General features: G+C 46.7%; 39 protein-coding genes and 2 tRNA genes (1 of these 41 running past the window's edge). 22 read left to right on the forward strand and 19 right to left on the reverse strand.

Features of this window, described 5'->3' with window-relative positions:
• Positions 1-108 (forward strand): transposase (locus ABDW33_RS13455; RefSeq protein ID WP_343690719.1); only part of this gene is annotated, 108 nt, incomplete at its 5' end.
• A 172-nt stretch (positions 109-280) separates the two neighbouring features.
• Here the strand turns inward: ABDW33_RS13455 and ABDW33_RS13460 are convergent.
• Genes ABDW33_RS13460 through ABDW33_RS13475 form a run of 4 tightly spaced genes read right to left on the reverse strand, consistent with a single transcriptional unit; the run spans position 281 to position 7173 of the window.
• On the reverse strand, positions 281-1576 hold the full coding sequence (locus tag ABDW33_RS13460; RefSeq protein WP_343690584.1) for a DUF4302 domain-containing protein: 1296 nt from the start codon (positions 1574-1576) through the stop codon (positions 281-283).
• Positions 1577-1588: 12 nt separating this feature from the next.
• Positions 1589-2416 (reverse strand): putative zinc-binding metallopeptidase, encoded by an 828-nt coding sequence (locus ABDW33_RS13465; protein WP_343690585.1) that lies wholly within the window; start codon positions 2414-2416, stop codon positions 1589-1591.
• Between the two features lie 20 nt (positions 2417-2436).
• Positions 2437-3873: a RagB/SusD family nutrient uptake outer membrane protein gene (locus tag ABDW33_RS13470; RefSeq protein WP_343690586.1), complete on the reverse strand. Its 1437-nt coding sequence runs from the start codon at positions 3871-3873 to the stop codon at positions 2437-2439.
• An 18-nt stretch (positions 3874-3891) separates the two neighbouring features.
• Entirely contained in the window at positions 3892-7173 is a 3282-nt protein-coding gene (locus tag ABDW33_RS13475; RefSeq protein ID WP_343690587.1) for a SusC/RagA family TonB-linked outer membrane protein, read from the reverse strand.
• Positions 7174-7660: 487 nt separating this feature from the next.
• On the opposite strand from ABDW33_RS13475, the gene ABDW33_RS13480 reads away from it, so the two are divergent.
• Positions 7661-8644, forward strand: a complete 984-nt coding sequence (locus ABDW33_RS13480) for a cation diffusion facilitator family transporter (RefSeq protein ID WP_343690588.1) — start codon at positions 7661-7663, stop codon at positions 8642-8644.
• 200 nt (positions 8645-8844) lie between these two features.
• On the opposite strand, the gene ABDW33_RS13485 is transcribed toward ABDW33_RS13480, so the two are convergent.
• On the reverse strand, positions 8845-10044 hold the full coding sequence (locus tag ABDW33_RS13485; RefSeq protein WP_343690589.1) for a serine hydrolase domain-containing protein: 1200 nt from the start codon (positions 10042-10044) through the stop codon (positions 8845-8847).
• A gap of 296 nt (positions 10045-10340) precedes the next feature.
• On the opposite strand from ABDW33_RS13485, the gene serA reads away from it, so the two are divergent.
• Entirely contained in the window at positions 10341-11579 is a 1239-nt protein-coding gene (serA, locus tag ABDW33_RS13490; protein WP_343690590.1) for a phosphoglycerate dehydrogenase, read from the forward strand.
• A gap of 152 nt (positions 11580-11731) precedes the next feature.
• Here serA and ABDW33_RS13495 read toward each other — a convergent pair whose 3' ends face one another.
• A complete protein-coding gene (locus ABDW33_RS13495) occupies positions 11732-22078 on the reverse strand; it encodes a T9SS type B sorting domain-containing protein (RefSeq protein ID WP_343690591.1) in 10347 nt (3448 codons plus the stop codon).
• A gap of 435 nt (positions 22079-22513) precedes the next feature.
• Here ABDW33_RS13495 and rpmI point away from each other — a divergent pair, with 435 nt between their 5' ends.
• The gene (gene rpmI, locus ABDW33_RS13500) at positions 22514-22711 is read left to right on the forward strand and encodes a 50S ribosomal protein L35 (RefSeq protein WP_072357585.1); all 198 of its coding nucleotides are present in this window, start codon (positions 22514-22516) and stop codon (positions 22709-22711) included.
• 50 nt (positions 22712-22761) lie between these two features.
• Positions 22762-23106: a 50S ribosomal protein L20 gene (rplT, locus tag ABDW33_RS13505; protein WP_072357586.1), complete on the forward strand. Its 345-nt coding sequence runs from the start codon at positions 22762-22764 to the stop codon at positions 23104-23106.
• 126 nt (positions 23107-23232) lie between these two features.
• Here the strand turns inward: rplT and ispE are convergent, their stop codons facing one another.
• From ispE to ABDW33_RS13525, 4 genes are all read right to left on the reverse strand, one after another.
• Entirely contained in the window at positions 23233-24027 is a 795-nt protein-coding gene (gene ispE, locus ABDW33_RS13510; RefSeq protein WP_343690592.1) for a 4-(cytidine 5'-diphospho)-2-C-methyl-D-erythritol kinase, read from the reverse strand.
• An 18-nt stretch (positions 24028-24045) separates the two neighbouring features.
• Complete coding sequence (locus tag ABDW33_RS13515; RefSeq protein WP_343690593.1) at positions 24046-24645, reverse strand: bifunctional nuclease domain-containing protein; 600 nt, start codon at positions 24643-24645, stop codon at positions 24046-24048.
• Positions 24646-24784: 139 nt separating this feature from the next.
• A complete protein-coding gene (locus ABDW33_RS13520) occupies positions 24785-25753 on the reverse strand; it encodes an electron transfer flavoprotein subunit alpha/FixB family protein (RefSeq protein WP_343690594.1) in 969 nt (322 codons plus the stop codon).
• A gap of 98 nt (positions 25754-25851) precedes the next feature.
• Positions 25852-26592 carry an electron transfer flavoprotein subunit beta/FixA family protein gene (locus ABDW33_RS13525; protein ID WP_343690595.1) on the reverse strand — a complete coding sequence of 247 codons (741 nt, stop codon included), beginning with the start codon at positions 26590-26592 and terminating at the stop codon, positions 25852-25854.
• 51 nt (positions 26593-26643) lie between these two features.
• Between ABDW33_RS13525 and ABDW33_RS13530 the strand changes: the two genes are divergently transcribed.
• Both ABDW33_RS13530 and tilS read left to right on the forward strand, forming a co-directional pair.
• Positions 26644-26952 (forward strand): tetratricopeptide repeat protein, encoded by a 309-nt coding sequence (locus ABDW33_RS13530; RefSeq protein WP_343690596.1) that lies wholly within the window; start codon positions 26644-26646, stop codon positions 26950-26952.
• A gap of 189 nt (positions 26953-27141) precedes the next feature.
• Entirely contained in the window at positions 27142-28476 is a 1335-nt protein-coding gene (gene tilS / locus ABDW33_RS13535; RefSeq protein ID WP_343690597.1) for a tRNA lysidine(34) synthetase TilS, read from the forward strand.
• Here tilS and ABDW33_RS13540 read toward each other — a convergent pair.
• The 7 genes from ABDW33_RS13540 to ABDW33_RS13570 all read right to left on the reverse strand — a co-directional run bounded on the left by ABDW33_RS13540 (position 28469) and on the right by ABDW33_RS13570 (position 35211).
• On the reverse strand, positions 28469-28924 hold the full coding sequence (locus ABDW33_RS13540) for a response regulator (RefSeq protein WP_343690598.1): 456 nt from the start codon (positions 28922-28924) through the stop codon (positions 28469-28471). The genes tilS and ABDW33_RS13540 overlap by 8 nt on opposite strands.
• 264 nt (positions 28925-29188) lie before the next feature.
• Complete coding sequence (locus ABDW33_RS13545; RefSeq protein WP_343690599.1) at positions 29189-29809, reverse strand: rhomboid family intramembrane serine protease; 621 nt, start codon at positions 29807-29809, stop codon at positions 29189-29191.
• 89 nt (positions 29810-29898) lie between these two features.
• Complete coding sequence (locus ABDW33_RS13550; protein ID WP_343690600.1) at positions 29899-30372, reverse strand: 23S rRNA (pseudouridine(1915)-N(3))-methyltransferase RlmH; 474 nt, start codon at positions 30370-30372, stop codon at positions 29899-29901.
• A gap of 68 nt (positions 30373-30440) precedes the next feature.
• Positions 30441-30514: transfer RNA gene (locus tag ABDW33_RS13555), tRNA-Arg, on the reverse strand.
• 127 nt (positions 30515-30641) lie between these two features.
• A tRNA-Arg gene (locus ABDW33_RS13560) sits at positions 30642-30715 on the reverse strand.
• A 102-nt stretch (positions 30716-30817) separates the two neighbouring features.
• Entirely contained in the window at positions 30818-33082 is a 2265-nt protein-coding gene (locus tag ABDW33_RS13565) for an ATP-binding protein (RefSeq protein ID WP_343690601.1), read from the reverse strand.
• Between the two features lie 197 nt (positions 33083-33279).
• Positions 33280-35211 (reverse strand): glycoside hydrolase family 18 protein, encoded by a 1932-nt coding sequence (locus ABDW33_RS13570; protein ID WP_343690602.1) that lies wholly within the window; start codon positions 35209-35211, stop codon positions 33280-33282.
• A 411-nt stretch (positions 35212-35622) separates the two neighbouring features.
• Here ABDW33_RS13570 and ABDW33_RS13575 point away from each other — a divergent pair, with 411 nt between their 5' ends.
• From ABDW33_RS13575 to ABDW33_RS13645, 15 genes are all read left to right on the forward strand, one after another.
• The gene (locus ABDW33_RS13575) at positions 35623-36195 is read left to right on the forward strand and encodes a DUF4255 domain-containing protein (protein WP_343690603.1); all 573 of its coding nucleotides are present in this window, start codon (positions 35623-35625) and stop codon (positions 36193-36195) included.
• Positions 36196-36216: 21 nt separating this feature from the next.
• On the forward strand, positions 36217-36999 hold the full coding sequence (locus ABDW33_RS13580; RefSeq protein WP_343690604.1) for a hypothetical protein: 783 nt from the start codon (positions 36217-36219) through the stop codon (positions 36997-36999).
• Positions 37000-37018: 19 nt separating this feature from the next.
• Positions 37019-38524: a phage tail sheath C-terminal domain-containing protein gene (locus tag ABDW33_RS13585; protein ID WP_343690605.1), complete on the forward strand. Its 1506-nt coding sequence runs from the start codon at positions 37019-37021 to the stop codon at positions 38522-38524.
• A 31-nt stretch (positions 38525-38555) separates the two neighbouring features.
• Entirely contained in the window at positions 38556-39008 is a 453-nt protein-coding gene (locus tag ABDW33_RS13590) for a phage tail protein (RefSeq protein ID WP_343690606.1), read from the forward strand.
• A 6-nt stretch (positions 39009-39014) separates the two neighbouring features.
• Positions 39015-39467, forward strand: a complete 453-nt coding sequence (locus tag ABDW33_RS13595) for a phage tail protein (RefSeq protein WP_343690607.1) — start codon at positions 39015-39017, stop codon at positions 39465-39467.
• Between the two features lie 3 nt (positions 39468-39470).
• Positions 39471-39641, forward strand: coding sequence for a DUF5908 family protein (locus ABDW33_RS13600; RefSeq protein ID WP_343690608.1), 171 nt, complete (start codon positions 39471-39473; stop codon positions 39639-39641).
• An 11-nt stretch (positions 39642-39652) separates the two neighbouring features.
• Complete coding sequence (locus ABDW33_RS13605; protein WP_343690609.1) at positions 39653-40321, forward strand: hypothetical protein; 669 nt, start codon at positions 39653-39655, stop codon at positions 40319-40321.
• A complete protein-coding gene (vgrG, locus tag ABDW33_RS13610; protein ID WP_343690610.1) occupies positions 40322-42133 on the forward strand; it encodes a type VI secretion system tip protein VgrG in 1812 nt (603 codons plus the stop codon).
• A 251-nt stretch (positions 42134-42384) separates the two neighbouring features.
• The gene (locus tag ABDW33_RS13615) at positions 42385-42687 is read left to right on the forward strand and encodes a PAAR domain-containing protein (protein WP_343690611.1); all 303 of its coding nucleotides are present in this window, start codon (positions 42385-42387) and stop codon (positions 42685-42687) included.
• Between the two features lie 6 nt (positions 42688-42693).
• Positions 42694-43104, forward strand: coding sequence for a GPW/gp25 family protein (locus ABDW33_RS13620; protein ID WP_343690612.1), 411 nt, complete (start codon positions 42694-42696; stop codon positions 43102-43104).
• Positions 43101-46781: a hypothetical protein gene (locus ABDW33_RS13625; RefSeq protein WP_343690613.1), complete on the forward strand. Its 3681-nt coding sequence runs from the start codon at positions 43101-43103 to the stop codon at positions 46779-46781. Before ABDW33_RS13620 ends, ABDW33_RS13625 begins: the two co-directional genes overlap by 4 nt.
• Before the next feature lie 4 nt (positions 46782-46785).
• Positions 46786-47565: a hypothetical protein gene (locus ABDW33_RS13630; RefSeq protein WP_343690614.1), complete on the forward strand. Its 780-nt coding sequence runs from the start codon at positions 46786-46788 to the stop codon at positions 47563-47565.
• On the forward strand, positions 47562-49925 hold the full coding sequence (locus ABDW33_RS13635; protein WP_343690615.1) for a hypothetical protein: 2364 nt from the start codon (positions 47562-47564) through the stop codon (positions 49923-49925). The genes ABDW33_RS13630 and ABDW33_RS13635 overlap by 4 nt, the downstream gene beginning before the upstream one ends.
• Entirely contained in the window at positions 49909-52194 is a 2286-nt protein-coding gene (locus tag ABDW33_RS13640; protein ID WP_343690616.1) for a contractile injection system tape measure protein, read from the forward strand. The genes ABDW33_RS13635 and ABDW33_RS13640 overlap by 17 nt, the downstream gene beginning before the upstream one ends.
• Positions 52179-53519, forward strand: a complete 1341-nt coding sequence (locus tag ABDW33_RS13645) for an ATP-binding protein (RefSeq protein ID WP_343690617.1) — start codon at positions 52179-52181, stop codon at positions 53517-53519. Before ABDW33_RS13640 ends, ABDW33_RS13645 begins: the two co-directional genes overlap by 16 nt.
• Before the next feature lie 32 nt (positions 53520-53551).
• Here the strand turns inward: ABDW33_RS13645 and ABDW33_RS13650 are convergent, their stop codons facing one another.
• Both ABDW33_RS13650 and ABDW33_RS13655 read right to left on the reverse strand, forming a co-directional pair.
• Positions 53552-54688, reverse strand: coding sequence for an efflux RND transporter periplasmic adaptor subunit (locus ABDW33_RS13650; protein WP_343690618.1), 1137 nt, complete (start codon positions 54686-54688; stop codon positions 53552-53554).
• Positions 54689-54706: 18 nt separating this feature from the next.
• Positions 54707-57671, reverse strand: the 3' portion of a protein-coding gene (locus tag ABDW33_RS13655; protein WP_343690619.1) for a CusA/CzcA family heavy metal efflux RND transporter. 1385 nt of this gene lie beyond the right edge of the window; only the last 2965 of its 4350 coding nucleotides appear in the window; its start codon lies off the right edge, out of view — the gene reads right to left on this strand; it ends in the stop codon at positions 54707-54709.

The raw sequence follows: 57671 nt of genomic DNA on the forward strand, positions 1-57671 counted from the left end.
AAGAGCAACCACAATTTTAAACGATTTATGCTCAGGGGCATAGAAAAAGTAGGTATTGAAACCGGATTATTGGCATTAGCGCACAACTTAAGAAAGAAAACGGCCTAAAAACCAATAGAAAATCGGGGTCTATTTGAAAAACTTTCCTTCTCAAAACGATTACCCAAAAATCAATATAGGGCGACCCTTAAAATGCTATATAACTCAAAAAATTGAGAGGGTGCCTCATTTATTTATGAGACACCCTCTTCTTTAATATATACTTGTTACCTTATACAGTTTATTCCAGGTATCCTGTAAAATAAAATCCTGTATTCTCAACACTTTTCAATTGCCCCAGTGTGCCTGCATAGAAGTCCATCGTAAAATGATCATTCCTCAGGCGATTCCTTAACGGTGCCATATCTGTTGCGATCAATCCTGCATTTCCCTGGTAGGCCTGTTCTGTAAAATCAAATACCCCGTCAGTTGTCTTTGTATATGTGTATGGGTATTCTGCCAGGTACAGCCGGTTATTCTGAATGATATATACATCCAGTTTCATGACCTGCTGGGATACATCGAATGTGAAGTAGGTATAATACAACGTGAGACCGTAATTCCCACTTTTCAGTGATGCCGCAATAGACTTCCACATAGTTGTGAAATCGGCAGACCATCCGGGGATAGACTGTGGTGGTACCACGATAGAGGTGAAGCTTACACCCAGCAACTGATGCATTGGAATGATTGAATTATCCGCCACCTGCACGTCTATCCGGGCTCCATTTATTTTTATATAAAAGACCTGGTTATCAGCATCCCAGAACACCTCATTAAAGGTGTAGCTACCATATGTAATGGGTGTTTGCAAATACAGGCCGTCTGTAGAAAAGTAAAATGCCGTAGAGAGTAATTGTACTTTTCCGTCAGCATCCAGGTAGATCAATGTAAAGTTTTTGGTAGCGGTATTGATACTTACCTGCAATTTCTTTCCATCAGCAAATTGCAGGTATTGCCATGGAAAATCTGCTATGAAGTTTTGAATGTTGGTCAACTGGTCGCTAAACTGACCAGAGGTATATGCATCATGTTCTGCCTTTGTGGCCTTTACAAAAATCATTTTGGTACCGTATGTAATACCGGTCAGTTTGATTGAATCGGTAGCAACGCTGTCTATTGCATATTCAAAGTCTACATAATATCCCTGCCCGGTCACACCTCCATATACGTTTGGATCGGGATCTGCCAGCAGGTGCAGATAGGTGTAAGTATCAAATAGCAATGAAGGACGCTGCACGGCCTTAAGGCGATAGGTACTATTCTCCGGCGTAGTCGCTGCATCCGCTGTCACATCGCCGTACATCGTCACTCTGCCAGCGGTATCGAACGTCATGAAAAAACTGTATCCGCCGCCGGCTGGAGGGAATACCGCGGTTTTCCAACCGTATGCAGCACCTGTGAGCCGGGATTTATAATCTGCCAGTGCTTTCTCCAGTCGCTGATCGGGTGTCTCTCCGAAAATTGAGGTGGTTTTATCTTTCCGGCAGCTCAGCAGGCATGCCAAAACCAGTATATATAATATATGTGTGCGCATGTTTGAGCCGTTTTAAAGATTATTGATAGCAGTTTGTGTTGTTGTCTGTAAAGTGTAGAAGTCGATATTCCAGCTTTCCTTGAAGTATCTTACTACGACCTCTTCTTTCTGTCGCAGCTTGGCGGCGCCATCACTCGGTGCACTGGCTACGATCGCATCAAACCCGCTTTTGCCTTCTACCAGCATCGTCGACACCATTTCCACGAAGTCTTCGTCCGGGGCGCTGCGGGCATATTGTGTAACGAACCCTCTTGCCAGTGCTTCGGCCAGCGAGTAATCATTCCAGCTACCGGTATAACCGGTAGAAATGGTTTTGAATTCGACCGGGTACATGATAGTCTGGTGGAGGATATGTGCAAATTCGTGGTGGATAGTATGCAGCATTTGCCTCACACCGGGTTTGTTATTGAGACTAAAGTTATTCAGGTCAAAGAGCACCACTTTGCGGCCACCTTCGGCTGTACCCAGGGTGACAGTATTGTTGGTGTTGTACTGAGGGCTACCTACCAGCACAAACTGCTTCTGGCAATACTTCTTAAAGAAGATGTCTCCAGCGACATCCGTGTACGGTTTGATCCATGTTTTAGAGATGGTGGACATGACGGGTGCTACCTGCGATTCGGTGATGGGCACCAGGTCTTTGTTCAGCGATAATTCATACCGGTCGAACCGGTATTTTACCTCTATATTATATGGATAGACAAAGTTTGTGTCCAGCCAGAAATCCAGTGGTCCTTTCACCCAGGTTTCGCCGCCCAGTCCGGGCAGGTCTGTATCCAGGTGATCCTTTTTGGAACAAGCCACTATCAACATGATCAGGAATATAGGCAAGTATTTCATTTTCAAATTTTTTAAAGTGGTTAACGGGGATTTTGTTCAAGACCGGAGAGCTTCACTTCCTGTGGTAACTGGAAAAGCCTGCGCGGGTCGTTGCCTGTCAATGTCTCACCACTATGGGTTACCGGAATGTGGTAGCGTAGTATATCGAACCAGCGCATACCTTCCTGCATGAACTCTGCCTGTTTAAAATCAAGCAAAGTATAGATCAGTCCTGTTTTCACGTCTGTAGTGCCGTAATAGTTGGCCAGCTTTGTATCAGTGATCCGGTTGTTGGTGGTATACCCATCTATGCGCATGCTGGCGTAATCATTCAGGTCCTGCTTTGCAGCGTCGTAATTGCCCAGGTAGATATTGGCTTCTGCTCTGTTGAACAAGACCTCTTCTGCTGTAAAGAGCGGGAAGATGGTGTAGGGCACCCCGATATCAGCATTGGCGCTGGAGCGTACAAAGTGTTCCCGGAATTTCAGGATCTCCCAGTTGTCGGTATTGTCACCAATGTAATAAAGCGGTTGTACCCAGGTAGCACCTGTGACATTGTTAGAACGGTAGATGCTGTAGACGATCTCTGTTTGCAGTCCGTACCTGTATTGTGCAAGATTGCGTGCCCAGATGGAAGGCGCTTCTACCAGCAACAGGTTAGCCGGTTCTGTTGCATTCGTATACAATGCGAGTGCCTGTGCGGCGGTAAGATTCTGGTACACCGTCACCCACTGCCGCAGGTTGGATTTCACATTACCTCCCGGAAATACATTCGCTGCATATGTAAGCACTTTCTGGTAATCCTTTTTGAAAAGATAGAAGCGGGTCGCAAATGCGTTGGCTGCCGCTGTGGTAAAGTGGTACTTGGGTACTTTGTAAGTGGTATTTTTTATTAAAGGTAACCCGGTAGTGAGGTCTTTTTCAATCTGTTCGTATACATAAGCTACCGTTTTCCGTTCGTATTGTTTGATCACTACATTTTCCGGGGTGGTCACGTAAGGGATACCCGGGTCCTGCGAAGCGGTAGTGGAATCATATACTTTGGAAAAGAGGGTGACGAGCATGAAATGCGCATAGGCCCTGGCTACGAGTGCTTCTCCTTTTTGTGCACTGTAATCGGCAGGGTTGTCTGCTTTTTCGATGGCCTGTAATGCCTGGTTACAGGCAGCGATGGCCTTGTAGCAATTGTTCCAGTAATAGTTTGGAGAGCCTTCGGTTTTGTCAATGACGTCTTTGAAATAGTAAGGGTTGGCATTGATCTCAAGCGAAATGGTTCCACCGGTACCTTTATCAGCAGCGTTGTCTGATGCTGCTTCCGTAAAGGTGGCGTAGTCAGCCTGCGGATATGCGGTACCCAGCAGCTCTGCTACTTTTTCAACACTGTTCAACTGGGTACGCTGATCGGGTGCCTGCTCCAGGTATTTCTTACACCCGCTGCCTGCCAGTAATATGAGTAAAAATATATAATGCTTTTTCATGAATGCGTGTTTTAGAGTTTACAGACTGGCCTTAACTGAAAGGGTGAACTGACGGGGGATAGGTAATGCGACACCGCCTGCGTTGAAGAATTCAGGATCCTGTCCGTTCAGTCGTTTGTCCGAGTAGATCAGCCAGAGGTTGTTGGCGACCAGGCTCACAGAAAGGTTATTGAAACCTTTTGGTTTGAAACCGTATGAAAGTGATACCTGTTTGAGGCGGACAAAACTGCCGTCTGCTACACGTACAGTCGAGTAGTTATAATTATTATAAGGGTACACACCATCCAGCAGTGATACACCATATTTATCCAGGATGCTGGGCACATTTGTTCGTGCTTCGTCACCGGGCAGGGTCCACCTGTTGATGACGTCATTAGAGCTGGCATCGAGATCGGTGTATTGTTGTTTGAAGCCGGGATTCAGGCGGATCTTATTGCCTGTGCTGTAGGTAACCAGGGCTGAGAGCGAGAAGGCTTTGTAGCGCAGGGTATTGTACCAGCCGCCTGTCAACGTGGGATCTACAGGTCCGTCGTAATGCAGGTGCTGCACCTTGTCGCTTTGCAGGTAAACGTTGTTGCTGGTATTCCCGTCTTCATTAATAAACAATGGGGTACCGTCTTTAGGATTCAGTCCTGCAAACGGGATGGAGTACAACCCTCTTACAGGGTGGCCCTGTGTAGCGCCGCCTTCGGCTACGACAAGATCCCATATGATCGGATTGTTTTCCAGCCGGGTGATCTTGCCTTTGTTATAACCAAGGGTTAATTGGGTGCGCAATCCCCAGTCACGATCGTTTACGATCTTGTAGGCGGCGGTAGCTTCCACGCCTTTGGAGTGCATGTCGCCATAGTTTGCAATTTTGATCTCTTCACCACCGATGCCGGAGGTGCGGATGGGGCCGATCAGGTCAAAGCCCTGGCGATTATATACATCGAGTGTGAGCGTGAGCCTGTCCTGGAACATGCCGAGATCTACACCCACGTTTGTTTCATATTGCTTCTCCCAGGTAAGTTGTGAATTCTCTAAACTCTGAATGTAAATCACTGATTCTACTTCAGATAGATAAGGTCTGTTGGTACTTCTGTTTTGCAATACCACACTGGAATTCCGGGCATTTCCCATGCTACCTGTCAGACCATAGGTAGCCCTGAGTGTGAGTCGGTTAATATTGGTTTGCGACTGCATGAAATCTTCCGTGTCGAGATTCCAGGAGCCGCTCACGTTCCAGGTAGGCAGCCAGCGGGCAGTTCTGGATTCACCCAGGAGGTTAGAGCCATCGTAGCGCAGGCTGGCATTGAAGTTATATTTTCCCTTGTAGGAATAAGCAGCGTTGGCAAGGTAGGCCAGGTAGCGATCGTAGTTCATCGTCATGCTGTAGTAGTTGAAATTGTTCTCTACATTCTGCTTGATGATGTTGGGATCGATGTAGGGCACACCTCCTTTGTCAAACTGGTAACCATAGCCATCGAACTGTTTGTTCTGCCGGTTTGCATACCGGAGTTCCTGTGAGCCCAGGAGGTTAAGGGTATGGGTATTGTTCCAGGTTTTATTCCATTCTAGTGTATTCCTGTAGTAGTAGCTTACGAGGTAGTCATCGTCAGTAGAATAGATACCGCCATAGGGGAGTACCACAATGGCTTCCGCATCGGGATTGTCGGGGTCTTTGTATAAGAAGCGGTTCCTGTCCCTGATGGTGGCATCACCTGCGGCTCTGTATGCCATGGGCATATTGGAATTTTCCTTCACTTTATGTTCCTGGCTGCTTTTCACATAGCGGATGTTACCGAGGAAAGTGTATTTCAGGTTGGGCAGGATCTTATAGGAGAACTCGCCCTGCAGTTTCAGATCCAGCTGGCTGACGTCGATGTAGTTGTTCGACATTTCATTGAGGATATTGAAAGGTGCAAAATTGCGGGTAAAGTATTCCAGTTTACCTTGTTGGTCGTAGGCCGTAAGCGTGCGACTTGTATTCAGGGCGTAGCTGTAAGGATTGATATCAAAGTCCCGGTCGAACTGTCCGCTTACGGGGTTGCTGTTCCTGTTCAGGCTACCGGGTACACGTTGGTCGCGGATTACGCCCTGAGTGATAAAACCAAAGGAAACTTTGTCGTTGAAGTTATAGTTGGCCCGGACGTTGCCGGTGAAGCGCTTCAGTTTATCAGCAGGTGTCCAGCCACCGTCCTGCAGGAAACTGGTGGAGACGTATAGCTGGGACTTGTCGGTACCTGATGAGATGCTGACAGAGTGCTCCTGCATGAACGAGTTTTTAAAGAGGGTATTGAACCAGTCTGTGTTGGCACCGGCATACCGCTGAAGAAATGCTTTGCGGGCTTCGGGAGTATTGGGGAGGCCAAATTGTCCCTTGGTTTCGTCGTAGGTATCGATCAGGTTGTACATTTTGGTGTAGACACCGCCATTTTCTGCGCGGGTGGCATCGGAGTGATTGAGCCAGCCTTTGCGTTCGAGTTCTGTGTAGACAGACATCTGGTCGGCAGAGTTCATAATATCAAACTGATTGTAGGTCGGTTTGAGATAAGTAGAGAAATTGCCGGTATAGGATACAACCGGTTTGCCTACACGTCCTTTTTTGGTGGTGATCACGACAACGCCGTTCATGGCGCGGGCACCATACAGGGCGGTAGCGGCGGCATCTTTCAGGATCTGGAAGCTTTCGATATCGTCGGAGTTCAGACCGGCCACAGAGGAGCCCAGCAGGGTAGAGGGGTTTCCGGTGGAAAGTTGTTCATTGCTGACGTTGATGACATCTTCGAGTACGACACCGTCTACAACCCAGAGGGGTTTGTTGTCTCCCGTGATACTGGTAGCGCCACGGATACGGATCTTAGGGGCGGCGCCGAATGTACCGGAAACGTTCTGAACGCTTACACCGGCTACCTGGCCTTCAAGCATGCGGCTTACGTCTGCAATACCGTCCCGTTTGATATCGGACGCTTTGACGGAGGTAGCGGCACCTGTAAAGAGTTTGCGGTCGATAGTCTGGTAACCTGTGACCACCACTTCGTTGAGTTTGCTCACATCTTCCTGTAGGGTCACGTTGACCACGGGCTGAGCCGGGCGTGTGGCGGACTTGTAACCAACCATGGAGAAGATGAGGATGGCACCGGGTTTTACGCTTAGTTTGTAAGTGCCTTCCTGATTAGTCATGGTACCGTTTTTGGTGCCTTGTTCCATTACACTGACCCCGGGAGCTGTGGTGGTAACGCCATTTTTGTCGGCTAACCTGACCATCCCGGTAATGACAATGTCAGCGGGTTGTTGGAAAGCTTGCACAGGGGACATGTAAATGCTGCATAAAAGCAGGCATAGCCATGCGAATTTTGGGTTGAAATTCATCATTATTACGATTTTGGTTGGGGGATATTGCTACAGATTATTACGATTTTACTTTGGTTGTTGTTTAATTGGTATGGACAAATTGTGCTTAGCGAACTGGCTTCAAATAAGGTTGCAAAGACATATCGAAGCTGTCCGCAGGATGCTATAGTCGTTTTTTAGGTCCCCGATTCCTGTTTCATACGGGTTAGGTATGAAGGTGTGAAATCAGATTTGCGTTCTTTGGTTCCGATTGCATGTTAGTGTCAGGTTTAACTATTGAAATCACATTGCGTTGTTTGATTTTGGTCAATGCTGGTTACTTTCCAGCTATTTTTACGCTCTTTTGCTCCGTTTGGTTAGCTACAGGTTCCTATTGTTGTTTTTTAGCTAACATTCTCTTCCACTAAACTTACGTAAAATTTCCGTTCTTTGTGGATCAATTAATTGTGTTTTGCAGAGAAAAGAATTACGTGTCATACTGATCTCACTGATAGTGAGCTTCCTACTTACAGGAACTAAGTTCCTGGCCTGGTTCATGACGCACTCGGTGGCGATATTGTCCGACGCACTCGAATCCATTATCAACGTTGTTGCCGGCGCCTTTGCCTGCTATAGTATTTACCTGGCCGGTAAGCCTAAAGATGAAAATCACCCTTACGGGCATGGGAAAGTAGAATTTTTTTCCATTGGTTTTGAAGGGGCAATGATTTTTATTGCCGGTTGCCTGATCCTTTTTAAGGCGGTGCAGTTTTTCTTTGTACCCACTCCGCTGGAAAGCATAGATAAAGGTCTCTGGATCATTGGTGGCACGGCAGCCGGCAATCTGCTCCTGGGTGCTTATCTTTTAAATGAAGGGAAAAAATTATCTTCTCTCACCATCACGGGGAATGGTTCTCATATCATGACAGATGTATATAGCAGTGGCGGACTGATCGTGGCGTTGCTGCTCATACATTTTACCGGGTGGGCGTGGCTGGATTCGCTGGCTTCCGCACTATTGGGTGGGCTTATCCTGAGACAGGGTTACCGGTTACTGCGACAGTCCATTTCCGGGTTGATGGACGAAACGGATATGCAGGTAGTAGATAAGGTGATTGCCGTTTTACAGGAACATCGCCGGGAGAAATGGATTGATGTACATAATATGCGGGTACAGCAGTATGGTAATAATTATCATATTGATTGTCATGTGACACTGCCTTATTATTTATTATTAAACGATGCGCATGAGGAACTAAAAGCGATAGAGCGGCTGGTGAATGAGGCAATTACATCCGGTGAAGTAGAATTTTTCATACATGCGGATCCATGTATAGGTTCCTGCTGTCATTATTGCCAGATGCCGGCATGTGCTGTCCGGCAGCATGACTTTACGGGAACGATCTTATGGACGCGGGAGAATGTGTTGCCGAATAGAAAACATGGAGAGGATTGAGGATAAAATTGAACACACGGGAAGGGAGGACGTTTACAAATAAAAACAACGTTCCGTTTTATCTTATAAATGGTACCTGTTTTCACCAGGTGTCCCAATAAAAAGCCCCTGTATCATATGAGATACAGGGGCTTTTTATCTTGCGGGCCTTGCCGCAGCTGCTGGCGAATGCCGGGACTACGACAGGTGCTGGCTATATCTTATTCTTCTCCCTCAGTCTCACCATCACCGGCGCCTAAAATCGCCGCTACAGGTTTGACTGCATGGTAGATATTCCGATTGTATTTATTCCCCAGGATGATGATGGTAGAAGTATCTTTTACAATTCGATAGAAAACGGTGTTGTTTCCGTGCCACCAGCCGTTGTGATAAACGATCTCGGTGCTATCCGGATACACCATCAATCTCCATCCCAGTCCATAATTCCTGATACCGGGTTTCTCGTGGCTATAAGGTGTATATGCCTGTTTCAGCCACTCAGGGGAAAAGAGTTTACCACTATACAAACCCTGATCCCACTTCAACATATCCTGCGCGGTGCTATAAATTCCTTTATCACCTACCACGCCATCGAAGTTCGTATCGGGTTCCGCCTGTCCATTGTATTTATGGCTGACGGTCTGATGTGCGCGTGGTGGTGTAGCCGGATCATACACAAACGTATTGTTCATACCCAGTGGGGTGAAGAACGTATTTTGTAAGAAATCCGCATATTTCTGTCCTGACACCTTTTCGATGATGGAGGCCAGCAGCATGAAGTTCGTATTACAGTACTGGAAGTGAGTACCCGGTGTATGCTGGATCTTCGGTTTATGCTGCTCCATGAGGCGGATCACATCGTCATTGGTCATATACTTTTGCCGGTCCGGCCAGATGCTGTCGCAGAAATAAAGATAATTTGGAAGGCCGCTTCTGTGGGAGAGCAGCATCCGGACGGTAATTCCCTTATATGGAAAAGTCGGGAAAAATTTCTGGAGGGTATCTTCCAGGCTGAGTTTGTTCTGTTCAGCCAGGTAGAGGGTGGCCATCCCTGTAAATGTTTTGGACACAGAAGCCAGCTGGAACGAAGAACTGTCACCGATGAGGGAGTTTTTCGCCCTGAAGTTCTCCAGGCCATGGTATTTTTCGAAGATGATGACCCCTTTTTTAGCGACGATCATGGATCCGTTGAAACCAGCACGTAGTAAACCGGTGTTGTAAAAAGCTTCCAATTCCGCTTGCTGCGCTTTGGTGCGGGGGGAATTGAGTACAGCAGCCTTCGCCTCGTCGGTTATCTCAATCTGCGTAGTATCCTTTGTTCTCGATTTTCTATCCTTATTATACGCCGCATTGCTTTGACAAGCGGTAACAGCGTATAAAGTAAACCCGGAGATAGTTAGTGCAATAAAAGCTGCTTTCATTCTGCTGTTAAGAGTCGGTCTGTGACAAAAATTTTCGTAAAAGCGTTAAAATTAGGACCTTAAGCTAAGTTGGGCAAAAATTTCAATCCCAAATTGGTCATTTTAAAGGTATTTTAAGATTTATACCCCTAAAATGGCAAAATAAAGCCCAAAAACCGGCGTAATTTTGACGAATTCAAATTTGAAGGGACTGCTATTTGATTTTTGCGCAACATCTTTTAGGTTTGTGCTTTGTTTGCGGTAATATCAAACATTAAGCCAATTGTTTTGCAATTGGTAACATATAAAATAGAATCATGGATCAGCAAAAGTTGACTAGTTATCCGAAGGAGAAGATCAATATTTTATTGTTGGAAAACATCAGCGATGCCGCCGCGGCACAGTTTACATCCGCTGGTTATGCCAATGTAAAAAGGTTGTCGGGGGCGCTGAGCGAAGAGGATCTGATTCGTGAGGTAAAAGACGTGCATCTGCTGGGCATTCGCTCTAAGACGCAGGTAACACGCAAGGTATTGGAGGCAGCTCATAAACTGCAGGCCATCGGCTGTTTTTGTATCGGTACTAACCAGGTTGACCTGAAGAGTGCCCGTGAGTACGGGGTAGCTGTGTTTAATGCGCCTTATTCCAATACCCGTTCCGTGGCTGAGCTTGTAATTGGTTTGTCCATCATGCTCATCCGCCGTATTCCGGACAAAAATGCGGCTGCGCATGAAGGTACCTGGATGAAAGAGGCGAAAGGTAGCTTTGAACTGAGAGGTAAAAGCCTTGGGATAGTAGGTTATGGTAATATCGGTAGCCAGGTGAGCGTACTTGCTGAGGCAATGGGTATGAACGTACTTTACTATGATGTGGAAACTAAACTGCCGCTGGGCAATGCGGTACAGATCCGTTCGCTGGATGAATTGTTTGCACAGTCAGATATTATCTCCCTGCACGTACCGTCTACCAAGACGACCAATAATATGATCACTGCCGAAGTGCTCCGTCATGCAAAACCCGGCGCCATCTTCATCAACTATGCACGTGGTGAGGTTGTAGACCTGGAGGCACTGCGTGATGCCCTGGTGGAAAAACGCCTGAGTGGTGCAGCCATCGACGTATTCCCGGTAGAGCCGGAGAAAAACGGTGCAGCGTTCTCTACACCATTACAGAAGTTAAGCAATGTGATCCTCACTCCGCACATCGGTGGCAGCACGGAAGAAGCGCAGCATAACATTGGTCTGGATGTAAGCAGCAAGATGTTGAACTACCTGGAGAAGGGTGCAAGCTTTGGCTCTCATACAATCCCGGCCATGAGTGTACCGGAAGTAGATCATACGCATCGTATCCTGCATATTCATCAGAACGTGCCGGGTGTGTTGTCTGAGATCAATACGGTGCTTTCTCAGAATAAGATCAACATCCTGGGGCAGTATCTGAAAACGAATGATTCAGTGGGTTATGTGGTGCTGGACGTGGATAGTGAATTATCGAAGGAAGCATTTTTATTGCTGCGTGATGTGAAGAATACCATTAAGGCAAGGTTGCTTTATTAATGAACTGAAAAGTATACAATTTTTGAAAGCCCCCACAGATACACTGTGGGGGCTTTTTTTGTGGAGTTAATGCAGGTGTATAAAAAGGAAGGCGCCCCGGTGGGTATCCCGGGACGCCTTTAAGCCTATTTTATTTCTACTTTACACTTCTCTTATCTGATTACGGTCACTTCACCTTTCACCACATTTACTGGTCCACCCAGTATTTTCTTATAGCTCAACATCCACACGTAAGTTCCCACATCTACCAGTGTTCCCTTGTATCGTCCATCCCATCCGGTCTTGGATTCTTTACTCAGGAAGATCAGTTCACCCCAACGGTTGTAGATACGCAGATCGTAATCATACATCGTTCCGGTTACAACTGGTTTGAAGGTATCATTGTGTCCGTCGCCGTTCGGTGTGAAAGCGTTCGGGAATTGAGGTTTGCCTTCACAAGCTTTATAAGTTACAGTGATATCATCGGTTACGGTACCGCAGTTATTGTAAACAGTAACAGTGTAGTACCCGGTCGCTGTCACCACATACGTTGGAGTGGTAGCGCCATCCTGCCACCTGATGCTGTTGCCGCTGCCGGCATCTACTTTCAGGGTCAGGGTCTGACCGATACAGATGGTGGTATCATTACCCAGAGAGATATCTCCGATACCAGCCACAGTTACTTTCACACTATCTGTTGTAGTCAGGTTACAGAACCTGTCAAGAACGGTCACAGTGTAAGTACCTGGTGTGCTTACTTCCTTGATCGGATCGGTCGTACCATCATTCCAGAGGTAGGAGATCACATCAGGATTGGTTGCATTCAGTACTACCAGGCCGCCTGCGCAGATGTCCTTGTTCGGACCCAGGTCGAAGTTGATGTTCGCCTTGTTGGTCACGCTTACGGTATCAGCTACAACGCAGCCACCCTTGGTAACGGTTACCCAGTAATTACCTGGTTTAGCGACAACGATGGAGTTTGTCAATGAACCGTCTAACCATTTCACGGTACCACCGTCTGGCTCTACCTGCAGCATCACTGATTCGTTCGGACAGATTTCAGTATCCGGCGTCAGGGTAATGTTTGGCGGAGTAGAGACTGTTACGGTAGCATCGTCGGTTACGGTACAGCCCTTCAGTGTTACATCTACGGTATAGGTACCTGCGGTACTTACAGTGATAGACGGGCCGGTGTCACCGGTGCTCCAGGTGTAAGTAGCACCCTGTACATAAGCATTTAGTTTTACGGTCATGCCATCACAGATGGTGGTATCAGGGATGTTTACAGTTGGCGGTGTATTCACCGTTACCCTGATGCTGTCGGTTGCAGAACAGCCGTTGTTGGTCACAGTTGCATAGTAAGTACCGGCAGCAGATACAGTGATCTGTTGGGTAGTCGCGCCTGTATTCCATCTGATTGTATAACCGGCAGTTGCATTGGCAGCACCTGCATCCAGCGTTACTGAATTACCCTGGCAGATAGCGGTATCATTACCCAGGTTGACAGTTGGCTTGGTTACGTATCGCAGGTTGTAAGTGACCGGATCAGATACGCAACCGGTTACGCCATCAGTTACGATGAAGGTAGCCTGTGTTGCACCATTCAGGTCGAACACATTGCTGGTCTGCGTTTTAGGCGTGGTGACTATACCTGCAGGATATACGCTCTGTAATGTAAATGTTGGTTTGCTGACTTTCGTTTTCAGCTGCAGTGCAAACTTCGTATTGTCAGAGCAGTTCATAGGCAGTGCTGTATCCAGTTGTGGTTTAGGACAAGCGACTACTGTGATGACCTGTACTCTTTCGATGGCAGCATTACCACATGCGTCGGTTACGTTCCATCTTCTGGTGATGGTATAACCATTACAAGCGTCCACTGTAAATGGATCTGTGGTCATGGTCGCTTTCTTAGGGAAGTTCACGTCGCAGTTATCTGTTGCATACAGGGTAGCAGCAGCAGGGATAGTACCACCACAGGTTACAGTAACAGCAGCCGGAGCCGGGTCGATAACCGGTCTGGTTGTATCTACCACTGTGATGACCTGGCGAACAGTGTTTGTATTACCACATTCATCTTTCGCTGTCCAGACCCTGATCAGCTGATAGTTGCTGGCGCAGGCACCAGTGATGGATTGACGGGTCTGGGTGTAGCTGATCTTCACGTTGCTGGCAGCGCTACAGTTGTCTGTCGCTGACAGGTTGGATGGTGGTGCAGGCACCGCGCTACAACTTACAGTAGTATCAGCCGGAGGTGTGATAGTGAATTTGGGTCTGGTGGTATCCTGTACAGTAATTACCTGCCTCATGGTAGCCACGTTACCACAATCATCGGTTGCGGTCCAGGTACGGGTGAGGCGGTAGTTGTTTGAGCAGGTAGTGCTCAGGAATACCTTGGTTTGTGCTACTGATACTTTCACGCTGGCAGTACAGTTGTCTGTAGCGGTGATCGTTGGGATAGCAGGTACACCGTCGCAGTTTACAGTGGTGTCGGCCACCACGACTGTATTGAATACAGGGCGGGTGGTGTCAACAACGGTAATGACCTGTTTCAGGATGGTGCTGTTACCACAGGCGTCGGTAGCGGTCCATGTACGGGTGAGCTGGTAAGTATTGCTACACTTAGCACCGGATATAGACTGGCGGGTATCAACCGGATTGACGGTGATAGTACCGGCAGTACAGTTATCAGTAGCAGTGAGCGGAGTGGCAGCAGGTACTTTATCACAATCAACAGTGATGTTGGCTGGTGCGGTACCGGTGAACACAGGACCGGTCGTATCTTTTACAGTAACGGTCTGTCTCAGTGTATCGCTCACATTGCCACAATTATCAACGGCCACCCATTTACGGATCAGGTAATAATTGTTTGTACACTGACCAGGGATATCTACGCGGGTTTCGATCGGCGTGATAGTCATTGATCCTGCGCAATCGTCGGTAGCGGTCAGGTTTACAGCAGCAGGTACGTTGTCACAACTTGCGGTCACATTTGCCGGAGCAGCAGTGGTGAACTTAGGTGCAGTGGTATCAACAACGGTGATGGTCTGCTGAGCGGAAGTCGTGAGACCACAACGGTCAACGGCTGTCCAGGTACGCATGATGATGGTGTGGCATGCATCAGGCGTTTGTGTATCATCTCTGTAGGTAACAGTCAGTGCTTCATTGCTGAAAGGCATGTGACTGAATACCGGTGTACCGAAGAGGGTTGTGTAATCTCTGCCTGCCACGCAATTGGTGGTGATGGATGCAGGAACGGATACAACAACGGGATTGGTGGTGATTCTTCTCAGTTTCACGACGTTGCTCACGGCATTCAGGCAGGATCCGGAAGTTACAATTCTTCTGAACCATACCGTATCGGCAGTCAGCGCAGCAGGTGTGTAAGTAGCAGCGGTGCCACCTGTACCTGTGATGACGTTCGCGAATCCGGTGGTAGCACTGGTGGTACTCATCTGCCACTGGTAAGTGAAGGTACCGTTACCACCACCCAGAGTTAAAGTACCCGTGAGAGCTGCCGGAGTTTCAGTTGCACAAAGTGTCTGATCGGCGGAGATGGTGTTACCAATTACCGGCCCCAGGTTAGTCAATGTTACGGTAGCTGGTGTACCGGTACATGTACCATTGGTCAGGGTCCATTGCAGGGTAGCAGAAGTACCTGCGAATACGATCACACTTGCGGTTGGATTATGAAGGTCAGCCGCTGCGATCGTGGCAGTACCGCTGATGACAGTCCAGGAGCCAACAGAAGTCGCGATTGCTCCAGGCGTTGCGGCCATGTGGAAGAGCGAATCATTACAATGCGTCTGATCAGGACCTGCATTAGCAGCTTCAGGCATTTTATTATTAGTCAACAGCACGGTGCTGCTGGTCATACAGGCGTTGTTCGCGATTGTCCAGATGGCAGTAGCAGTATCACCGGCTGATACGAAGATCCTGGCAGCAGGGTTGTGGATATCAGCCGCAGCAATGGTGGCTTTGGTGCCGGTGTAGAAGGACCATGTTCCCACAGCTCCCGTAACAGATGGCGCATTGGCAGCCATGGTAAAGGCGCTGTCGTTACAATGTGTCTGGGCCGGACCAGCATTGGCCGTATTCGGCATTGCATTATCTACCAGTTTCACAGTGCTGCTGGATGTACATACACCATTTGTGATGGTCCATGTAGCTATCACACTGTCACCTACCGGTACAGTGATCACTGCATTTGGTTTGTGAATGTCAGCGGCTGAGATGGTAGCGGTCGAACCGGTTGGCAGGGACCAGGTACCGGTCGCACCTGAAACAGAAGGTGTGTTAGCCGCCATTGTAAATGCCGGGGTAGCGCACTTGTACTGGTCAGGGCCTGCGTTGGCAGCGGTTGGCTGCGCGTAGTTCACCAGTTTGATATTATCAGTAGTAGAACATGCACCGTTGGTGATTGTCCAGGTAGCTATTACACTGTCGCCTACAGGCACTGTGATCACAGCAGCAGGGTTGCTGGTATCAGCAGGCGCCATGGTTGCGCGGGTATTGGAGAGCGTCCATTTGCCGGTCGCACCTGTAACAGTAGGCGTATTAGCCGCCATTGTGAAGGTGGTGGTATTACACTGACGGATGGAGTCCACGCCTGCGTTTGCCTGGTCTGGCATTGCACTGTTGATCAACAATACTTTGTCAGAAGAGAAGCAGACACCATTTGATACAGTCCAGATAGCAGTGGCGGTATCTCCGGCAGGCAGCGCAAATACTGCATTCGGCTTCGTAGAATCAGCAGGGTTGAAGCTGGCTGCACTACCAGGGTACAGTGACCATTTACCTACAGCGGTAGCAGGAGATGCGGCCGTAGCCTGCATGGTAAAGGTAGCAGTGTTACACTGGCGGATTGAATCCGGACCGGCATTAGCAGCTACAGGTTGCTGGTAGTTATATAACCTGATCGTATCTATGCTGAGACACAATCCATTAGTAATCGTCCAGGTCACATAAGCGCTGTCACCGTTAGGCACAGAGAACGTGGTGCTGGTATTGTGTAAATCAGCAGCAGGATAGGTCGCGTTACCTTTTATAACCGCCCATGAGCCAACTGCATTAGGTACATCCGGCGCGTTCGCTGTAACAGGGAACGTAGTGGTCATACACTGTTGCATATCAGCCGGTAAAGCAGCGGCAGTTGGTGCCATATAGTTTACCAGGGTAACTGTATCGGTGGTAGGACATGTACCATTGGTGATGGTCCAGGCAACGCGGATACTGTCGCCGGCATGTACGGTGATGGTAGCTGCTGGGTCGTTTACATTGCTGATAGTAGCTGTAGTGGTACCAACGAAAGACCATGTACCGGTTGCACCGGCTACGTCAGGTGCATTGGCAGCCATCACGAACAGACTATCATTACAATGTCTGGCATCCGGACCTGCATTGGCCGCAGAAGGTGTGAGGAGGTTAGTAAGGGTAACTGCGGCAGAGTCAGCGCATACACCGTTTGTTACTACCCAATGTAATACGGCAGACTGGCCGTTTGGAATAGTAATGTGCGCGTTTGTATTATGCTCTTCGCCAGCAGTGATGGTAGCGTTACCGCTTGCCACACGCCATGTACCGACAGCTCCAGGAATAGTGACAGCAGAAGCGGTCATTACAAATGCAGTACCTGCACACTTGGTCTGGTCCGCACCGGCGCTAACGGCAGTTGGCTGTTCGTAGTTGATCAGCACAATGTTGTCAGAAGTGGTACAACCCAGGTTGGTAATCGTCCATGTCAGCACTACAGTCTGACCGGCAGTTACGTTGAAGGTAGCTGTCGGGTTATTCAGCTGAGCAGCGGAGATGGTATAAGAGGCTGGAGACACCACGCTCCAGTAACCGGTGGCACCAGCTACAGAAGGTGCATTCGCCGTCATGACGAAGGCAGCGGTGTTACATTGTTTCATAGTATCCGGACCTGCATTGGCGGCAGCTGGTGGATTGTTGTTCACGATCCATACCGTGTCTGTGTCAGTACATGTACCGTTTGTGATTGTCCAGAACAGCATGCTGCTATCACCCACAGGGATGGTTACAGCAGTGGTTGGACTATTGATGCTGGTGATAGTTGCGGTAGAACCGGTTGGTTTGGTCCATGTACCGATAGCGCCTGTTACGTTTGGAGCATTGGCAGCCATAGTAAAGTTCGCATCATTACAATGGTGTTGGTCCGGACCGGCGTTTGCATCGGCTGGTTGGCGATAGTTCAGCAGTTTCACGGTGTCAGCTGCAGAACAGGTTCCATTTACAACAGTGAAGATAGCGAGTACGCTGTCGCCGGCTGGTACCCTGATGGTAGCACCGGTGCTACTCTGGCTGATGATGGTAGCCGTTGGTTTTGACACTGTCCAGGTACCGATACCAACTGCCGGAGCGGTGGTGGTAATGATGAAGATAGAGTCGTTACAATGTGCCTGGTCGGCGCCGGCATTAGGTTTAGCAGGTGCCTGGTAATTCTTCAGGAAGATTTTATCAGACGTAGCACATAAACCATTTGTCACGGTCCAGATAGCAGTAGCAGTATCACCGGCAGGCAATGTGATCACCGCATTGATCTTGTGGATATCAGCAGCTGCGATGGATGCAGCGCTGCCTGTGTACAGCGACCAGGTACCGGTAGCCGTAGCAGGAGAAGGTGCGGTCGCTGCCATGGTGAAGGTAGCGTTGTTACACTGAACAATTGAATCCAGGCCTGCGTTGGCAGTCACTGGTTGCAGGTAATTGGTCAGGGTCACTGCACTTGAGTCGGCGCAGACGCCATTTGTAATTACCCAGCGGAATGTGGCTGTCTGACCGGCAGGTACGAAAACGGTGGTGGTGGCACTTGCAGGTGAGGTAATGGTGGCATTACCGCTGCGTAGGTACCAATGGCCGGTAGCACCTGTCATTGGAGCAGAACCAGTCAGCGTAAACAGGCTATCAGAACAGTGTTGCTGATTAGTACCTGCAGAAGTAGCTGTAGGCTGCGTATAGTTGAACAGCTTAATATAATCATGAGAAGAGCAGGTTCCATTAGTCACAGTCCAGATCGCGGTAGCTGTATCACCAATTGGTAGGGTGATCGTTGCTGCAGGATTATGCAGATCAGCAGCGGCGATGGTAGCCTGGGTACCTGTAAAGAATGACCAGGTGCCGGTAGCAGTAGCCGGAGAAGCAGCGGCAGCAGTCATTACAAACGACGTGTTAGCACATTGCTTTAGTGAATCCGGACCAGCGTCGGCCTGAACTGGTTGCTTGTAGTTGATCAGCACAACCTGGTCTGCGGTTGTACATGCACCATTTGTGATCGTCCATGTCAGGGTAGCCGTATCACCTGCCAGTACGAATACAGTGGTGGTAGGGCTTGCAGGTGTAGTAATTGTGCCTTTACCGGTGAGTGTCCATTGTCCTGCGCCCACTGTAGCAGCATTAGCTGTCATTGTGAACAGGGAGTCATTACAATGGGTCTGATCCGGACCTGCATTGGATGTAGCAGGTGCTGTATATACGGTAACAGTACCACTTGCACAGGTCGAATTTGCACACAGGCCGGTACCTTCAGCTCTTACATAGAACGTAGTAGTCGCAGAAACGGTAACGGTGATAGTAGGGCCGGTACCGATGGCAGTGCCGGTACCGCAGCCGCCTGCATACCATACCCATTGAGCAGCGTCGGTGCCATCCGGGTTTTTACCGAGGTCACCGCCAACGACAGTGAGCGTTGTAGAACCGGTGGTACAGATATTTGGTGATCCAACGGTTACACCGGTAGGTGCAGTAGAAGGGGATTCAACATTCACGGAGAATGGAATCGTGTTGGTACAACCACCATAATCATTTCTTACGGTGAGCAGGAAGTTGTAAGTGCCTGCAGCCACGCCAGCTGGAATGGTTACGGCGATTGGCCATGTAGTAATTGGTGTTTCGGCTACCGGGCTGAATCCAGGCATTGCACCGGTGCCAGCGGCAGCGATACTATAATATAAAGGATTGCCTGTAGTAGCGGTGGTATCCAGGGAGAAAGAAGTAGCTGTGTTACAAACGGTCACAGGTTTCAGTGTCACGGTAGGTACGGCATTGTAGTGTAATACAACAGTGTCGTAAGTAGTGGCACAACCAGTGGTGTTTGCGATGCTCCACTGTAATACTACATCCTGAGCAGTACCGATCGGGGTAACTGTAACGGTTGTATTATAAGCATGGATATCATCGATGGTTACGTTTGTAGCATTGCTGGAAATAACGGACCAGGTACCTGTTTCAGCGAAAATGCCGGTATTTTCAGTATTCGGCTCGTTCGCGGTCATGGTGAATACATTAGAAGTACCACACTGGATAGTGTCTGCGCCGGCGTAAGCAGCGGTAGCACCTCCTACCAATGTCAGGGTATCGTATGCATAACCGATACAGGAAGCATTGTTGGTCGCTTTCACAGTATACTGCAGGTATACGGTGGTACCAGCGTGTTGTAAGGTGAAGGTCGCGCCGGGGTTTCTGATATTACCGTTGATGTAGTCAGAGAAGTCTACATTGGCTGGATCAGATACACCGGGGCCTTCCACGCCTATGTAAGACCATGTTCCTGTCGTACCGGCAATCTGGGTACGGCCAGGAGTGAAGGTGTAGCCATCGGTATCCACGCAGTGGATGATATGTTTACCAGCAGGGGGTGCGGGAATGGCAGTGAGATCAACGATGAATGGTTCGGACTGCACAATACACTCGCCGACTTTCACGACGACAGAGAACACGCTATCGGCGATAGTCGCGGTCGTGTAAGTCATCGTGGTCTGGTCTCTGGCGTCAGTTATCTCGACGCCGGTAGAATCAGCACCTTTATACCAATATATATGTCCATGGGTAGAATCGACGTTCAGGGCGTCGTTTATTGTGAAGGTTACTCTTGAGCCAACGCAGATAGCGGTTGGAGAAGCAGCGATTTCCACGATAGGTTTGTCATCTACTTTAATGCTGGCACTATTGGAGTCTACGCAGGTCTTGCCGCCATCGATACCATAATATATATAACCGTATACGGTAATGGTAGTATCGGATTTCAGGGTGATGGTTCTTTTCGGGCCGACGTAACTGGTATCGCTCCATTTAAATTCATCAAAACCACCGGAAGCCTGCAGTTCAACGACGGCGCCCTCACACACCTGGCTCTTTGTCAGATAGAGGGTTGGCATTGGGAGGATAGTGATTTTTACCGCTGAGGAGGGGGAGGCACACGTTTCAGAGGAGCTGCCGCTCTCGTATATCCTTACACGAAAATAATAATCGGCGGCTTCCGTTTTGGTAGCCGTCAGTTCGCCTTCAGCAATGATGAGGGTATCGTTATTGGCGGTACCATAAGGCACGTTGAACCAGGTAACGCCGCCATCATCGGACATTTCCCATTGGTATTCCGGATTGGTAAAGTAGGTGGCGGGTGTGTAGGTAGAAGTGATCACGGTGGGGGCGCCTTCACACAATACTTCTTTCAGGTTATCGGCCTGGCCTTCAATCTGTGCCGTAATGACGGGGCTACAATACTGGAATTCGATATCATCGACAGCGATATCGTTACCACAGCCACCATCAAAGTTATTTTTAATTCTTACAATAACGTCTGTAACACCGGAAGGTACGGTGAAAGAGCCACCATACCTTTGCCATTGTGTTTTCCGGATATTCATGGATACCGCATAGGTTTTAAACTCTGCGAGTATCTGGCTGGTGTTTGCTGCGTTGAGGATCTGGAAGGTGACCCCTGCATATTTATAACCGTTTACACAGTTGTTGTTTAATACAGAGGAAGAGTCGGTGTTGAGCAGCCATGCGCTGAAGTTATAAACTGAACCACGGCAGAGGCCATTTACTTCTTTCTGGAAGAAGATACTAGGCGTATAATCGGAGTTCGCAACCAGCATACCACCGCGTGTAAGACCGCTGTGGTCCATTGCATTTACCCATTCGGGTCTCAGCTGGGTGGTATTGGATATGGCATAATAGTTATCATTCAGGTCACCGGTGCCCTGATAGATATATGTAATAGCGGACGCGGGAGAGTATGCTTTCCTGGTTGCATTGGCTGGCAGGGTACCGAAGTTCTCCGAGAAACCGGGCATTTCAGCATTACCGCCACTACAGGTCTGGATGGTACAGTTGACAGCCACGATTGTTTTGGTTCGTGTGATGTCGGCTCCGTTGTTCCTTCTCATGACGACGGTAAAAGTGTAGGTACCGGGTGTGAGGAACTGGATGGTCAGGGCCTGGGTACCTGTCAGCTGGGTTGCCTTGACGGTGGAGTTGACATCAGAGTACAGGATTGTATAATCTGCATCTGAGCCACTTGGCGTCGTGATGGTCCAGTTGGCCTTTCCTATCTGGTTACTTGACAGGAGGGCGTTCATACTAACAAATTTGGCCTGATCCGCAGTACTATTATTAGTGGACATACATACCGTATCCGGTATGTTGAAATAGACTGATTGCGCTCGTGCTATACCCATCACGAGGAACAAACAGCTATATAATAGGATTAGAATCTTTTTCATCTTCAATTATTTTGGGAAAAAACTATCAGAGAGGGCTGGATTAACAATCGGGCGCTCTTTGCGGTCTTTCGTATTTTTGAGGGTGAAAAAGCAACCAACTCCTTACGGAGTAGGCGATCCATGAAGTGTAAAGTGCTTTCATAGGCCTGGTTAAGTTTTACGATATGGCTTTAAATAATACTATTTTGAAATTAAAATTAAGATTAATATAGTAAATACAAAAAATGTGTATTACTTATAACTTAAGAAATAAAAGCAGAAATGGAAGTAATAGGGTAGAGGAATTTTGATTTTCAGATACTTAATGGGGCCAAATTTTTTTTTACATTTGGGGAGAAAAGTTATCCACATCTGCGATCCGTGAATAAAAAAAACATATTTGACGTTCGAAGTATGAAATAATTATCTACCTTTGCAGACCAAATTTGATGTAAGATGCCCAAAGTAAAGACTCATTCCCGGGCTAAGAAGACCTTCAAGGTAACCGGGAGCGGACAGATTAAGCGGTATAATGCCTTCAAAAGTCACTTGTTGACCAAGAAAGCTACCAAAAGAAAACGCCACCTGAGAGGCAGCAGCCTGGTTAGTTCAGCTAACCTGGATCTGGTTAAGAGAATGCTCGCACTCAGATAGTCGGTAGTTTAGAAATTATTATTTAACTAAAACGGAAAAAAGAGCACAAAATGCCTCGTTCAGTAAATGCAGTTGCTTCCAGAGCCCGCAGGAAGAAAATTTTAAAGCAGGCCAAGGGTTTCTACGGTAAACGTAAGAATGTTTATACAGTAGCCAAAAACGTATTGGAGAAAGGTCTTACATATAGCTATGTAGGCCGCAAATTAAAGAAGAGAAACTACCGTCAGTTGTGGATTGCGCGTATCAACGCAGCAGTTCGTGCAGAAGGTATCACCTATTCTGAGTTCATCCACAAGCTGTCAGTTAAAAATATTGATCTGAATAGAAAGGTATTGGCTGATCTGGCTATGAATGAGCCTGAGACTTTCAAGAAGCTCGTAGCAACCGTTAAATAAGCGGAAGCCTCCAAGGATAAAAATAGAGCCGGTGTTGTTATGACACCGGCTTTGTTATTTTATATGGTTCAGGTTATATGTCCAATATAGAAAAGCGCTTCTGCCAGCAGGCGAAAGCGCTTTTTTTTATATCATAAATGATGTGTAATCTGTTTTGAATGTAATTCCTTTGGGGAAGATGCCTACCATTGCCGAACCGCTTCCACTCATTGTAGCATATAGTGCACCCTGATTGTACATATTTTCTTTTATTGTTGCTAATTCAGGATGTGCTTCGAAAATCGGAGTTTCAAAATCATTTTTCATCAACGCTTTCCATTCCTCTGGCGGCTGTTTAATTACCTCTTTCAGGGAAACTTCCGGTTCTTTGGGCGTCAATTGTTTAAACGCCCATCCGGTATTTACATGTATGTTCGGGTAGACCAGATTAATGGTGTAATTTTTCAGATCCAGTTGTATGGGTTCCATCACTTCGCCACGCCCGGTGGCGTAACAGGGTTTGTTCACCACGAAAAACGGACAGTCACTTCCCAGCATGGCGGCATATTCTACCAGCTTTTCAGTGGTGAGTTCCAACTGGAACCGCTGATTCAGATGCATCAGCATAAATGCTGCATCTGCTGAGCCACCACCGAGTCCGGCGCCGATAGGGATATGTTTGTGCAAGTGAATATCTACTTCAGCGATGGAAGGAAAATCTTTTTTGAGCAAATGCCAGGCTTTCAGGCATAAGTTCTCTCCGGCAGCACCTGGTATAGGAATACCACTAGCAGTAAACTGTAAGGTTCCCGGGCTCAACACCTCCAGTGCATCTGTCAGCTGCAGGGGATAGAACACCGTTTCCAGGTCGTGAAAACCATCCGCACGCTTGCGGATAATATGCAGACCGAGATTTATTTTGCAATTTGGAAAAACGATCATGCGGAAAAAGGGTATGAATTATTTGCTTTTCCGGCTATTGATCTCATCGCGTATTGCGATTGCCCGGATATAATCTTCCTGTTCCAATACTTCCTGTAGCAATTGAGTAAGCTCATCGAGGTTTAGGACTTTCAGATCATCCTCTGCGCCTTTTTCGTGTTCTGAAATAGTCGGTGTGACAGGTTTTAAGCCTTTCTTGCCGGCGGGGTCATCGAGTAAGATACCGGCGCTGTTCAGGATATTTTCGTAAGTGAAGATGGGACAACCAAAACGTACTGCCAGGGCCAGTGCATCGGAAGTACGTGAGTCTATCTCAATGGTTTCATCGTTACTGTAGCAGACGAGTTTTGAATAAAAAATGCCTTCCTGCAAATTACTGATGACGACTTCGTGTAATTCAATGTTGAATGCATTCATAAAGTTCTTCATCAGATCGTGTGTCAGTGGGCGGCTGGGTTGCATTTTTTCAAGCGCTACAGCAATGGCCTGTGCTTCGAATCCACCTATTACAATAGGTAATCTGCGCAAACCGTTCACTTCCCCCAAAACGACGGCGTATGAATGTGTTTGTGTAATGCTGTGCGAAAGGGCAACTATTTCCAGTTCTATTTTTCTCATATCTGTCCTGCGTTGTCGCTGAATATTTTATAAGTCGTGAAGTTAGAAAAAATATTCCTTATCTAAAAATTACGTAATGCTTCAAAAACCTGAAAATTAGCTGCTGCTGAAGACAGTAGCTAATTTTCAGATGCTAATTTTATCCTTTTAATGCCTTCACAGCGGCTGTCAACTTTGGTACAACTTCAAAGGCATCACCTACAATACCGTAATCAGCAGCCTTGAAAAATGGTGCTTCGGGGTCTTTGTTGATGACTACGATCACCTTACTGCCATTTACACCTGCCAGATGTTGTATGGCACCCGATATGCCGATTGCGATATACAGATTGGGCCGCACGGTCAATCCGGTCTGTCCCACATGTTCATGGTGTGGTCGCCATCCGGCATCTGCCACTGGTCTTGAACAGGCTGTTCCGGCGCCGAGTTCTTTTGCCAGGTCTTCTACCAGGCCCCAGTTTTCAGGGCCTTTCAGACCACGGCCACCGCTCACTACAATCTCTGCTTCTGTAAGCGGAATTTCGCCACTTACGGTTTCCACCTTACTTACCTTCACTTTGAAATCAGCATCGTTGACGGATGTTGGGAAGGCAGTAACTGTGGCTGTATTGGAGGATTTTTCTACTGCAAAGGTATTTGGCATTACTGCTATTACCTTTTTAGCAGCTGTGATATTAATGTTGGCAAATGCCTTGCCAGAGAACACGCTTTTCTTTACCACAAATCCGTTGCTGGTATCAGGATAAGAAACTACGCCGGAAACGAAACCTGCCTTCAGGCGGGCGGCTACTCTGGGTGCGATGGCTTTGCCATCGAAGTTATGCGGGAATACAATTACATCTGCTCCTTCCTGTTCTGCAGCAGCTGCTATGATCCTGGTGAACACTGTGCCCTCGGTCTCATTGAGACGTGCATCGGCAGCGTGCAGTACCTTGCCTGCACCGTAGTTACCCAGTGCAGTCAACTCACTTTCCGGTACATCTCCCAGCACCAGTACGGTCGCAGTTGTATTGAATTGTTGGGCTACCTTAGCACCATATTGAATCGCTTCAAAAGCCGCTTTTTTTATCTTTCCCTGGGCCTGATCTGCAAATATGAGAACTGACATATTGATTGGGCTGTTTAGATTGTTGAATAATGTGCGCAGGCCTGGGGCCTGTTGTGGAATGACTTTCTTAACGGGGAACTCAGTAAAAACCGGTTAACTTAAATGACTTTTGCTTCCTCGTGCAATAGTTTTACCAGCTCTTCCACATTGTCAGGGCTAATCATTTTTACGCCTGCTTTGGCGGGTGGCAGCTCAAAACTTGCAATAGTGGTCAGCGTATCGGCAGGAGCAGGTTCTATTACCGCCAGTGGCTTGGTTCTTGCTGCCATAATACCACGCATATTAGGGATGCGGGCTTCAGCCATACCTTTCTGGCAGGATACGACTACCGGCAGGTCTACGGTAACCACTTCTTCTCCACCTTCAATTTCCCGGTTGATGGTGGCTGTATTGCCGTTCAGGTCCAGCTTTGCAGCAATGGATACGTAGGGCAGATCCAGTAGCTCGGCTACCATTCCGCCTATGGCAGCGCCATTGTAATCGATGGTTTCCTTTCCGGTCAGAATCAGGTCATAACCCTGCTGTCTGGCGTGGGCTGCAATCTGCGCAGCAATGAAATAACTGTCGGGACTATCTGTGTTCACTCTGAAAGCTTCATCGCCTCCTAATGCAAGGGCTTTACGGATAATGGGCTCTGTATCGGCACCACCCACGGTAATGAGGTGTACAGTAGCGTTGAGGGTTTCTTTTAATTCCAACGCCCTGACCAGGGCATACCATTCATCGTAGGGATTAATGATGAATTGTACGCCTGCCTCATTGAATTTCGTGTTGTTGTCTGTGAAAGCTATTTTTGCAGTCGTGTCCGGAGTTTTACTGATACATACTAATATCTTCATGGCCTTAACTGTTTTATGAAAAAAAGCGGTATGAGCAAATATATTTAAATAATGGATAGGATAGCCAGTATAAAAGAATTTTTGAAACAGACACCTGATGATAGCTTCCTGAAGCATGCATTGGCACTGGAGTATATCAAAATAGGGAACGATAGTGATGCCCGGCAACAGTTTGAAGAACTGCTGGCAAATGAGCCCGGGTATGTAGGTTCTTATTATCATCTCGGTAAATTGCTGGAGAGGGCAGGAGCGGAGCAGGAAGCGATTGCAGTTTACGAAAAAGGGATGGAGATGGCGAAGGCGGAGAATAACAGGCACGCCTACAATGAGCTGCAGATGGCACTGGACGATTTACTATAGGATACTGACGGGTTAATTGGCCGGTAGTAACGAATCATCTGGTTATGATAGCTGACGGATATGCATCCCGCTATAATGCCTGTCGTAAACCAGCAATAACGGCACCATCGGATCTATGGCGCAGTTGACCAGCACATGCCTGCAGCAACAAAGGGTCGTCTGTAACAGAATAACAATCGAATGAATATTATGGAGCTAATCAATAGGTTTAAAACATATATCGCAGCAGAGAAATTGTACCACCCGGGCGATAGGATTCTGCTGGCAGTAAGTGGAGGTGTTGACTCAGTGGTAATGGCACACCTTTACAAGACAGCAGGCATAGACTGTGGCATTGCACATTGTAACTTTCAGCTGAGGGGTGCCGAATCGGTAAGGGACGAAACATTCGTGACAGCACTGGCCAATGAACTGGGGCTGCCACTTTATACCATCCGGTTTGATACGGAAGCCTATGCCAGTGACAAACGTGTATCCATCCAGGTGGCCGCACGTGAACTGCGTTATGCGTGGCTGGAAAAAACACGTATTGAAGAGGGATATACTTTTCTCGCCACCGCACACCACATGCAGGACAATGTTGAAACAGTACTGATGAACTTTTCAAAAGGTACCGGTATAGCAGGTCTGCACGGTATCCTGCCTCGTCAGCAGCACCTGATCCGTCCCCTGCTTTTTGCACAGAAAGAAGATCTGTTAGCATTGGCGGCGGCAAATGGGTGGGGGTTTGTAGAAGACAGTTCTAATCTAACTGTAAAATATACACGTAATTTTTTCCGGCATAAAGTAATTCCTGTGATCCAGGAAACTTACCCGGCTGTTGTACCCCAGATGGCAGCCAGTATTGAGCGTTTCAGGGAGGCAGAACAATTATATCTTGAATCAGTACAGCGGCATAAGAAGCGCCTCCTCTTTCAATCAGGGACTAATTACCGCGTGCCTGTATTAAAACTACAAAAGGCGACACCGCTGCAAACCCTGGCCTGGGAAATCTTCAGAGATTTTGGTTGTAGTCCTGCACAGTTGTCGCAAGTCATTGATCTTTTGCAATCAGAGCCGGGCAGACTTGTAGAAACCACTACCCACCGTATTATCCGCGACAGGGTCTGGCTGCTCATTACCCCTTTGGAAGCGCCGGAAGCGCCCCTGATCGTGATTGAAAAGGAAACAGGCGTCGTGCCCGTGAAAGGAGGAACGCTGAAATTAAAAATCCGTAGCAGTGAAGGTGCAACCATTTCCACGTCTCCGTTGATGGCTTGTCTGGATCTGGACACCTTACAGTTTCCATTGCTTATGCGCCGCTGGAAGCAGGGAGATTATTTCTATCCGCTGGGCATGCGTAAGAAGAAAAAGCTGAGTCGCTTCTTTATTGATCAAAAATTATCGCTGTTACAGAAGGAGAATATCTGGGTACTGGAATCAGCTAAACGGATAGTCTGGATCATAGGGATGCGGATAGATGACAGATGCAGGATCACTTCAAATACCAATAATATGCTGGTACTGGAGTGGCAGCCTATTTAAAGTTCTGGATAAGGCTGCTGAGCTCCGGAAATGAATGTTTCTTCAGGCAGAAGTCATAAAAATGCTGTGCTGACACGAGGTATTCCTCGTAAGTAAATGGCTTTACCATATAGGAGAGGGCACCAAGCTGACGGCATTCATGCATTTCCATTACGTTCATGGAGGAAGAAAAGATGATAACCGGGATATGCTGGTATTCAGGAATGTTTTTAAGTTCACGTAAAGTTTCTGTACCGCTCATCCTGGGCATGTTAAGGTCGAGAACGATCAGGGAAGGCAGGGTACCTGCATCCAGAGAAATCTGTTCCATATGCTGTAGTACTTTCTCTCCGTCTTCCACAAGTAAGGGCACGTCGGGCAGATTGATGGCATTAAAAGCGTCCTGCATAATAAAGCGATCTTCCAGATCATCATCGGCCAGTAAAATTTTCACATTTTTGTCTTCCATACCTGATTGCTACCAATTCCTTAAAAGTGATGACAGGGACTCCCGTAGAAAAAAATCCACTAATTGATTCTGTATCCACAATAGCAGTGTAGGGATATTTACTTCCTTGCTCAATCCGTGTGGTATCAGATTTCATCAGATGGCGTATTTAGCTTGGCAGGAGCCTTAATTCAGGAACACAAATGCAAAAAGCAGGCCGTGTAAAACAGAAAAGCCGCCCGGGAATCATATCCAGGCGGCTTTTGCAATATCTTGTTACACCATTTAAAAAGATGGGTGCATGAGTTGATCCAGGAAATACAATGCGATTGAAGGTTTAAAAATAATTGGGAAAACCAATCCGAAGATCGCTCCCCACAGGTGTGCGGAGTGATTGATACCATCACCGTACTGCCGCTTGTCCAGGTATACAGTCATGGCCATATACAATACTGCATATACGATCAGCGGCATCGGGATGACCAGCACCCTTATCGTTGCCCATGGTGCGAATAATACTGTTGCATAGATAACAGCAGATACAGCGCCTGACGCGCCAATAGAAGAATAGTAGTCGTCGTTCTTGTGGCGGAGATATGTAGGAATACCTGATAAGATAATGCCCAGGACATAAAATATCAGGAAGTAAAATTTAGAATGAAAGATGGTTTCAAAGATGTCTTCTATAAAGCGTCCGCAAAAATAGAGGGAAAACATATTAAAGCCAAGGTGCAACAGGTCGGCATGTACAAGACCGCAGGTAATGAAGCGGTAATATTGCTTCCGGTCCCTGATCATGGTAGGGCGCAGACTCAGTTCATCAATTTTGTCCGGGTTATAGAACATTGTTGTGAGTGATACCAGGCAGGTGATCAAAATAATTGTAAACGTTAAAGTAAGGCCCATTTCGATTCAAAAGGTTTATGTTGTAATGTGCTAATCTGTTTTACAAGCCACCCAGATGGCATGGTGCTAATGTAAGTATTATTTGAATATCACTGATGATGATATTTTTCCCTGTTTAAAACAGTATAAGCCCGATAAATTTGTTCCGTCATGATCAGTCTTACCAGCTGGTGGGGAAAGGTGAGGGGGGACAAGGACATTTTGAGTTGTGCTCTTTCCAGCAAACTGCTATCGATCCCAAAAGCGCCACCAATTAAAATGATCAGCTGGCGGGTACCAGCATTCGCTCTTTGTTGTAAAAAATCTGCCAGTTGCAGTGTGGTATGCATCTTACCATGTTCGTCCAATGCCAGCAGGTAATCCTGTGGCTGTAACATATCCAGGATCATCCTGGCTTCTGCCTTTTTCAGCTCGGGTACGGACAGACTGGCAGCCTGTTTTACGGTAGGGATCAGTTTCAGTTCGAAATCAGTATAGTGCTGCAGGCGCTTCTGAAAGACGGCGATACCATCCCTGATATATGCATCATTCTCCTTTCCGATACTCCAGAGTTGTATTTTCATGATGATAAATGTAAAGTATGCATAAAAGAAAAAGCCCGTTTCATGTAGATGAAACGGGCTTTTTAGGGTGACCTCGTCTGGATTCAAACCAGAAACCTTCTGATCCGTAGTCAGATGCTCTATTCAGTTGAGCTACGAAGCCATTTGGTTGCCATATGGCTGTTTGGGACGGCAAATTTAGAAAACTTATTTAAGAAAACCAAATTTTGCTTTCACTTTTTAAAAAGTAACAGGTTTAATCTTTTAAGGTACGAAACCTGCCTTCTTTGTGACCTCGTCTGGATTCAAACCAGAAACCTTCTGATCCGTAGTCAGATGCTCTATTCAGTTGAGCTACGAGGCCGTTCCCGCGATTGGGATTGCAAAAGTAGAATTTATTTTGAAAACACCAAAAAGAATTTGATGTTTTTTACAAACTAACTGGCATGAACCTATGAAAATAGATTTACTCAACTGGTAAGTAAATCCTGAAAATGGCGCCCTTGCCAGCATCGCCGCTGGCAGTGATCGCTCCCTGGTGGTTCTCAAGAATTTTTTTGCAGATGGCCAGTCCTATTCCGGTACCTGCATATGTGTTCCGGTCATGTAGTTTGTAAAAGATGTCAAAGATCTTTTCATTGTACCGTGATTCGAAACCGATACCATTGTCTGAAATGCGGACACAGTAAAAGTTTTTATCGGCAGGCAATGCCACTTCCAGAATATCTCTCCCTTTTTCTACGTGGTAGTTAATATAGATTTCCGGAGGTACACCTGGTTGGGCAAATTTGATCGAATTTGAAATCAGGTTTGTAAATAACTGGCCTATCTGGTGAGTAACGAGGCGAAGGCTTTGCGGCATTTCCTGTATAGAAAGTAATCCATTTTTTTCTAACAATTCTTCTTCCAGTTCTGCTTTTACTTCGGCAATAATCGGTCCCAAATCCCCCAGCGTGAACATATTATTCCGGTTGTTCAGCAGGGAATAGGAAAGGATGTCATCTACCAGGTGTTGCATCCTGCTGGCAGAGTTGTTGATCTTTTCAATATGGACTTTGATCGTTTCAGATAGACTGTCTCCTCCCTCATACACGATTCTTGAAGACATGAGTTGTATTTTGCGTAATGGTTCTTTCAGATCATGGGAGGTGATCCAGTTGATATTCGACAATTCCTGGTTCGCCTGTTGGAGCCGTTCGTTCAGCACCCGCAGCCTGTTTTCCTCATTGCGCAGGTAAGTCAGGTGAAAATGATTCTGCAGGGAGGTCGCAAAGCGAATGGCTGCATTGATCTCAGATGCCCGCCACGCTGCCGACTGGTTTTTCACTATTTCTTTCCATATTTCGAACGACTTGCGGGGTGACAGGGGCTTGCCTGCCGGATCTTTCTGCACCGCGGTATCTGGACGCCCCGCCCACTTTACCGCATGTTCCAGCTCTTCCCGGAACCAGATCACACAGCTGTCTGTAGGTTTGCCCATGGCATGAAAGATAAGTCCTGAGCCATATTTACTCATGGCTGCTCCTTCAGGATATCGTTTACTGAGATTATTGGTAGAAAAAAGAGAAGATTTCACATGATTGCCAACCCACCTGATCAATCCCAGGACTTTATCCCTGGAAGGTACCAACCCTTTTTCATAGATCTTACCTTCATGCAGGATCACTACCCCGGTGGCATTTGTAACGGACAGGAGGGAGGTAAACTGGTCAAATTTCTGACTCAGATCTTCATCCTGATCGATCCGGTTCAGCAACTGCTGCAGGTGAGCCTCCACATTTACATTTATCGCATGTTCTTCTGCTACCTGTTGTACCCGGATCTGCGAGCTCAGGAAATGTCCCTGTAACAACGCGGCTTTCTTTTGCTGCGCCGAAAGATATAGTGGCGAATAATGATGACAGGTAATCAATCCCCATAACTTACCTTCCAGAATGATGGAAACGCTCATAGAGGCACCTACCCCCATGTTTTTCAGGTATTGGATGTGAATAGGCGATACACTGCGTAGTGTCACATCACTTAGATCCAGCTGCTGTTCCTGCCCGTTGGCCATAGTCAACAACGGCACCGGTTCATACTGCACGTCCGGAATAAAGCGGAGGAGGTTGCGCAAATAGAGTTCCCGTGCCTGTGCTGGTATATCGGTATGAGGATAATGCAGGTCCAGGTAGGGTGGCAGGTCTTCCCTGCGCGATTCGGCGAAAACTTCGCCGTTGTATGCTTTATCAAAACGGTAGATCATGACCCTGTCGAACCCGGTAATCCGGGCGGTTTCAACAGCAATGTTCTGACATAGTTCTTTCAGGCTCCTGGAACGTTCCAGATAGCCAATAAAACCCTTTGTCTGATCAAAAGCATAATCCGGGTCATTTTCCTGGTCCTTTCGCTTTTCGATGGTTAAAATGCGAAATTCGCCACTTTCGTGAATGGTAATCTGTAGTCCGCCGGCCACAACCGGATGAAAAGGGGAGTTCTCTTTGTCCAATGAAGGCTGTACCTTTTCCCAGAGGGTAGGACAAATGGCAGACAACGGTTGCCCGAGGATTTCAATGGGTTGCTTATCAATAAATTGTATGGTGTTTGCGCTACAATACCGTATCTCACCGCTGTCAGGGAACAAAGCCAGTAACATGCCATGAGGCTGGATACTACCCGGAATATGAATCGGTTCACTCTCACAATTTTCAATGGTTAGTACCTGCCTGTTGACAATATCAATAATATTCATGCATTAACAGCCGGGAATAATCAGCTAATGCGAAGGTCGGTAAAATTTGATTTGGAGCCAGATTTATATTTTAGATTATTCTGGTGGATGAGCTTGTAAATCAACCAAATGCGTCTGCTTTCAAAAAGATGGCAGTCGCCTTTCTGAATCTATTGGCTTGCTTTTCATCTGCAGTATTTGAAAAAAATTAAAGCCACTTACGGGATTTCTCTTTTTCTCAATAACGGAAATACAAACACCCTCATCAATACCATTCCCAAGGCAATCCCTATTAAAAAAACCACCAGTACATTATACAAAGAAATACTCCGGCACTCCATCGGATCATCCGTGAACCCTAACGAGGGCAGTCGTTTCGCCAGCATCAGACTCACAATACAGGATAGTACTGCCAGTACAATCAACGCCACCCACAAATACAGCACCTTTTTCCGCAAATCCCAATCAGTACCCTTCATACGCATGTTGTACAAATACACTGCGCCAATCACTACCGTGCAAACAAACAAAAATATCGTCAGGTATCTAAAGTATTCGTCACTATTATAATTTTTAGTACTTATACTACAAGGATCTTTCAGTAATTGATGTATTGCTTTTGCCTCATGCTTTATTCGATGCTTTATTCTTACCCACAGCCCTGGCTTTTCTACAGGTAATGGTGTCAGCCTTACCTCTTTCAACCATACAGTATCAGCCACTACAAACTTATCCGTTAACGCATCCCAGAGTTCCCCATATCCATCATCTGAGCCTAAGGGACAAATTGCGACCCCTCCTAATCCATTTCTCAATACATAATCATATTTTACATCCAATGTAGTCGGATCATTGAACCATATCTGTGATGCACCATCTTCTATATACGCGGACGCTGCCGTCACATCATAGCTGATCACCGAATCGGCAGGATAAGCTTTTCGGATCTCTTTATACGACATAAATGAGTAGTGCTTTCCCACCCATTTTATCCCGTCATATGGCAACATGAGTATAAACTTCTCCGGAGCAATATGCTGATTTACATATCTCGACACAGCAGGTACTATACTAAAATTGCTATTCCCTTTTAACGGATCACTACTTCCAGCAGATGCCGGAGGAATTGTAAAATCAATCAGGAAATATTTCACCATAGGAGCCAGCTCCCTCAGGTCGTAAGCTTTGTACCTGTCATAAGCAGGAATCGTGACCGACAGGCTATATTTCCCTGGTTCGTTATGCTCAAGGTAATTATGCAGGATGGTAATAAATCTCGTAAACAGATCCCGTTCACCCTCTTTCAGGTTTTTCATCCATACGTTTACACCGGCTACTTCTTTCCCGTACATCATAGAAAATATGGAATCCGCCAACAGGTATTGCTGTTCTTCCTGTTGCAGTAACTGGCTCGTGATGGCTATTGTAAATAGCGTCTTACAGCCATCTTTGCGGGCTGCTGCCAGCAAATCGGATGAACCTGGTGGAATTACCGAAAGATAACTGAGTGTAGAGAAATTGTAATTTCTATAGGCAGTGCCGTTATTATCAGGCTGTATACCAATCACCTCAGCCTGGTGCATTAACCTGATCTTATAAGTTCTGCCTGTAGTATCGTTTAACCGCAGGGTGTCCACCTGATCCGGGGGGCGGCTATACAAAGACCTGATAATTTTCAGGCGCTGTTGTTGTGCTGTATCATATTTCACTTCTACTTCCTTTTGTTGCAGCAGGGGAATTAGCCTGGCTGCCAGTTCCGTCATCTCTTCCTCCGTAATGGTTGCTTTCACCAATACAGTATCTGTAGCTGGTGTGTGCTTTGATAAACTATCGTTTAGTAATTGACGTAAGTATTCAAAATTCTGCGTACGTTCCTTGTCCAGTGCCCAGTTTAAATATTTAATGGCTGCTGGTGTCGCCACCAGCGAATCTACAAACAACCCGTTCACAATTGTGATCACACGCTGTTGTTCCCGCCTGCGAACATTTTTTCTGAACTGTAGCATTTCAGTGATCCGCTTTAGCAGTTTCGTCTTAACAGCAGTATCCCCGGGCATTTGCTGGCATACAGCAACAGAAGCTGTCATTGTGTTGCCTGCAAAGAAAAAGAGGGTAACGATGAATAAAATCAGGCGGAACGGATTCCGCATATAGGGTATCATTTATTGAACTTAATATTGTGATTTCGGGCGAGGTTAGCAGATGCAATAGTAAGGAATCCTCATAAAAAATAGACAATTATTTATCAAAATAAAATTTGAATAATTTTTATTAACCCCTATATTGCGTCTTATAATGAATTCCTAGCCCGCAGAATTCAAGTACTGATCTCTTAAACTTTGATGATGACTCCGTAACTATGACGTATCCTAACGACACGACCTCCTGTTTCCAGTATTCGCCCCCCATTAGGTATACCGCACAATGCTGAGAAGCTGACTTCGTATCGGGCATTCTATAAAATATATACTAATGACATTGTAAGATTGCAGTGTATGACTATTGTATGTGTTTGCTAACATACATGGTTGTACGGGGTGGTATTGCCTAAAAAAACTGATATGATCTATGAAACCCTTTCCTGCGTTGCTGATGAAATCAACCAGTATTTCAATCGTCAGCTTCATCTAAGTGAAGACAAAGTAGTGTTGTCAGCTATCGTCAACCAGGATGGTTCTGTGGCTATCCAGGGCGAAAATAAAGTCGTGCTTACCCTTATCAATGTGGAAAAAGAGCCACTTGGCAATACTGTACCAGGCTTTAATAATGGCTATGTAACAGCACGAAGCACACCACCGGTATGCATCAATCTTTACATACTATTTGCTGCTTACTTTAGCAGTAACAACTATCCGGAAGCCCTGCGTTTCCTGTCATTTATCATTGCATACTTTCAGTCAAGAAATGTACTGAGCAGCGCAAATACACCGTCGCTGGACAGAAGGATCGAAAAGCTGATGTTCGAAATGGAGAGCCTGAGTACAGAGCGGCTGAATAATGTATGGGCCACACTGGGCGCGAAGTACATGCCGTCTGTGATCTACAAAATGCGCATGCTCACCTTCGACGAAGGGATGATCAGGGAATACAGACCCGTTGTGTCTGATCCATCTGGCACCACAGGACTCGTATAACATCCTTGTATTTAAGTATTCATGAGCTATACACTATTGACAACGATTAATTTTCGTCACAACTATTACACTTCTGCCAGGTATGAGCAGGTACAGGTAAATGTACCCGCAGCGACGGCAAGAGAAATGCGTCGTTACGGTATGCTGTTGCGGCATCAGACGGATGGATTTACGCTATCTTTCGATGATACGATGCTTACCAGAGAGAGCATTCTGCAGGATGCACTGACGCTCAGTTTTGACTTATCATTAAAGGACCACAACTTTTATAATTATACGGATCTGCCGCAGCAAGACCTGCGGAATAGTATGCTCCTGTTCACCAATAAAAATAATTCTACGGGCAGGTTACACCAGGAAGTATACGTTTCCGCCAGCGAAATTGCTGCGCTGACGATTAACTGCTTTGTTCGGCCGTTTGGCAGAATAGAACTGCTGCTGGCAGAAGGATTGCGATCACAATATGTCATTCATTTTGCACCCAGGTCTACATACTGGCATTATTTCCTGATGAGCGGGCACTTACAGGAATTAAGCAAACCAGCCGTGCTGGACCCCAAAGGCAAAACGATTTTCAAAGGTCCACAATCTGTACCGTTACCGGGTGGCCGGAAAGCCATCTCTTTTATCTCCGCCACACCGGTAACACTTGCCCAGCATCTGACTTCATTCATGCTGGTTGATTATGCCACAGGCAGCGATGCCTATAGCATAGTTCTTCCGGTATTGCCTGTACCGGATATCAGCAGGATTTCTGCCGCAGGCGGTGAGTCACAATTATCGTCTGAGATTTTTTTATACTAATTGTTAAACTGCGCTATCTATGGCCTCATCAACATTTATGACCCCCGGCGTTTATATCGAAGAGAAAAACGCTTTTCCCAGTTCGGTGGTCGCCGTGGAAACAGCTGTTCCTGTCTTTATCGGCTATACAGAAAAAGCCGAACGATTCGGGAAATCGCTGCTTCACAAACCCACCCGCGTCACATCCTTTGCGGAGTTCGTAGAGAACTTCGGAAAAGGATTTAAAGCAAAGTTTACCATCGCTGCGGCAGACCCTGCCCAACCGAGTGAAACTTTTATGATCGATACGCATCCTTATGTCGTGACGATCAATCCTAAGAACACACTCTATCTCTACAACAGTATCCGCCTTTTCTACGCGAATGGAGGTAGCAACTGCTACATCGTAGCTGTAGGTACCTATGGCGATAAACCAGATGGGATCGATATAGCCGGAGAAGATATCTTTGGCTCCGATACTAAACCCAATGTATTTGATGCCCTGAAAAAGGAGTTTGAGCCTACACTGGTGGTTATCCCGGATGCCATCGCACTGGGCGAAGCTGCGTACAATTCCATTTACACCAGGGTACTGGCACATTGTAAAGAAACCCAGAGTCGCTTTGGAATATTCGATCTCGCAAAGCAAGGCTTCACGGAAAAAACGGATGATGTCGTACTGAAGTTCAGAAATGGTATTGGTGTGAACGCACTGAATTACGGCGCCGCCTATTACCCCTGGCTGAAGACATCCATTGTACAACCTGGTGAAGTCACCTTCGAAAACCTGGATGCAAAAGTAGACCTGAATGCGCTGTTGCCCGAAGAGCCTGCGAAAAAGATTGTCGCCACCTTCACAGCAGTTAGTTCTCCGGATGATAATACAAAACAGAATTATCATCAGTCATTGATTGCTGCCAGTCCTACTTATGTGGCTATTATGAATGAGTTGCGCGCACACCTCAATGAATTGCCGCCGAGCGGAGCCATTGCCGGTCTGTACACAATGGTAGACAATAGCCGGGGCGTATGGAAATCGCCGGCTAATGTAAGCGTGAACATGGTAAATGCACCGTCTGTAAACATTTCGCATGATGAGCAGCAAAGTCTTAACGTAGATGTAATGGCAGGAAAATCCATCAATGTGATCCGTCCCTTTCCGGGTATAGGTACACTGGTATGGGGTGGCAGAACACTGGACGGAAACAGCCAGGATTGGTGTTACATCAACGTACGCCGTACCCTCATTATGATCGAACAATCGCTCAAACTCGCAACCCGCGCATATGTGTTCGAACCGAACGATGCAACAACATGGGTAACCGTAAAAAGCATGATCAACAACTTCCTGAACAACCTCTGGAAACAAGGTGCACTTGCCGGCTCTGCACCAGAGCTGGCTTATGATGTACAGATCGGATTAGGTACTACCATGACTCCCAATGATATTCTGGATGGAAAGATGCTCATCACTGTCAAGGTGGCGATCGTACGCCCTGCAGAATTCATCGTGATCACCTTCCAGCAGCAGATGCAGCAGGCATAATTAAATTTTTCACCCCCTAAATCATTCTAACATGGCAGATGATGGATCAGTACAGTCACAGACCGTGTGGCCTTTGGTCAAATTCTCCTTTAAAGTTATGTGGGATGGCGCCGAACTGATATTCCAGGAAGTAACGGGCCTATCTTCCGAAACGCAGGTTATCGAATACAGAGGCGGCAGTAGTCCTGTATATTCCACGGTTAAAATGCCGGGTATACAAAAGTTCTCCAACATTACGCTCAAGAAAGGCATCTTCAAAGGTGATAAGGCGATGTGGGATAAATATAGCGCTATCAAGATGAACACCTACAAGCGCTCCAGCATCGTAATCAGTCTGCTCGACGAAGGTCAGCAGGTAGCGATGAGCTGGACATTAAAAAATGCATTCCCATCTAAAATCACGGTCACAGATATGAAGTCAGACGCGAATGAGGTGGCCGTAGAAACTATGGAAGTGGCACACGAAGGTCTGGCTCCAAGTTGATAAATTATGCCGTTACCCATTTCAACATATTACCCACCTACAGGCTTCTATTTCAAGGTGGCTTTTGTGGGCATCTTTGGTATGCACGAAGGCAATTTCAGCGAAGTAAACGGCCTCTCTGTATCCATTACACCCGAAGAAGTGAAGGAAGGAGGAGAGAACCGGTTCACACACCGGCTCCCTTCTCCTCCCAGGTATGGCAACCTGGTGCTCAGGCGGGGAATGGTACTCGACTCCCCGCTGATTATCTGGGCACAGCAGTGTATAAATGAATTTACAATCAAACCTAAAACGATTATTGTTCAACTGCTGGAAGAAAATGCCATGCCCATTGCCATCTGGTCTTTCTTCAATGCTTATGCTGTTAAACTGGACTATAGCGGTCTTACAGCCAGGGAAGGACAAATTGTGATTGAAACGTTGGAACTCGCTTATGACTTCTTTGAAAAAACTTTATAAAATATGGCGCTAGAGATTCGTGAACTAGTCATCAAAGTCACCATTACTTCCGGTCAGCCTGCCCGACAGGAAACACCGGATGCAACCCTTATCCGGCAGTTGAAAGATAAGATCGTCAGGGAGTGCATGCAGCAACTAAAGGCTGGCTTAAAAACCGGTCCCGGAGAGAGATAAAATCAAGTAAAATGGCGCAACTCACAAAACTTAAAATTGAGGCGTACAGCGACATGGCCTGTACAAAGTCCGTGAACAAATCCATCTACGCTATGATCAATCCTGCCAGCTTTAGTAAAAGCTATATGACGGATTACAGGAGCAGCGAGGAAATGAACAAAAGTAAGGATACAAAGACTTTCAAGAGTAGTGCTGCACGGTTCGAATTGACTCTGGTGATAGATGGCACCGGTGTAATTCCGTTTCCCGATGGCATCACATCGGTCGATGATTATATCTCAACACTCAGTGATGTCGTATCCCGCTATGATGGTACCCTTCATCATCGCCACTACCTGAAAATAACATGGGGAGAGGTATTGGTAACCGGTGTCAGTGAAGGCCTTACCATTAACTATAAATTATTTGATCCGGGTGGCGCTACGCTCCGTGCAGAAGCAAAACTGAGACTTGCAGAGACAAAAGACTTTTTGACCAAGAACAAGGAAGCAGGGAAAAGCTCTCCGGATCTGACACATATACTCACTGTGCGGGCCGGCGATACACTGCCGCTGATGTCATATCGTATTTATGGCGATTCGGCCTACTATAAGGAAGTAGCCCGGTTCAATAACCTGAATAGTGTGCATGCTATTCGTCCCGGCGACCAACTCTATTTTCCACCACTTAAAAAGATCTAAATGCCGGCTCCATCACCAGCGAATATACAGGATGTCAATTTTTCCTTTTCCATTACCGTCGCAGGCAATCCGGTAGAAGAAAAATATCCTTTTGAATCTATCACTATCGTTCATGAGGTCAACCGCATTTCTTACATGGAGATCGTAATTGCCGAAGGGCTGAATGATGATACTACGGGAGATACAGGAAATTTCCCCATCAGCGAGGGAGCTGATTTTATTCCCGGGAAGGAGATTGCGGTGTCGGCAGCATATGGCACCGCCCCACATGTACCGCTATTTAAGGGGCTGATTGTGAAACAGGCAATAACCGCGAGTGCTGACGTAGGCTATAAGCTGATTGTGACTTGTAAGCATAAGGCTGTAACGATGACATATAACAGAAAAGAATGTGAATTTGACCAGATGACAGATAGTGATATAATGAGTAAGCTGGCAGGTAATTATGGTTTATCCGCTACTGTGAGCAGCACCACTTCCCAGCTGGAAGGCGTGTTTCAGAAAATGGCAACAGACTGGGACTTTCTTCTTACCAGGGCAGCTTTCAATGGTTACGTTACCACCATGTACGACGATAATATAACTATAGGCCCTCCTGATTTTAGTACAGCCCCCGTGTTGTACATCGCCATGGGTGATTCGATCATCGACTTCAAAGGGGAGGTGAATGCAGAAAAGCAACCACCAACTTTACAAACAGCCGCCTGGGACCCCGGCACACTTGCACTGATCACAGCTAATGCAACAGAGCCAACGGTAACGCTGCCTGGCAATCAGACAGCTTCCACCTTGTCAGGCACCCTGAACCAACAGGAATTCCAGGTAACTTCTACAGTTCCGTTGGTACAGGCAGATCTGAAAACCTGGGCAGATAACCTCCTGCTACGCACGCGGATGAGCGCTGTAAAAGGTCAGGTGTCATTTCTGGGGAATAGTGCGGTGAAACCGGGGGCTATGATTACCCTCAATGGTGTAGGAGCACGCTTCAATGGAGATGCTTATGTAAGCATGGTCAGACATACACTGGAAGAAGGAGACTGGACCACCACCGTTGGTTTTGGCCTTTCTGAAACGCCTATTTACGATAAAGAGCAATATGCATACAGCAATGCCAACGGTCAGGTGCCACCTGTTCATGGTTTGCAACTTGCCACAGTAGTAAAGATATCGGAAGACCCGGGCGCTACCTACCGGGTACAGGTCAAGCCTGTATCCGGCTACACGGCACAAAAGGGTATCTGGGCAAGACTGGCAAGTTATTATGCAACATCCAAAGCTGGTATGGTATTTAGCCCGGAGGTCGGTGATGAAGTTATATTAGGCTTTCTCGAAAATGATACCCGCTATCCCATCATATTAGGCTCGTTATACAGCAAAGCTAATGTACCTCCTCTTACCCAGCCCGATGAAAAGAATAATATCAAGGCACTTTATACAAGGAGCCAGTTGCAGGTGAGTTTTGATGATGATAAAAAGATCGTACAGATCACGACACCGGGTAAAAATACGATTACCGTGAGCGATGATGCAAAAGGTATTACCCTGGAGGATCAGAACAATAACAGCGTCAAACTGGATGACAGCGGTATTACCCTGAATTCAGCCAAAGATATTGTACTCAAAGCCACTGGTAACATCACGCTGAACGCTACCGCAAAACTGACCGGTAAGGCTGCACAGGACCTGGAATTGTCGGGAATGAATATCAAACAGACGGCACAGATTGGATTGACCGCGCAGGGAAGTGCTTCTGCTGAGCTTTCTGCATCCGGACAAACGGTGATCAAAGGCGGTATCGTAATGATTAATTAAAATCCGGGTTGCAACATGCCTGAAGGCATTAATGGAGAAGACTGACAGCTATCCTGCTGAACATATGGTCCTAAAGCATTCAAGGTAATGATCAAAGGTCATGATTCAAAACCGATAACGACAAAGATTATTTGTTATTCTGCTGATGGCATTGCATTGGTGAAGAGTAATAGCCATCCTGCTGAATTCAACCAGTTCAAAAGCACCAAAAAAGAAATCCCACTACCACAAAAACATAAAACAAAAACAACATGGGAGCCCCCGCAGCCAGACTAACAGACATGCATGTGTGCCCAATGGTAACACCCGGTCTGCCCCCCATTCCTCACGTAGGCGGTCCGGTATCAGGGCCGGGCGCACCTACCGTTCTCATTGGTAAAATGCCTGCTGCCGTACTTGGCGACATGTGCGTTTGCGTAGGACCGCCTGACTCAATCTTGAAAGGATCTGCCACCGTTATGATCAGTGGAAAACCTGCTGCAAGAATGGGTGACAGCACCGCCCATGGTGGCTCAATTGTTATAGGATGTCCAACCGTATTAATAGGAGGTTAACAGATCATGGAAATTCAATCATTTTTAGGTACCGGCTGGAGCTTCCCGCCCTCGTTCGATAAGGTCGGACGCACAGCCCTGATGGTCTCAGACATTGCAGACATTGAAGAAAGTATCCGTATCATTCTCAGTACCATTCCCGGCGAAAGACTGATGCAGCCAACCTTTGGATGTGATCTGAAGAAGCTGGTGTTTGAGAAATTCGAATCTACACTCATGGGAGAACTGAAGCATATGATTTACTATGCGCTCCTGAACTACGAGCCCAGAATCAAAGACGTAAATATTGAATTGCTCGGACGAAATGAGTTAGAAGGCTTCCTGCACATTCAGCTGAACTACACCATCATCATCACCAATACCCGCCATAACCTGGTATATCCATTTTATTTCCTGGAGGGCACTAGTCTTACATGAAACAACTCTTTGACTATATCAAGGATGGGGTAACGCAAACAGAACGGTATCTGCCAGCCCTGCACCCTTCGTATGTAAAAATCGATGATCGCAGCACCGGCGACCTGCTCATGGAACTCCTGGAATTCTCCAGGCAGATCAGGTATTATGATCTCCATAACAGGGAGAAAGGAAACTGGGAGGAATTTCTTCAAGGCGATCTGCTGATAACACTAAATTACATATCAAGGCTGGATTTTGGTACATTTCAAACCACTCAGCAGGATATCCGCACAGGGCTGGAAAAAGCCGAAAACGAACAACAGCTGCAACAAAGTTTAACTGCATTATTTGATCTGCTGTATAGCATTGCCATCTTACTGGGCAACCAGCTCCAGATGGCCAGACAAGCTGACACCACAGCAGCTTTCTGGAATTATATCGATCAGGTCATGGACAGTATAGAACTGGATGTATACCAGCTAATGTCTTATGAAAATCAGGCGCTGGCACTGTTCCGCCCGGGTGCTGTGCTACACACTGTCGACCCGTCAAAATTATTCGGCAGAAGTATACAACGGGCAGTCAGGGAACCACATACCGCCGACTTCCTGGGATATGAATCGCTCAATGAGATCTACAACCGCCTTCGTGCAAAGTTCTATCAGGTTACCAGCGCCGCCGCCAAACAACTCACCCTACTCGAGCCAGCGCACCGGCATCATCCGCATATCGGGTTATTGCTAACCTTCCTGGAATTGTATAAACAGCTCCAGGACCACATTAACCAGCTTACAGAAAGGCACCTGGAATACTATTACAAAAAGATACTGGGAATTCCTTTGCTGCAGGCAGCACCAGACGAAGTACACGTTCTGATCACCCTGGCTCCCAATGCTCCCGGTCAGGTATTACCGCACAATACAATGTTCCCGGCAGAACTGGTTAAAGGTCAGCCCCCGGTACTATTCCGGCTGTTATTTGATGTGCCGGTCTCCCAGACACGTCTGAAAGCATTACGCACCGTTTTCGTCAGCCGACACAAACAAATCACTGCTCAGGACGATAAGCACCAGGACGTGATTGAAACACAAGTCTATTTAAAGAACCAGCCGATTCCAACTGCGTCGATGTATCTGCCAGATGCCGCCCCGGTCTTATCATGGCCTATGGTAGGAGAGGAACAGGCCGAACTGAGTGATAGCAGCCGCACTATGGATACCCTGTCCATGGGCTTCATACTGGCGTCTCCGGTATTATATCTTGAAGAAGGTTCCCGTACACTGACAGTTAACCTGTTTGGTACAGCCGCCAGTATTGAATTACTTACTAACTATATCTCCAATCTTTCAGACATGATGAAAAGGCCACCAGATGTGCTGAAATGGGAGCTGCTCTCCGCTGCTTTTCAGATCTGTTATACGGCACCAGAGGGATGGCACGACATAAAGGAATATACCGCGCGCTTTACAAAGGACAGCATCCAGATCTCATTCACCATTGGTATTACAGCCCCTCCCGTCATCATATATAATCCTAAAGTGCATGGGGGACAATATCATTGTCCACACCCTATGCTAAAGGTCCTACTTAACAATAACAGCTTTCACCATCCTTACTCGTACCTGAAATCACTGGAACTGGATAGGATCACTATCCACGCACGGGTAAAGGGATTCAGGTCTGTACAGCTACGCAATAATGTAGGTCCGCTCAGCGCTGCAAATCCTTTCCAGATCTTCGGGCCGGCACCAGCTGTCGGTAGCTATTTAGAGATCAGCAATGCGAATATCTTTAACAGGTACACCAGGAAATTCTGTCTGCAATTGGAATGGCTGGACCTGCCCGCTGTCGATGGCGGTTTTGATAACTGGTATGCAGAATACGAGGCAGGTATGACGAACGACGCCTTCCTGGTAAGCCTCAGTAACATGCGTGACGGCATTTTTCATCCTGTCAAAGATAAAAGACAACTTTTCCGGTTGTTCAGATCCGGGAACGATAAAAAACTGCTTGAGAAAATAGAAATAGATACCATTGATTTTATCAGGATAAATTTCAATAATACTCCACGCAGAAAGAATTCCTATGAAGAGGGCGTCATCAGATTAGAACTGACTGCTCCTTCTGATGCTTTCGGGCAAAGGCGCTACACCCAGATCTTTCCGGAGGCAGTAACAAATAATGCCAATAAGTGGAGCCGGAAGCGGCGTCTACCCAATCCGCCTTACATTCCTACTGTAAAATCCATTGCTGTAGATTATGAACTGGAGCATACCGAATTGCTAAGGCCTGAACCCGTAACAGATGACGGGCAGCATACAGCCCTTTATCATATCTACCCTTTCGGCTATAGACGGGCCTTTCCTCAGGCAAACGAATCAGTATTTACTTTGCTTCCTGAATTCGAACATGCAGCAAATCTTTACATCGGGCTGGATCATGTGAAACAACAGGAGACCCTGTCGTTCCTGTTCCAGTTAGAAGAAAAATACTACTCAGATACAACAGCAACCCAGCAAATGTATCACTGGAGTTATCTGCATAATGATAAGTGGTTATCACTGGAGCAACAAAATATCCTGGCAGATAGCACACAGCGATTTATAAGAAGTGGTATCGTTGTTATAAAAATGCCGCTCCTGGATGCAGGGGGCCATACCAGGTTGGAACCGGGCATACAATGGCTAAGACTTTCCTGCGCAGAAGCGCCGGATTCCCGGCCGATGGTGAAAGGGATCTTCCTCAATGGGGGAGTTGTGAGGCGGGAACAGTCCGGCACTGCTGTCAGCACCAGTCTGCCTCCCCTGTCTATTAAAGGATTGCTGAAAGAGGTGAGAGGTATCCAACAGGTTTATCAGCTATTTCCGTCATTTGGCGGCAGACCCGCAGAGACACAGGAGGAATATTATGTCCGTGTGAGTGAAAGATTACGCCATAAAAACAGACCCTTATTAGGTGTGGATATTATTCAAATGGTGCTACAACAATTTCCTGGTATTATGATTGCCAAATACATTGCAAATCATGATGACACCGGGCCGGAGCTGCAACTGATAGTGGTACCCCAGCAACCGGCAGGAATGGAAATACCCGAACCAAGAGCTGATCTGGCTACGCTATACAGTATCAGGGATTATATCAAAAAACGGCTGCCGCCTTATATGGATGTGGCTGTGCACAACCCGGTATATGAGCGGGTGAAGGTAATCTGCGACATCTGCTTCCATTCAAAAGATAGCAGCTATTACCTTTCCCGCATCCAGGAAGATATCCATCACTTTCTCACGCCCTGGTTATATGATCGAAATAATGACCTCACCCTTGGAACCAGGATCTACAAGGCAGATTTGATGAGCTTCATCACCAAACTGCCTTATGTTAAGTTCATGACAGCCTTTTCTATCGTACACTTTTTTACAGAGGGCGATACACATTGCGCACTGGATACTGCATTGGAAGACGTTGATTTCATCATGCCCTCTACACCTGGCGCTGTTTTGATACCTGCCGCTCACCATACTATCAGGGTGATTGATGAAATGGTATACAGAAGGCCGGCGCCCATGGGGATCAATGGCATGATTACAGGGGAAGAAATGATAGTAGGCAGGAAATTGCTGTCCAATTATGGGCATACAACCGATGACAGTGATATGGAAGGAGAAATGATACGATTAAGCATTCACTCAAAATAATTACATGATGGCATCTAAAACTTTAGGTAGGGAAGAGCTGAAAGAGCATTTCAAAAATGGTAAGATCCCTACCGAAAATCATTTCGGTTATCTCATTGATTCCACAATCAACAGGCAGGAAGACGGGTTTTCAAAGGACGAAGAGAATGGCCTGCAAATCAAGGCCATGGGCACTTCCAGCAAATTAATCTCATTTTACAGCAATACAGAAGATACCACTCCTTTCTTTATAATGGAAAAAGATGAACGGGAGCGGCCGGCTATGCGCATGCAGACATTTACAGCAGAAACCGACGAAGTAAAACGGGATGCGCAAAGTTTCTTTATGCATACAAACGGAAGTATGGGACTGGGTACCCCCTGTGAGGAAAACACCAAATTACAGGTCAATGGATTTGCATCCATGGAAGGACGGATCGGCAATTATATGTGTGGTACTGTCCCTGCCAATGGCCGTTGGCACGATATACTGGACGGACTGAATAACTGCCAGGCAATGGAAGTCATGGCCCGTGCAGGGGTAAAAGACACCGGACGATTTGCCATTATGCACGCCATTGCTGTCAGTGCATTTGGAAATGGACATAACAGCATTTCTCGCACCGGAGCACACTATGGGTTCTTCTGGAACAAGCTACGCCTGCGGTGGAAAGGCAGAACACATAATTATAGACTACAGTTGCGTACCAATAGTAACTATGGAACAGGTGTCGAGATCTACTACAAGATCACCCGCCTGTGGGATGATACCGCTTTCTTACCTGCTGATTGCTTTCACAAATGACTACGAAGCCTGTACAGATTCAAAAGGAAAGCCAGTTTGATTACGACAAACTGCGAAGTGAAGCCTTGGAAATAGTGCAAAAGCTATCCGGACATATCTGGACGGATTACAACATTCATGATCCTGGTGTAACCATACTGGAACAGCTTTGCTTTGCAATCACTGATCTGGGATATAAGACCGGCTTCCCCATCGAGGAGATCCTGGCCGGGCCTAAGGGTAAAATCGATCCTCAGGCACATGCCTTTTTTAGTAAAGGAGAGATCCTGAGTTCAGGCGCCGTGACGGCATCTGACTTCTGTAAACTCTTACTGGATCAGGTAGACGGTGTGGAACAGGTATGGGTAGAACCTATTATTGCAGATTCAGGAAGTACGATCTGTAAAGGTATATTCAAGGTACTGGTGCAGCCGAATGAACGAATTACATCAAATGGGAGTTTTGACACGCTGGCAGAAGATGTCAGGCAATGCCTGAAGAGGTATCGTAACCTGGGGGAACAATATGAGGAGATCACCGTACTCCGCCCGTTAAATATCGCAATAAAAGCCGCCATACTGGTGGATGATAAACAATATGTAAAAGAAACACTTGCCTACATCTGTAACACCATTGAGCAAACGATCCATCCACCCGTAAGGTTCATGTCAGAAGCAGAACTACTGGCAATGGGAAAAACTACGGACGAAATCTATACAGGTCCGTTGCTTTCAGGAGGGTTTATTCCTGATGAAGACCTGAAACCAAGAAGGATACAACTCGACCCGGCAGAGCTGATAAAGGCTATATCAGACATAGACGGTGTGTTGCAGGTCCAATACCTGTACATTGCCGGGGAGGGTGGCACCCTGGGGAACAAGCCTATACAGATACCAGCTGGTTTCTTCCCGGCTGTGGATATCAGCAACAAAATGAACGATATCAGTATTGTGAGCGAACACGCCGAACATCATTCTCAGGACGCGATCTTCTGGAACGTGTTCGAACGCATCAAAGAAATCCGTAAACGGCATTACACCGGCCAGCAGGGAGCAATGACCGACGACTCGCTGCAAAGCGTATACAGGGATCTGGGAAAGTACTATTCCATACAGCATTTCTTCCCGGCAATCTACGGCATAGGGATGGAAGGCCTCTCAAAAAACGCTTCAGATACCCGTAAAGCACAGGCAAGGCAACTGAAGGGATACTTGCTGTTCTTTGAGCAGATCCTGGCTAATTACCTTGCGCAATTGGGAAATATCAGCCAATTCTTTTCGCCCTCCGGGAAGCAGACTTACTTCACCCAAACGCTGGATGATGTACCGGGTATTCAGGATCTGCTACCCCCTGGATACCTGAACAGCTTATCACCTGTAAAGACATCTGATGAAAGAAAAGAAGCCGTACTTGATCATTTGCTGGCCCGCTTCAATTTGCCACTACTGACTTATCCCGTTACACTTTTTCAGCGGCTATATGGTGGTATCACCACATTGGAATGGAAAACAACATTGTTACGGAAACTGCCGGCACTCCTGTATAACAGGCTACATGCAGAAGCCGGCGGTTACCATGAGATCCTGCGGCAATTCCTGTACATGCAGCGGGAACAGGGCCAACGGCTTACAGCAGTGTTCGACAAATCGCACCTAAGCGCTACCAGTGAACATCCACCCGAAGAATTTACCCTGCATGTTGATAACGAGATTCTACATATTGTCAGTGAAATACCGCCTGACCAGGACGGGTATTACTTTGGCCACCAACCACTGCATTTACTGCGTTTTGGTATCGATCCTGCTCATTACAGAGCCGTAGACGGGTACCTGCTCTACAAAGCCCCTAAAGACCGTATCTGGCAGGCGGTGGCCAAATGTGGAACAAATGAAGAAGCAAATAATGCGCGGGAGCAGATCATTCAACACCTGAAAGATATCAGCGTTCAGTCCGAAGGGTTTTATGTAGTTGAACATACATTGCTGAAACCACTGTTTACTGAGCGTGTTCATGGATTCAGCATAAAAGATAGGAAGGGAACGATCCTGAAAGAAATGCACCATCTCACTTTTCAGGAAAGAGAAGCAGCTATTCCGGAGATAAAATCAAATGAACAGATAGAATTCTATGTAATGGCCACACCAGGGCATGTCTTACCAGATACGTTTTTCAGGTTTAACATCACCATCGTTCTCGCAGGGTGGCCGGCAAGATGTCAGTATGAAGAATTCAGGAAGTTTACACACTCTCTCTTCAGAGACCTGACACCCACACAGTACAGGTTGAAATTCCGCTGGCTGGGTGTAAATGAGATGCGGCGTTTTGAAACTGCTTATTTCGATCAGACCAATAAAGAAAAGCTAATTGAATTTCTCACATAAGATAAAGCAAATCGTGATGGATGCTACCTTCACCGAAAGGGAGCTGGCAGGTGAGTTGCAGGACAGGATCAGTCGTGTGTTCAATCATAGCATCGAACCCGCGGTATCGGCCCTGTTCAACCAGTTGGGTGCAGCTGGTGAAAGTGTATGGATTGAACGGCTTGAGCTTGATCTTGGTGAAGTAACCTACGATAATTTTGAAAACCACATCACAGATCTGATTATAGCAGCGCTGCGCCATGCGCTGGAAGGGAAGCTGGAGTTCATAACACAGGATACCGGCAATCTCTATTTCAAAGATGAAACAGAAAGATTGTATGCGCTGCTTGAACATTACCTGCTCACAGGCACACTACCCTGGTGGGCGCAAAGCAGTGAAGGGGCATTGCTGGATGAATATATGATACGGTTAATGACCGATACCCCCGGCCGTTTTAGCCAGATGATTATTAATATCAGTCAGACGGATTATGTCTTGCGACGTATCGTCTACCACTTTTCACGGCATACATTGGAGAGACTAATGAACCTGCTGGAACCTGATCAGGCAGAATTTATTTATGGCTATATTGCCAACGTGCTCATGCTGCAGCAACAAAGGCCGGCAGTGAAAGCCACACAGGAGGAATTTGAAAAGATGGTCTGGCTATTTGTATTGACCTACCTTGTGACTGACAATAGCGGACAATTCAACAGAAAAACCTTTATACGCCGAAATCTCGAACAACTTGCACATCACTTCAATATAGGGTATGTCCGCCTGTTGTATACATTCAGACAGGCCCTGATATTTTATAAAAAAGAAATTCCCGCCGGCTCACTGGCCGCTCTGATCAGGGAACTATATGAGGAAAAATTCCAGGATGTGTCACCGACAGTAGCCACAACGCGGGAAGCGGTGCTGGCCTATTTTTTATTGGTTACTTCCGGCGATGTCATGGTAAGACGCATACTGGACCCCTATGGACCCAATGTACCACTGCCAGCCTCGTGGATCGCTTATGATACTATCCCTGAACAATCTGACAGGGAAGAGGTATGGCAACAGGCTGTATTTCTCATTACGCTATTTCTAGCCGGGGAGCCACTGCCGTATTGGTTTATCCAATTACAACCAGGCTTACAGAATGGCCTGTTACAACAGGCGATCATATTGCTATACAGGAAAAGAGCCATACTTTTGTTTGCCCTTTGGGAGAAATCCATACGGTTTCCCCATATCCGGCTACGCATGCATCAGCTTTTTTCTAACCCGGTCAATCCCCTGGAAGAACAAATTCAAAAACAGCTGGCGGATTATATCGAGCAGGATACCATCAGGTATTTACAGGAGACCCTGAATGACCAGCAGACGGACAGTTTTATAGAGATCTGGAGGAAAGCAACCGACAAAAAACGATTCTATACGCAGGTACTACAGGCAGCTCCTGCTATCAACCGCATCGCTCATTTACTTCGGGAATCAGAATTCTGGTTGCTGATGGCAGATACGGCTATCTTCACTGTAAATAAGTTAAAAGAAATACAGGAGGAACTGGTACTGTTTGGTGCAGACAACCTGGAAAAAGAGCGGATCCGTCACCTGTTCAGGGTCTTTAATTTACAATGGCTGGGAGGGAAGCTGATACTAAAAGATGCAGATCAGTATAAAAAAGCCTTAAAGGATTTCTTACAACAGTTTGACGAAAGAGCAACCCGTCGTATCTTACAACCGCAGGAGCCACAACAACCGCGCCCCAGGAAAATGATTACATCAGAACAGGAGGGTATATGGATCAACAATGCAGGCCTGGTGATACTGTATCCGTTTTTTCATACTTACTTCAGCAGATTGCAGTTACTACACCAGGGGAAGTTTGTAGATATGCGGTCACAACAAAAGGCGATCCGGTTGTTACAACTATTGGTGGATGGCAAAACAGATCATCCGGAACACGAACTGGTGTTGAATAAGATATTGTGCAATTTTCCGCTTGAACAACCTTTAGACCCCAATATTGAAATCATCGCCGCAGAAAAGGAATTGTCTGTGCAGTTAATTGAAGCAGCCATGCAACAATGGGATAAAATGAAGAACAGTACAGTAGAAAGCTTCCGTGCCAGTTTTCTGCAACGTGAAGGCAGGATATGGCAACAGGAAGATGCCTGGTTTCAGCACGTCACCCCGCGAGGCTACGATATTATTTTACAAACCCTGCCATGGAGTTTTGGAATGATCAAAACATCGTGGACAGATAAATTTTTTTATACGGAATGGACAACCTGTTGATGCAATCAAATGCGAATGCATTGCAAAAAGAACTGGCCTGGCTGGGAGAAGTACTGAATACCCGCATGCAGCAGTACTTTGAGAGGAGCACGGCGATATTCCCAGCGCCTCCTGATCTGACCGGCGACGATTCCACGTATGCACGGATCGTAACATACTATAACATGACTACCCCTGAAAGGATCGTGTTATTACTGGCACTAGCACCACATATTCAACCGCAGTTGCTGGACCTCTTTTATCTCCGGAATAGTACTTATGACAGGGGTTTTACTGAATTTGGCGGCATCAGGGGTACCACTCATAGCGGATTTCTGCCAACCGGCGAGACTGCGGCTTTTGTCGTTGCCGGGGATCACTTAGCCCAGCGATTTCTCCTCCAGCAAACCTTAGGCCCCGACCATTTTTTCGCAAAGCATCATATCCTGTACATTCAATCTACAGCCACCACAGATCCTTTTCTCAGTGGCGCGCTGCAAATCGCGAACGAATACCTGAGCTATTTTACACTGGGTACACCACATAAACCCGGTTACAAGACCGACTTCCCCGCCAGGCGGATTGAAACCGGCCTAAACTGGGAAGACCTTGTATTGGATGAACGGACCATGGCAGAAGTCGATGAGATTAGAACGTGGGTAGAACATGGCCCTACGCTGCTGAATGACTGGAAAATGAGCGCCAGGATAAAACCAGGTTATCGCGCTTTATTCTATGGCCCGCCCGGTACCGGCAAATCTCTAACCGCCTGCCTGTTAGGCAAGACATTTGGTATGGATGTATACCGCATCGACCTTTCAATGGTCGTTTCCAAATTCATTGGTGAAACTGAGAAAAATCTCGCAGGTGTGTTTGACCAGGCAGCCAATAAAAACTGGATCTTATTCTTCGATGAAGCAGATGCATTATTTGGTAAGAGAAGTAATACCACCTCCTCCAATGATCGCTACGCAAACCAGGAAGTAGCTTACCTCCTGCAAAGAATTGAAGATTTTCCCGGCCTGGTCATCCTCGCAACCAACCTGAAAGCAAATATAGACGAAGCTTTTGGCAGGCGTTTTCAGTCCATGATCTATTTCCCGGTGCCCGGCCCGCAACAAAGGGAACGTATCTGGCAACAGGCATTTCCGGCCCATGTCACCATGGAAAATGGATTGCAGTTATCTGAAATTGCTAAAAAATATGAAATGACAGGTGGGGCTATTATCAATGTATCACGGCATAGTTGTCTGGCTGCGCTGAAGAGAGGAGATACCGCTATCCTGCAGAAAGATCTGTTAGCCGGTATCAGAAAGGAATTCGGTAAAGAAGGCAAAACAATATAGGGACTGGCCTATCCCGCCAGTCCCTTCCGGCACTATTCTTCGTCTCCGCTATTCTTCATTTTCATCAAAACAGGGTAGGCATTGTCTATCACATAGTTTCCCTCCGGCAAATCTGTTTTTATTTCCGTAAAGCCGGCAGTATGCGCGCCAATTTCTACAGGTAACATAGCATACATATTACCCGTCTCCGCTTTGAATACGAAATTCTTACCCTGCCATTTCACGATGGCATTATCCGGCAATGCCTTTACCCTCGCATTGTTCAGCGCTATTTCAGCATTCATGAACATACCAGGAACCAGACGTTTATCATACTTTTTTAAGTGACAGTGTACTTCTGCTGCATGTGTTTCATCGACCCCCTGTGTAATAAAATGTACCTCTGCTTCGTACTTCTCGTCGCTATTGTTCGTCCACGCGACTACTTCCTGACCGGGACTGATCTGTGACAGGTCTTTCTCAAATACCGTCAGACTCAAATGAAGATCTTTCGGATCCATCAATTCAAATAATATATCAGTTGGTGCTACATACTTCCCTGTGTTCACATTCACCTTGCTTACAAAACCGCTGATCGGTGCCAGTATGCTGATCTGCCTGCTGATAGTCGAAGATTGCAATGTAGCAGGATTAATATTGATCAGGTGCAGTTTTTCTGACAGCGAACGTACGATTACCTGCTGACTTTCATAGTCGCTTTTTACCTGTTGCAATACCTTATCACTATTGGCTTTGGACTGATTCAACTCCTGCTGGCGTTTATAATCTGCTTCCAGAAAGCGCAGTTTACTTTGTGCTACCAGGTAATCCTCCTGCAACTGCACATACTGCGGATCTTCCAGCACTGCCAGTACCTGGCCTTTCTTTACCTGCAAACCAGGTAACAGGGTCATGGTCTTCAGGTAACCTCCGAGCGGAATACTGATAGATACCAGGTTCTGTGGAGGCACGTCGATGACTCCATTTACCTTCAGAGAAGTATGCATCTGTCTGAGCTCAGGTTTGCCGGTGATCACACCAGCATTTTTTACCTGGATGTCAGTCAGCTGCACGGTGTTACCACTGCTGTCTGCAGTTTCCTCTTTCGCCGTTTCTTTGTTCTCAGCTGGTGAGTGGCAGCCGGCCATGATGATGAGTGAGCCTGCCAGAACGATTAATATATTCCGCATGATGAGTATTTAAATGAGTTAATTAATTCCGCTGATTTTCTCAATATCAAAAGCAGCATTGTTCAGCTCTATGATTAGGTTGTAGTAGTTACTGCGCGTCTCAATGGCCTGATTGATCAGGATTGTCCATTCCAGGTAGCTGGTTTCACCACTGTTCAGGCGTTTGTTAGCCCCTTCAATCAGGATACCTGTATTCGGCAATTGTACAGCGGTGTATGTCCGCAACAATTCCTGGTAGCGATGATAGTTATTTACGGCCCGGCTCAGCTCCTGATCCAGTTGCTGTTTATTGGCGTTCAGGATTTGTTCCTGCTGCCGGATAAGGATACTTCCTGCTTTAATACGCGCACGTTGTGCTCCACCGAAAATGGGAATACCAATACCCGCACTTACAGCAGAAAACCGGCTACCTCTCCCATAATACATCTCTGTGCCCGTTACATTCTGGTAGCCAATAATGCTACTGTTGGCATAACCCAGGTTGAAAGAAGGCAACATTCTGCTCTTTTCCAGTTTGTAGGCGGCACTGGTAGCATCCAATTGGCACTGTTCCAGCTGCAGGAGAGGAGCGTTATCCAGACTATTGCTGTCAGGCAGGAAAGCCAGGTGATATATGAGACTATCACTGGCTGGTACTACGGGTGTATTGCTATTCAATAACACGCCAAATAACCTCAGGGCTGAATGATAATCGGTGTTGAGAATAGCAAGTTGGGAAGCGATCTGCAAGCGCTGGTTCTCTGCCGTTGCCTTCTCCAGGGCGTCGGTATCACCTGTTTTAAAACGTATGGTGGCCTTGATCACGAAGGCCGCATAAATGCTATCTGCTTCTTTTAACAGGCGTTGCTTCTCCTGCAATGCCAGCAAAAGATAGAAAGTGGATTTTACCTGCGCCTTCACCTCATTTTCTGCACGACGGGTATTCGCCTGGCTGATTTGCCAGTGGGCAATGCCCAGGTCACGCTGCCGTTTGTAAACGGTGGGAAATTCAATACCCTGGGAGATAGTAAACCTGTTGTCATTGGCCATACTGTTAATCCGGCCGTATTCAAAGCCAATCTCTGTTTTCTCCGGATTGAAATTACTCCTACGTAGCATGGCATAATAATCTTCACCAGATTTAGCCGCTTTGACGTTTAGATTATTTCTGACTGCCAGATCCAGCGATTCCTGCAAGCCTACCTTTTGCTGGGCATGTAAGCCGGCCACTGCCAATAATAAAATAATCACTGCAGCAGGTTTCTTATAATAGCGAAATCCTTTTTCAAAAAGAATATATAACACCGGCAATACAAAAAGTGTCAACATAGTAGATATGATCAAACCGCCAATCACCACCGTAGCCAGTGGTTTTTGTACTTCAGCACCCGCACCTGCGCTCACAGCCATCGGGATAAAGCCCAGAGATGGCACCAATGCAGTCATCAATACTGCACGTAGTTTGGATTTAGTCGCGTGGATCACGATACGACGTACATCATGCCAACCGTCCTTCTTCAACCTGTTAAATTCATTCACTAACAGTATCCCGTTCAATACCGCTACTCCAAAAAGCGCAATGAAACCTACACCGGCAGAAATACTAAACGGCATGTCGCGCAACCACAAGGCAAAAACACCCCCGATCGCAGACAACGGAATGGCTGTATAAATCAGTAAGCCCTGCTTAATAGAAGAAAAAGCAAAATACAGCAACAGGAAAATAAGGAGTAAAGCAATCGGGACTACAATAGATAAGCGTTGCTTCGCACCTGTCAGGTTGTCAAAAGCACCACCATATACAATAGAATAACCCAGCGGTAGCTTCATCTGTGCGGCTACTTTCTGTTGCAGTTCTGTAACAATTGTCTGCACATCGCGACCATTGACGTTGAACCCTACAATGATACGGCGCCTGGTATTCTCACGCTGAATCTGGTTCGGTCCTTCGATCTCTTTGATCTCCGCAACCTGGTACAGGGGAATCTGTACCCCATTTGATGCGGGGACCAACAGATTCTCAACATCAGCAATATTCTGTCTCGCTTCGCCGGCTAACCTAACCACCATATCAAAACGTTTCTCTCCTTCATATACAACACCTGCGCTCTGACCGGCAAAGGCCGTATTAACGACTCTGTTAATATCGCTCACATTCAATCCATAGCGGGCCATAGCATCGCGGTTGTAATTGATCACTATCTGTGGCATCCCCGTCACGCTCTCTACATAGAGATTCACTGCACCTTTCACTGTATGGATCACTTCACCCAGTTTATTTGCATAGATCGCCAGCGAATCGAGGTCTTCGCCAAAGATCTTACACACCACATCCTGGCGGGCACCGGTCATCAGTTCATTGAAACGCATCTGGACGGGGAACTGGAAGCCTACGCTGATACCCGGTACGACAGACAGTGCTTCCGTCATCTTCTGCGACAATTCAGGAAATGATTTCGCTGACGTCCATTCTTTTTTATCTTTCAGAATTACCATCATATCCGCCGCCTCCAGCGGCATCGGATCGGTAGGAATTTCCGCACTACCAATCTTGGTAACGACCTTTTCTACTTCAGGGAACCCTTTCAATAAGATCCCGGAAGCCTGTTGTGTAGCCTTAATCGTTGTTTTCAGGTTACTACCTGTAAGCAGGCGGGTTTCTACAGCGAAGTCACCTTCTTCCAGCTGAGGAATGAATTCACCACCCATTTGCCCCAAAATAACAACCGCCAGTACCATCAATACACAAATAGTAAAAATAATTGTCCGCGGAAAGTTCATGACACGTCGCAGCAACGGCTGATAAAAGCGCTCCAGCCGCGCCATCATTTTATCCGCAAGTGTCGGTTTATGGGAGATCTTCTTATTAAGACACAAGGCACTCATCATCGGCACATATGTAATAGACAGCAGGAAAGCGCCTAAAATTGCAAAAGCAACAGTCAGTGCCATCGGCTTGAACATCTTACCTTCGATACCCTGTAGGGAAAGAATGGGGAAATAA

It is taken from the genome of Chitinophaga sp., assembly GCF_039596155.1.
GTDB lineage: Bacteria > Bacteroidota > Bacteroidia > Chitinophagales > Chitinophagaceae > Chitinophaga.

Coding starts and splice junctions, on each gene's coding strand:
- ABDW33_RS13540 (WP_343690598.1), bottom strand. CDS start 28,924: ATGGAAGACAAAAATGTGAAAATTTTACTGGCCGATGATGATCTGGAA.
- ABDW33_RS13550 (WP_343690600.1), bottom strand. CDS start 30,372: ATGAAAATACAACTCTGGAGTATCGGAAAGGAGAATGATGCATATATC.
- ABDW33_RS13595 (WP_343690607.1), top strand. CDS start 39,015: ATGCCGTTACCCATTTCAACATATTACCCACCTACAGGCTTCTATTTC.
- ABDW33_RS13580 (WP_343690604.1), top strand. CDS start 36,217: ATGAGCTATACACTATTGACAACGATTAATTTTCGTCACAACTATTAC.
- ABDW33_RS13530 (WP_343690596.1), top strand. CDS start 26,644: ATGGATAGGATAGCCAGTATAAAAGAATTTTTGAAACAGACACCTGAT.
- ABDW33_RS13525 (WP_343690595.1), bottom strand. CDS start 26,592: ATGAAGATATTAGTATGTATCAGTAAAACTCCGGACACGACTGCAAAA.
- ABDW33_RS13600 (WP_343690608.1), top strand. CDS start 39,471: ATGGCGCTAGAGATTCGTGAACTAGTCATCAAAGTCACCATTACTTCC.
- tilS (WP_343690597.1), top strand. CDS start 27,142: ATGGAGCTAATCAATAGGTTTAAAACATATATCGCAGCAGAGAAATTG.
- ABDW33_RS13545 (WP_343690599.1), bottom strand. CDS start 29,809: ATGGGCCTTACTTTAACGTTTACAATTATTTTGATCACCTGCCTGGTA.
- ABDW33_RS13475 (WP_343690587.1), bottom strand. CDS start 7,173: ATGTCCCCTGTGCAAGCTTTCCAACAACCCGCTGACATTGTCATTACC.
- vgrG (WP_343690610.1), top strand. CDS start 40,322: ATGCCGGCTCCATCACCAGCGAATATACAGGATGTCAATTTTTCCTTT.
- ABDW33_RS13515 (WP_343690593.1), bottom strand. CDS start 24,645: ATGAGAAAAATAGAACTGGAAATAGTTGCCCTTTCGCACAGCATTACA.
- rplT (WP_072357586.1), top strand. CDS start 22,762: ATGCCTCGTTCAGTAAATGCAGTTGCTTCCAGAGCCCGCAGGAAGAAA.
- ABDW33_RS13570 (WP_343690602.1), bottom strand. CDS start 35,211: ATGCGGAATCCGTTCCGCCTGATTTTATTCATCGTTACCCTCTTTTTC.
- ABDW33_RS13590 (WP_343690606.1), top strand. CDS start 38,556: ATGGCAGATGATGGATCAGTACAGTCACAGACCGTGTGGCCTTTGGTC.
- rpmI (WP_072357585.1), top strand. CDS start 22,514: ATGCCCAAAGTAAAGACTCATTCCCGGGCTAAGAAGACCTTCAAGGTA.
- serA (WP_343690590.1), top strand. CDS start 10,341: ATGGATCAGCAAAAGTTGACTAGTTATCCGAAGGAGAAGATCAATATT.
- ABDW33_RS13605 (WP_343690609.1), top strand. CDS start 39,653: ATGGCGCAACTCACAAAACTTAAAATTGAGGCGTACAGCGACATGGCC.
- ABDW33_RS13620 (WP_343690612.1), top strand. CDS start 42,694: ATGGAAATTCAATCATTTTTAGGTACCGGCTGGAGCTTCCCGCCCTCG.
- ABDW33_RS13585 (WP_343690605.1), top strand. CDS start 37,019: ATGGCCTCATCAACATTTATGACCCCCGGCGTTTATATCGAAGAGAAA.
- ABDW33_RS13495 (WP_343690591.1), bottom strand. CDS start 22,078: ATGAAAAAGATTCTAATCCTATTATATAGCTGTTTGTTCCTCGTGATG.
- ABDW33_RS13615 (WP_343690611.1), top strand. CDS start 42,385: ATGGGAGCCCCCGCAGCCAGACTAACAGACATGCATGTGTGCCCAATG.
- ABDW33_RS13470 (WP_343690586.1), bottom strand. CDS start 3,873: ATGAAAAAGCATTATATATTTTTACTCATATTACTGGCAGGCAGCGGG.
- ABDW33_RS13635 (WP_343690615.1), top strand. CDS start 47,562: ATGACTACGAAGCCTGTACAGATTCAAAAGGAAAGCCAGTTTGATTAC.
- ABDW33_RS13520 (WP_343690594.1), bottom strand. CDS start 25,753: ATGTCAGTTCTCATATTTGCAGATCAGGCCCAGGGAAAGATAAAAAAA.
- ABDW33_RS13485 (WP_343690589.1), bottom strand. CDS start 10,044: ATGAAAGCAGCTTTTATTGCACTAACTATCTCCGGGTTTACTTTATAC.
- ABDW33_RS13625 (WP_343690613.1), top strand. CDS start 43,101: ATGAAACAACTCTTTGACTATATCAAGGATGGGGTAACGCAAACAGAA.
- ABDW33_RS13645 (WP_343690617.1), top strand. CDS start 52,179: ATGGACAACCTGTTGATGCAATCAAATGCGAATGCATTGCAAAAAGAA.
- ABDW33_RS13465 (WP_343690585.1), bottom strand. CDS start 2,416: ATGAAATACTTGCCTATATTCCTGATCATGTTGATAGTGGCTTGTTCC.
- ABDW33_RS13630 (WP_343690614.1), top strand. CDS start 46,786: ATGATGGCATCTAAAACTTTAGGTAGGGAAGAGCTGAAAGAGCATTTC.
- ispE (WP_343690592.1), bottom strand. CDS start 24,027: ATGATCGTTTTTCCAAATTGCAAAATAAATCTCGGTCTGCATATTATC.
- ABDW33_RS13565 (WP_343690601.1), bottom strand. CDS start 33,082: ATGAATATTATTGATATTGTCAACAGGCAGGTACTAACCATTGAAAAT.
- ABDW33_RS13575 (WP_343690603.1), top strand. CDS start 35,623: ATGATCTATGAAACCCTTTCCTGCGTTGCTGATGAAATCAACCAGTAT.
- ABDW33_RS13460 (WP_343690584.1), bottom strand. CDS start 1,576: ATGCGCACACATATATTATATATACTGGTTTTGGCATGCCTGCTGAGC.
- ABDW33_RS13650 (WP_343690618.1), bottom strand. CDS start 54,688: ATGCGGAATATATTAATCGTTCTGGCAGGCTCACTCATCATCATGGCC.